The 57,671-nt window shown below is 71.3% G+C and carries 33 protein-coding genes (2 of these 33 running past the window's edge); 13 read left to right on the forward strand and 20 right to left on the reverse strand.

All coding sequences use genetic code 11. The features are described 5' to 3' along the window. The 3 genes in view from IF46_RS0105140 to IF46_RS32230 are tightly spaced (each overlapping or abutting the next) and all read right to left on the reverse strand, a layout consistent with a single transcriptional unit that may run on beyond the window. A protein-coding gene (locus IF46_RS0105140) for a type I polyketide synthase (protein ID WP_030487112.1) crosses the window boundary here: on the reverse strand, positions 1–2,968 show its 5' portion. It extends 2,300 nt beyond the left edge of the window; only the first 2,968 of its 5,268 coding nucleotides appear in the window; the start codon lies at positions 2,966–2,968; the stop codon falls past the left edge of the window. Further along, positions 2,965–4,107: a thioesterase domain-containing protein gene (locus tag IF46_RS33100; RefSeq protein ID WP_051723662.1), complete on the reverse strand. Its 1,143-nt coding sequence runs from the start codon at positions 4,105–4,107 to the stop codon at positions 2,965–2,967. The genes IF46_RS0105140 and IF46_RS33100 overlap by 4 nt, the downstream gene beginning before the upstream one ends. Continuing rightward, positions 4,104–7,238: a non-ribosomal peptide synthetase gene (locus IF46_RS32230; RefSeq protein WP_198041356.1), complete on the reverse strand. Its 3,135-nt coding sequence runs from the start codon at positions 7,236–7,238 to the stop codon at positions 4,104–4,106. Before IF46_RS32230 ends, IF46_RS33100 begins: the two co-directional genes overlap by 4 nt. 214 nt (positions 7,239–7,452) lie before the next feature. Between IF46_RS32230 and IF46_RS0105155 the strand changes: the two genes are divergently transcribed. The 4 genes from IF46_RS0105155 to IF46_RS0105170 are packed head-to-tail and all read left to right on the forward strand — an operon-like array spanning position 7,453 to position 16,054. Beyond that, entirely contained in the window at positions 7,453–12,123 is a 4,671-nt protein-coding gene (locus tag IF46_RS0105155; RefSeq protein WP_030487114.1) for a condensation domain-containing protein, read from the forward strand. Further along, entirely contained in the window at positions 12,098–12,550 is a 453-nt protein-coding gene (locus IF46_RS32235; protein ID WP_036391033.1) for an SRPBCC family protein, read from the forward strand. The genes IF46_RS0105155 and IF46_RS32235 overlap by 26 nt, the downstream gene beginning before the upstream one ends. Beyond that, positions 12,540–14,873, forward strand: coding sequence for a M20/M25/M40 family metallo-hydrolase (locus tag IF46_RS0105165; RefSeq protein WP_051723663.1), 2,334 nt, complete (start codon positions 12,540–12,542; stop codon positions 14,871–14,873). The genes IF46_RS32235 and IF46_RS0105165 overlap by 11 nt, the downstream gene beginning before the upstream one ends. After that, entirely contained in the window at positions 14,870–16,054 is a 1,185-nt protein-coding gene (locus IF46_RS0105170) for a cytochrome P450 (RefSeq protein ID WP_030487116.1), read from the forward strand. Before IF46_RS0105165 ends, IF46_RS0105170 begins: the two co-directional genes overlap by 4 nt. On the opposite strand, the gene vioD is transcribed toward IF46_RS0105170, so the two are convergent. Then, complete coding sequence (gene vioD, locus IF46_RS0105175) at positions 16,041–17,156, reverse strand: capreomycidine synthase (RefSeq protein ID WP_030487117.1); 1,116 nt, start codon at positions 17,154–17,156, stop codon at positions 16,041–16,043. The genes IF46_RS0105170 and vioD overlap by 14 nt on opposite strands. 117 nt (positions 17,157–17,273) lie before the next feature. Between vioD and IF46_RS0105180 the strand changes: the two genes are divergently transcribed. Further along, a complete protein-coding gene (locus IF46_RS0105180) occupies positions 17,274–17,480 on the forward strand; it encodes an MbtH family protein (RefSeq protein WP_420063548.1) in 207 nt (68 codons plus the stop codon). On the opposite strand, the gene IF46_RS0105185 is transcribed toward IF46_RS0105180, so the two are convergent. Further along, the gene (locus IF46_RS0105185) at positions 17,475–18,104 is read right to left on the reverse strand and encodes an SDR family NAD(P)-dependent oxidoreductase (protein WP_198041357.1); all 630 of its coding nucleotides are present in this window, start codon (positions 18,102–18,104) and stop codon (positions 17,475–17,477) included. The two genes, IF46_RS0105180 and IF46_RS0105185, sit on opposite strands and share 6 nt — an antisense overlap. Positions 18,105–18,582: 478 nt before the next feature. Between IF46_RS0105185 and IF46_RS0105190 the strand changes: the two genes are divergently transcribed. From IF46_RS0105190 to IF46_RS0105200, 3 genes are all read left to right on the forward strand, one after another. Next, positions 18,583–19,116, forward strand: a complete 534-nt coding sequence (locus tag IF46_RS0105190; protein ID WP_232233938.1) for a response regulator transcription factor — start codon at positions 18,583–18,585, stop codon at positions 19,114–19,116. A gap of 37 nt (positions 19,117–19,153) precedes the next feature. Beyond that, entirely contained in the window at positions 19,154–20,320 is a 1,167-nt protein-coding gene (locus IF46_RS0105195) for an aminotransferase (protein ID WP_030487121.1), read from the forward strand. 70 nt (positions 20,321–20,390) lie between these two features. Next, positions 20,391–21,530 carry an aminotransferase class I/II-fold pyridoxal phosphate-dependent enzyme gene (locus tag IF46_RS0105200; RefSeq protein WP_036391036.1) on the forward strand — a complete coding sequence of 380 codons (1,140 nt, stop codon included), beginning with the start codon at positions 20,391–20,393 and terminating at the stop codon, positions 21,528–21,530. 46 nt (positions 21,531–21,576) lie between these two features. On the opposite strand, the gene vioC is transcribed toward IF46_RS0105200, so the two are convergent. Then, positions 21,577–22,620, reverse strand: a complete 1,044-nt coding sequence (vioC, locus tag IF46_RS0105205) for an arginine beta-hydroxylase, Fe(II)/alpha-ketoglutarate-dependent (RefSeq protein WP_198041358.1) — start codon at positions 22,618–22,620, stop codon at positions 21,577–21,579. A gap of 117 nt (positions 22,621–22,737) precedes the next feature. Here vioC and IF46_RS0105210 point away from each other — a divergent pair, with 117 nt between their 5' ends. Further along, positions 22,738–23,964, forward strand: coding sequence for an MFS transporter (locus tag IF46_RS0105210; protein WP_084597766.1), 1,227 nt, complete (start codon positions 22,738–22,740; stop codon positions 23,962–23,964). Further along, on the forward strand, positions 23,961–34,478 hold the full coding sequence (locus IF46_RS0105215) for a non-ribosomal peptide synthetase/type I polyketide synthase (RefSeq protein WP_157562599.1): 10,518 nt from the start codon (positions 23,961–23,963) through the stop codon (positions 34,476–34,478). The genes IF46_RS0105210 and IF46_RS0105215 overlap by 4 nt, the downstream gene beginning before the upstream one ends. Positions 34,479–34,531: 53 nt before the next feature. Here the strand turns inward: IF46_RS0105215 and IF46_RS0105220 are convergent, their stop codons facing one another. The 6 genes from IF46_RS0105220 to IF46_RS0105245 all read right to left on the reverse strand — a co-directional run bounded on the left by IF46_RS0105220 (position 34,532) and on the right by IF46_RS0105245 (position 39,000). Beyond that, the gene (locus tag IF46_RS0105220) at positions 34,532–35,704 is read right to left on the reverse strand and encodes a branched-chain amino acid aminotransferase (RefSeq protein WP_051723666.1); all 1,173 of its coding nucleotides are present in this window, start codon (positions 35,702–35,704) and stop codon (positions 34,532–34,534) included. A 148-nt stretch (positions 35,705–35,852) separates the two neighbouring features. Next, positions 35,853–36,560, reverse strand: a complete 708-nt coding sequence (locus tag IF46_RS0105225) for a 2OG-Fe(II) oxygenase (RefSeq protein ID WP_030487127.1) — start codon at positions 36,558–36,560, stop codon at positions 35,853–35,855. Between the two features lie 36 nt (positions 36,561–36,596). Next, positions 36,597–37,199 carry a hypothetical protein gene (locus tag IF46_RS0105230; RefSeq protein ID WP_198041359.1) on the reverse strand — a complete coding sequence of 201 codons (603 nt, stop codon included), beginning with the start codon at positions 37,197–37,199 and terminating at the stop codon, positions 36,597–36,599. Then, a complete protein-coding gene (locus IF46_RS0105235; RefSeq protein WP_030487129.1) occupies positions 37,196–37,960 on the reverse strand; it encodes an EndoU domain-containing protein in 765 nt (254 codons plus the stop codon). The genes IF46_RS0105230 and IF46_RS0105235 overlap by 4 nt, the downstream gene beginning before the upstream one ends. A 7-nt stretch (positions 37,961–37,967) precedes the next feature. Then, a complete protein-coding gene (locus tag IF46_RS0105240; protein ID WP_030487130.1) occupies positions 37,968–38,669 on the reverse strand; it encodes a WXG100 family type VII secretion target in 702 nt (233 codons plus the stop codon). A 10-nt stretch (positions 38,670–38,679) separates the two neighbouring features. Further along, entirely contained in the window at positions 38,680–39,000 is a 321-nt protein-coding gene (locus tag IF46_RS0105245) for a type VII secretion target (protein ID WP_030487131.1), read from the reverse strand. A gap of 480 nt (positions 39,001–39,480) precedes the next feature. On the opposite strand from IF46_RS0105245, the gene IF46_RS0105250 reads away from it, so the two are divergent. Together IF46_RS0105250 and IF46_RS0105255 are read left to right on the forward strand one after the other, a co-directional pair. Further along, entirely contained in the window at positions 39,481–41,916 is a 2,436-nt protein-coding gene (locus IF46_RS0105250) for a non-reducing end alpha-L-arabinofuranosidase family hydrolase (protein ID WP_084597767.1), read from the forward strand. A 140-nt stretch (positions 41,917–42,056) separates the two neighbouring features. After that, positions 42,057–43,385: a ricin-type beta-trefoil lectin domain protein gene (locus IF46_RS0105255; protein ID WP_232233939.1), complete on the forward strand. Its 1,329-nt coding sequence runs from the start codon at positions 42,057–42,059 to the stop codon at positions 43,383–43,385. A gap of 31 nt (positions 43,386–43,416) precedes the next feature. Here the strand turns inward: IF46_RS0105255 and IF46_RS0105260 are convergent, their stop codons facing one another. From IF46_RS0105260 to IF46_RS0105275, 4 genes are all read right to left on the reverse strand, one after another. Next, positions 43,417–45,066 carry an immunoglobulin-like domain-containing protein gene (locus IF46_RS0105260; protein WP_051723667.1) on the reverse strand — a complete coding sequence of 550 codons (1,650 nt, stop codon included), beginning with the start codon at positions 45,064–45,066 and terminating at the stop codon, positions 43,417–43,419. 27 nt (positions 45,067–45,093) lie between these two features. Further along, a complete protein-coding gene (locus IF46_RS0105265) occupies positions 45,094–45,561 on the reverse strand; it encodes a MarR family winged helix-turn-helix transcriptional regulator (RefSeq protein WP_030487135.1) in 468 nt (155 codons plus the stop codon). 8 nt (positions 45,562–45,569) lie between these two features. Continuing rightward, complete coding sequence (locus tag IF46_RS0105270) at positions 45,570–46,817, reverse strand: FAD-dependent oxidoreductase (RefSeq protein ID WP_030487136.1); 1,248 nt, start codon at positions 46,815–46,817, stop codon at positions 45,570–45,572. 127 nt (positions 46,818–46,944) lie between these two features. After that, positions 46,945–50,130, reverse strand: coding sequence for a penicillin acylase family protein (locus IF46_RS0105275; RefSeq protein WP_030487137.1), 3,186 nt, complete (start codon positions 50,128–50,130; stop codon positions 46,945–46,947). Between the two features lie 631 nt (positions 50,131–50,761). On the opposite strand from IF46_RS0105275, the gene IF46_RS0105280 reads away from it, so the two are divergent. Beyond that, positions 50,762–52,951, forward strand: coding sequence for a HelD family protein (locus IF46_RS0105280; protein ID WP_030487138.1), 2,190 nt, complete (start codon positions 50,762–50,764; stop codon positions 52,949–52,951). Between the two features lie 364 nt (positions 52,952–53,315). On the opposite strand, the gene IF46_RS0105285 is transcribed toward IF46_RS0105280, so the two are convergent. The 4 genes from IF46_RS0105285 to IF46_RS0105300 all read right to left on the reverse strand — a co-directional run. Next, complete coding sequence (locus IF46_RS0105285) at positions 53,316–55,211, reverse strand: CocE/NonD family hydrolase (protein WP_051723668.1); 1,896 nt, start codon at positions 55,209–55,211, stop codon at positions 53,316–53,318. A 115-nt stretch (positions 55,212–55,326) separates the two neighbouring features. Next, on the reverse strand, positions 55,327–55,905 hold the full coding sequence (locus IF46_RS33105; protein ID WP_051723669.1) for a TlpA family protein disulfide reductase: 579 nt from the start codon (positions 55,903–55,905) through the stop codon (positions 55,327–55,329). After that, positions 55,902–56,336 (reverse strand): hypothetical protein, encoded by a 435-nt coding sequence (locus tag IF46_RS0105295; protein ID WP_157562601.1) that lies wholly within the window; start codon positions 56,334–56,336, stop codon positions 55,902–55,904. Before IF46_RS0105295 ends, IF46_RS33105 begins: the two co-directional genes overlap by 4 nt. An 84-nt stretch (positions 56,337–56,420) precedes the next feature. Beyond that, positions 56,421–57,671, reverse strand: the 3' portion of a protein-coding gene (locus tag IF46_RS0105300) for a M6 family metalloprotease domain-containing protein (protein WP_232233940.1). It continues 795 nt past the right edge of the window; only the last 1,251 of its 2,046 coding nucleotides appear in the window; its start codon lies beyond the right edge, outside the window; it ends in the stop codon at positions 56,421–56,423.

Below are 57,671 nucleotides of genomic sequence, written 5' to 3' on the forward strand. Positions count from 1 at the left end.
CCCAGGCGAGGTCGTCGGCGAGGTGCCGGGGGCGCACCACGAACGCTCCGGCTCGCTCATCGCGCGCAGCGCCTGGGCGCACCCGGACCACGCGATGGCCGGCCTGCTGCAGCGCGGCGACGTAGGGCGTGGCAGCGGCCGGGTCGGCCGGAACCAGCGCCAGGGTGGTGCCGGTCGGCCGGGTCCGGCCGGCCGGCGGCGGGGTCTCGACCCAGCCGGGCACCGCGAATGGCCCGATCTCCGCCGGTTCCGGCTGTTCCGGTGGCAGAGCGGGTGCCGGCTCAGCCACGGAGGGCACCGCGGCGGCCGGGGCCGGATCAACCCAGTAGCGGGCGCGCTGGAACCGGTAGCCAGGCAGCGGGACACGTTGCGGGGCCTCGTCGCGGTAGACCCGCGGCCAGTCCACTGGTGCTCCGCTCAGCCACAGCTCGGCCAGACCGTCCAGAATGGTCCGCTCCTCCTGCCGCGGGTCCGGCTGGCTGCCCGGCCGGGGCAGCGACGCGAGGACCCGCCACGCGCCGGCGACCGCCGGGTGACGCTGGACCAGGCCGCTGAGCGTCCGGCCGGGGCCGACCTCGAGCACGAACCGCCCCTCGGTGCCGGCCACGGCAGCCTCCACGGCGTCGGCGAAGAGCACCGGCTCGGCGATCTGCCGGGCCCAGAAGGCCGGGTCGACGGCCTCGTCGTCGGTGAGCCGCCGCCCGGTCGCGGCGGAGAAGACCGGGATCGTCGGCGGGTGCAGCCGAACCCCCTCGAACGCGGCCAGGAACTCGTCGACCGCGGGCGTCATCGCCGGGCTGTGGAAGGCGTGCGAGGTGCGCAGCGGCTGGGTGGCGACGCCGGCCTCGGCGAACAGCGCGGCGGCCGCCGTCACCGCCTCGTCCGGACCGGCGACGACGACCTGCTCGGCGGCGTTGACCGCAGCCACCGTCACGCCCGGGTCGTCGCCCAGCAGGCTCCGCACCCGGCCGGGTGCGGCCGCCACGACCAGCATCGAGCCACGGGGCCGCGCCTGCATGGCCCGGCCGCGCGCGGCCACCAGCCGCAGCGCGTCCTCAAGCTCGAACACGCCTGCGACGGTGGCGGCGACGAGTTCGCCGACGCTGTGCCCGAGCAGTCCGGCGGGCCGGATGCCCCAGTCGGTCCACTGCCGCGCCAGCGCGTACTCGATGGTGAACAGCAGCGGCTGTACGTTCGCCGTCTCGTAGAGCGTGTCTCCGGGCTGCTCGTCCTGCCACAGCGGATAGAGGTCGAGGCCGTGCCGGTCGAGCACCTCCAGACAGGTGTCCACCGTCTCGGTGAAGACCCGGTGGTTGCCGACCAGCCCGGCCGCCATCCGCACGTGTTGCGCGGCCTGCCCCGGGAAGGTGAACAGCACGCCGGGCGGCTCGTCGCCGGAGACCTCGCCGGTGAGCACCTTTCCGTCGGCGGAGAGCTGCCGGGCGGCGTCGCGCGGGTCGATGCAGATCGCGGCCCCGCGCAGCGCGAACTCACCGCGGCTGTGCTGCAGGGTGGCCACCGCACCGGTGAACTCGTCGTCGCGGTTGGCGGCGAAGTAGTCGGCCAGGGCCTCTCGGTTGGCGGCGCGGGCGGCGGCGTCCCGGCCCGACCAGACCACGATCCGGGGGCGGAACAGGTGCGGGGTGTACACCGGCGCCGGGCCCTCCTCGAGCACCAGGTGGAAGTTGGTGCCACCGATGCCGAGCGAGGTCAGGCCGGCGCGTCGGACCCGGTTGGGCGTACGCGGCCAGGGGTTGATCGTGTCGTTGACGCGCAGCGGGCTGCGCTCGATCTCCAGCCGCGGATTGGCCCGGGTGACGTTGATGGTCGGCGGCAGTTGCTCGTTCTTCAGAGCGAGGAGCAGCTTGAGCAGGCCGGCCATGCCCGCGGCCGCCGCGGCGTGCCCGATGTTCGACTTCACCGAGCCGACCGGGATCGCGCCGTCGTCGAGCCGGCCGTCGAGCCGGCGGTACGCCTCAGCCAGCGCCTTCACCTCGATCGGGTCGCCGAGCGGGGTGCCGGTGGCGTGCATCTCGACGCAGTCGATGTCGGCCGGGCCGAAGCCGGACAGCGCCATGCCGTCGACCACCGCGTTGGTCACCCCGCGCATGCTCGGCGCGCTGAAGCTGACCTTGTCCGAGCCGTCGTTGTTGGTGCCGATGCCCCGGATGATGCCCAGGATGTTGTCGCCGTCCGCGATCGAGTCGCCGAGCCGCTTGAGCATCACGGCGCCGGCCCCGCTGGTGAAGAGGGTGCCGGTGGCGGCCGCGTCGAAGGCTCGCACGATCCCGTCCGGCGAGCGCACGTCGCCGGGGCTCCAGCGATAGCCGACGTGATAGGGGATGACCGCGCACACCGCGCCGGCGATCGCCACGTCGCACTCGCCGATGTGCAGCGACCGGCAGCCCATCAGGATCGTGGCGAGCGAGCTGGAGCACGCGGTGAGCACGGCCATGCTCGGCCCACGGAAGTCGAACTTGTAGGAGGCCAGCGTGGCCAGGTAGTCGACGTTGTTCAGCACGGCGAGCCCGAAGATGTCGGCGCTCAGGTTGTAATCCGGGTTGCCCAGCACGTTGTAGTCGCCGTAGCGGGCCGGCGCGGACGAGCCGTAGACGGCCACCTCGTGTCCGAGGGTGGACGGGTGATAGCCGGCGTTCTCGATCGCCTCGTAGGTCAGCTCGAGGAAGAGCCGCTGCTGCGGGTCGCAGACCGCGGCCTCGCGCGGCGTCATCCGGAAGAAGTCCGGGTCGAACTCGTCCAGGCCGGGCACCAGGCCGGCCCGCTTCACATAGGACGGGTCAGTGATCTGCTGGTGGGTAGCCCCGGCGGACAACAGCTCGTCGTCGCTCAGCGGCGAGATGCAGTCGCGGCCGGTGATCAGGTTGTCCCAGTACTCGTGCACGTCGCGGGCGCCGGGCAGCCTCGCGGCCATCCCGACGATGGCGATCGGCTCGAACAGACCACTCATCGTTGCTCACTCTCGCCGTGGAGTCGTCGGCGCATCTCGCGCCAGGTCTCGCCGGTCCGGCGGTGCTGGTCGACGCCGGCCGACGTACGCCCGGCGGCCAGGTGACGGCGCAGGGCGCGCAGGTTCGGGTACGCGAACATCGCGGTGACCGGAAACGGTTCGGTCATCCCCGCAGTGCTGCCGGCGTGCACCCGCACCAGGTCGGAGGAGCCCAGGCCGGCGTCGAAGAAGTTCTCGTCCTCGCCGAGCGGCCGCCCCACGGCGTCGCTCATCGCCCGCCGGATCGCCGCGAGCACGTCCCCGGCGGCGGCCGGAAGGTCCGTCCCGCCGTCCGGTGCGGCGGGCACGGTCGGGTCGGCGAGCCGCGCCGCGGGCCGCACCGGTGGAGCCTGCTCACCGGCGAGCCGGGCCGTGATGCAGGCCGCCACCCCGGCCGGGTCCTCGTCGATCAGCCAGTGGCCGGCGTTCAGCTCGCACAACGCGGGCCGCGTCCCGGTCTGCCGGCGCCAGCCGACGAGCGCGCCGGTGGTCAGCTCGGTGTCCTCGCGGCCGTAGAGCACGCTGACCGGCACGCCCAGCGGCGCGGCCCGGTCCGGCCTGTACCCGGCGTAGAGCGCGAAGTCGGCCCGGATCGCGTCCTCCAGCATCGGGCGCAGGTCGCGGCGCTCGGCCAGCTCCGGCGCGACGCCGCCCTGGGCGAGCACCACGTCCCAGAACCGATCGCTCGGCAGGGTGTGCAGGCGGCGGGGAATGCCCGCGACGTCCGGTGCGGCGTAGGAGCCGACGAACAGGTGCGTCGGCTTGCTGCGGCGGGCGGCCAGGAAGGCCAGCAGCGCGCCGCCGCAGAAGCCGAACAGCGCGTACTCCCCCGCTGTCGCGGTCAGGTCGGCGGCGATCTCGTCGAGCAACGGCTCGAGGTCGGTGCGCGGCGGCTCGGCAATACGGGCCTGACGGCCGGGCAGGTGCAACGCCCATGGCTCGACCGACGCGGGCAGCGCGGCGGCGAGCGCACCGAGCGCACCGGGTCCGCCGCCGGCATGGGGGAAGACGTACAGCCGGGTGGCGCCCTCCCGGGCCGGGCCCGGGCCGACGCGGATGAACCACCCGCCGGGGGTGGTCGCCGGCATGCTCTGGGTCACGGGCGGGACTCCTCGGCCAGACGGGCGGACAGCTGCCGCGGGGTCGGATGATCGAAGACCAGCCGGACCGCGACGTCGGCCCCGGCGATCTCGGCGGCCCGGGCGGCCAGCCGCACGGCCAGCAGCGAGTGCCCCCCGTGCAGGAAGAAGTGGTCGTGCTCGCCCAGCGCGGGCCGGCCCAGGATGTCGCGCCACAGGGTGACCAGGTTCGCGGTGAGCTCCGGGCTGCGGTCGGGGCCGCGGTCGGCTACGGCGGCGGTGGCCGGCCCGGTCACCTCCATCGCGGCCAGGGCGACCAGGTCGCGCTTGCCGTTCGGGCTCACCGGCAGAGCGGGCAGAACGGTGATGCGCGACGGCAGCGAATAGGAGGGCAGGGTGGCGCGCAGGTGAGGCCAGACCCGCTCGGGCAGGCCGTCCGCCCGGGTCGGGCCGGCGGCGGTGACGAAGGCGCGCAGCTCCGCTCCGGCCTGCGGGTCACCGACAACCACCACGGCTGCCTCCGCCACCTCGTCGTGGGCCTGCAGCACGGCCTCGATCTCGGGCAGCTCGATGCGGTGGCCGCGTAGCTTGACCTGCCGGTCGTTGCGGCCGAACAACTCCAGGAACCCATCGGCACGCCAGCGGGCCAGGTCGCCGGTGCGGTAGTACCGGTCCGCGCCGGCGCCGGGGAACCGCTCCGCGGTCAGCTCGGGTCGACCGACATATCCGGCGCTCACCCCGGTCCCGCCGATGCAGAGCTCGCCGAGCAGCCCGGGGGCCAGGTGGGCGCCGTGCTGGTCGGCGACGAACACGTGCGTGTTGGCGACCGGCCGGCCGATCGGCACCGGGCCGGTGACGTCGGCGTCGATCTCCACGGCGGTCGACCAGATGGTGGTCTCGGTGGGGCCGTAGACGTTGAGCAGGCGGCACCCGGTGGCCACCAGGTCCCGGGCGAGCTCGGCGGACATCGGCTCGCCGCCGCACAGCACTGTGCGGTCGCGCAGCTCGTCGCCGGTGACCTCGGCGACGGCGAGCCGCCAGAAGGTCGGGGTCGCCTGCACGACCGCGACGTCGTGCCGGACCACCAGGTCGAGCAGTTCACGCGGCCGGGTCTGGGTGGTGCGACCGGCGGCTACGACCGGGCCGCCGAGGCTCAGCGGCAGGAAGACTTCGAGGGCGGAGATGTCGAAGGCCGTGGTCGTCGACCACAGCACCGGGTCGGCGCCGGTGACGCCGAGCCGGTCGGCGAAGTCGGCCACGAGATTGGCCAGGTTGCGATGGGTGACGACCACGCCGCGCGGCTGTCCGGTCGAGCCGGAGGTGTAGATGACGTAGGCCGGATCGTCCACATCGCACGTCATCAGCTCGATCGGGTCGCCGGCGCTCAGGTCCGCCTCGGTGAGCACGGTGATCCCGCCGGGGAGGTCGGCGCCGGACTCGATGATCAGCACCCGCGCGCCCGCGTCGGTCAGTTGGGCCATCATGCGCGCCTCCGGCTGACCGACGGCGATCGGCTGATAGCAGGCGCCCGCCCCCCACACGCCAAGCATCGCTGCGGCCATCGTGAAGCCGCGCGGAAGGACGACGCCGACGATGTCGCCGGGGCCAACGCCCGCCTCGCGCAGCCGGCCCGAGATTCGTCCCGCGGCCTCCCGAAGCTCACCGTACGAATGCTCCCGGCCGTCCTCGATCAGCGCCGTCGCCGCCGGGTTCCGCTCGGCGTGCCCGATGAACCGCCGCGCCACGGACGTGTCGCCGAACCCGGGCCGCAGCGTGTCGTTGGCGGCGGCCAGCAGGCGCTCCTCCGCGTCGGTGGTCATCGCCAGCTCGCGGACCGGCCGGTGCGGGTCGGCCGACGCCCGGCGGATCAGCGCCGCCATCCGCTCCACCAGTGCTGCTATCTCCGCGCGGTCGTGCACGTCGGTGCCGTACGTCGTGATCGTCTCCGGAATCTCCCCGCCGCCGATCACCACGAGCTGGATGTCGAGCTGGGTCGCCGCCCGCAGCAGCGGGACGGCCCGCAGCCGCTCCCCTGCGAGGCTCACGTTCGTGTCGTCCCAGGGCCGGTAGTTGTACATGTAGCGAAACAGCGGTACCCGCCAGTCCCCGGATCGGTGCCCGACCTCGGCGAGCAGGTCCTCGGTGGAGGCGGAGGCGTGCTGTGCGCCAGCCAGGAAGGCGTCGCGCACCCGCCGGGCCAGCGCCGCAAAGCCCTCGTCCGGATCGATGACGACCCGCAGCGGCATGGTGCTGACCCGGAAACCAACCCCCTCGGCCTCGCGGTCGCGGCCACCCGTGATGGGCACCCCCACCACCAGGTCGGTCCCGGCCCCATGCCGGAACAGGGTCAGATAGAACGCGGTGAGCAGCACCAGGTTTTCGGTGGTGCCGAGCGCGCTGCGCAGGGCTGCGACGGCGGCCATGGTCGACGGCGCGGGCGTGTCGATCAGCGTCTCGCCGGCGAAGGTGGGCAGCGCCGGGCTGGGCCGTGCGCTGGGCAGCACAGCCGCGCCGGCGTCGTAGCCGCGCAGGTGTTCCCGCCAGAACGCGACATCCTCCGCGCGCGGCGCGGCGTCGGCGACCGCGGGAACCTCGCCGGTTAGGTCTGCCGGCAGGCTGTCGCGCGCCGCGAACACGTCGTACGCCCGGGCCAGCTCGTCGACCAGCCGGGCCATCGACGCGCCATCCACGGCGATGTGGTGCACCACCAGCAGCAGCACACTGCCGCCCTCGGCCAGCTGCACGAGGACCAGCCGCACGGGCAGGTCCGTGCCGAGGTCGAAGGGCCGGGCGGCGGCCGCGTCGAGCCGGTCGGTCAGGTCGTCCTCGGTGGCCGCCTCGACGTCGACGGTGAGCCGCAGGTCGGTCGGGGCGGTGACGTGCCGCACCGGCACGCCCGCCGCGACCGGGAACCGGGTGCGCAGCGCCGGATGACGGGCGGCGAGGTGGTTGATCGCGGCGTCCAGCGGCCACCAGCGCAGCGTCTGGCTGCTGCGCAGGGCGATGCTGAGGTTGGCGACGGCCGATTCCGGCGCGAGCTGCTGCAGCATCCAGACCGCGTGCTGGCGCGGGCCAAGCGGGGTCGGCGGCTCGGCGGCTGGCGGCCGGCCGGGATGGGGCACCGACAGGATGTGACCTCCGGGAACGGGCATGCCGATGATTACCCCCTCGCCTTCGAGTCCTGCCGCACCGACGCTACGGGCGTGGTCCGAAGGGTGTCGTGTCGCCGGAACCGGCGACCCGTCGACTCGCCCGGCACGTGGGCCACGGTTTCCGGTGACACGACGGGCGATCGCGCGGTTCGTAGTGTCGGCCCCAGGCGAAGGGTCGCGTGTGGGCGGAGGCCGGCGAGGACAAGGGGTGCATGTGGGCGCCAGCAACGTCGAGGACATCTATGAGCTGTCCCCGCTGCAACGCGGGATGCTGCTGCACAGCGCACACGACGGCGCGCCGGACATGTACCTGAGCCAGCAGACCTATCTGGTCACCGGCAAGCTCGACCTCGAGGCGCTGGTGGCGGCCTGGCAGTCGGTCTCCGACCGGCACCCGGCCCTGCGCACCTCCTTTCATTGGGAGGACCTCGACAAGCCGCTGCAGGTGGTGCACCGCGAGGTCGACCTGCCGGTGATCCACCACGACTGGCCGGACGCCGGGGACGACCTCGCCGACCGGCTGGAGCGGCTGCGCGCCTCCGACGCCGCGACCGGCTTCGACCTGACCGTGCCGCCGTTGCAGCGCCTGCACGTGGTGCGCGTTGGCGACGAACGCTTCGGCCTGGTGTGGAGCTTCCATCACCTACTGATGGACGGCTGGTCGATCCCGATCCTGCTGGGCGAACTGCTCGGCGAGTACCGCGCGCGAACCGCTGGCTGGCCGACCTCCCCGCCAGCCCCGCCCTACCGCGACTACATCGCCTGGCTGCAGCGGCAGGACCCCGAGGCGAGCCGCCGCTGGTGGACCGGCCTGCTCGACAGCTCCACCGGGAACCGGTTGCGGCCGCTCGCACCGGCCGACCCCCGGCAGGGCACCGGCCCGATCGACCGCCGCGAGGTGCAACTGCCCGCCGCCCTGCTGGACGGGCTCCGTGAGGCGGCGGTCCGGCACCGCGTCACCCTGGGCACCCTGGCGTACGCGGTGTGGGCCGCGGTGATCCGCCGGCACAGCGACCGCGCCGACGTCGTCCTCGGCTGTGTCACCTCGGGCCGCCCAGCGGACCTGCCCGGCGTCGAGGGGATGATCGGCGTGCTGGCGAACACCCTGCCACTGCCGGTCGAGGTGCCCGACGACGGCGACCTCGGCGACTGGCTGCGCCGGGTGCAGGACACCGCCGCCCAACTGCGGCGGCACGAATACACGTCGCTCGCTGACATCAAGCGGTGGGTCGGCCGGTCCGGGCAGGAGCTCTTCGACAGCACCCTGTCGGTCGACAACTACAGCATCACGATCGACCCGGCGATGCTCGGCGGTGACCTCACGTTCCGCCCGGACGTGCTCTTCGACAAGACCAGCACCCCGATCGCCGCCACCTTCACCCCTGACTCCGGCGCGGTGCAGATGCTGGTGCACCGCGACCGGTTCCCGGCGGGCTTCGTCGACGACCTGGTGACCGACCTGACCGCAGCGCTGGAGGCGGTGACCAGCGCCGACCGGGTGCAGCAGGTCGCACCGGCTCGGCCGGCGGCCGGCCCGCCGCCCGTTCCCGCGACGGTCGAGGACAGCGCGGCCGGCCAGCCGCCGGCCACCGCCGTCGAGGAACGCATCGCCGAGGTCTACCGGCAGGTGCTGGAGCGGCCCAGCGTCGACGTCACCATGAGCTTCTTCGCGCTGGGCGGCGACTCGTTCGACGCGGTGCGCGCGGCCGGCCGCATCGAGGGTGCGTCGGTCGCGCTGATCGCGGCCCATCCCAGCGTGCGCGAGCTGGCCCGGGCCATCGCGCCGGAGGAGACGGCCGCACCCGAGCCGGACGCCGACCTCGACGACGAGATCGGCCGGCTGGAGGAGTTGCTGGCCCGCAAGCGTGCCGAGAAGGCACGCCGCGACGAGACACCGCAACTGGTGCCGGTGCCACGCGAGCCGTCGATGGTCTGCACCCACCAGCAGGAGGCCATGTGGTTCATGCACCAGGTGGCCCCGCACTGGACGTCCTATCACGTGCCGATCCCGCTGCGGTTGCACGGCAACCTGGACGTGGCCGCGCTGGAGCGGGCGATGCACACGCTGGTCGTGCGACACGAGTCGCTGCGCACCCGGTTCGTCGCCGAGCACGGCGTGCCCCGCCAGGTGATCGACCCGCCTCCGGCGCGGACTCGGCTGCCGGTGACCGAGCTGACCGAGGACCAGGTCGAGCCGTGGGCCCGCGGCCTCTACACCGAGCCGTTCGACCTGGCGGCCGCGCCGGCGTTCCGGGTGGGAGTGGGGCGTGTCGCCCCGGACGACTTCGTGGTGGTGATGGTCTTCCACCACATCGTCACCGACGGCTGGTCGGGCCGGATCCTCGGCGACGAGCTCTCCGCGGCATACGCGGCTGTCCGCGCCGGCGTCCCGGCGAAGCTGCCGCCGGTCCGGGTGCAACCAGCCGACCTGGCGGTCTGGCAGCGCCGCTGGCTGGCCGGCCCGGAACGCGACCGGCAGATCGGCCACTGGCGCGAGGCGCTGGCTGGACTGTCGACAGTGGACTTTTCGGCCGACCGGCCGCGGCCAGCCCGACCGAACGGCGCCGGCGCGAACGTCCTCCGCGTACTGCCCGCCGAGACCTCGGCCGCCGTCCGCGCCTATACCCGCGAGCATCGGGTCTCGCTGCTGTCGGTACTGCACGCCGGCCTGCTGTCGGTGCTGCACCGCTGGACCGGGCAGCTCGACCTGCCGGTCGGCTCGCTGCTCACCGGCCGTACCAGCGCCGAGATCGAGTCGATGGTGGGTTATCTCGGCAGCATCGTGGTGCTGCGGCCAGACCTAAGCGGCGAGCCGAGCTTCGCTGAGCTGATCGACCGCTGCAACCGCGTCGTGCTCGACGCGACAAGTCGCCAGGACGTGCCGTTCCTGCTTGTCGTGGACGCGCTGCGTCCCGAGCGGGTGACCGGCCGTAACCCGCTCTTCCAGATCGGCCTCACGCTGCACCCGCCGGGCATCAACGCGGCCCTGCGTCTGGGCGACGATGTCACCGGCGAGCAGTTCGGGCTGCACGACGAATACACGCTGTGGGACATGGCGGTCGACGTCACCGACGCGCCGGACGGTGACCTCTACCTCTCCATCGACTACTCTGCCGAGCTCTACGACCCGGAGCGGATCACGCGCTTCGCCGACCACTTCGCCACCGCCCTCACGGCCGGCCTGTCCGATCCCGACACCCGCGCCACGGACTTGGAGATCATGCCGGCTGCCGAACGTCGGCAGGCGCTGCCCGAGGCCGCCCCGGTCACCGCCGCTCCGCCGGTGCACGAGCAGATCTCGGCGATCGCCGCGCGGACCCCGCACGCCCCGGCGGTGTTGGCCGCCGACGGCGCCGGGCTGACCTATCGGGAGCTCGACCGGGCCGCCGACCGGCTGGCGCACCGCCTGCGCGAGCGTGGCGCCCGGCCCGGCCTGCTGGTGGAGGCGCGCGTCGACGGGCCGCTGCGGGTAGCCGCTCTGCTCGCGGTCTGGCGGACCGGGGCCTGCCTGGTGCCGCCCGGCAGCTCCGCCGGCCCAGCGTCCGCACTTGTCGTCACGGCGGCCGACAACGCGGCCGGCACGGACACCGAGGCCCGCTTCGTCGAGCCTGACGAGGCCGCTCCCGCGGTGATCCTCGGTGACGGTCCAGAGCCGATCGTCGTCTCCTACCGCGCCGTCCGAGCCCGGATCGTCGCGCTGCGCGACGGCGTCCCGCTGGAGCCGGGCGACCGGGTGCTGAACGCCTCGCCGGAGGGCGGGCACGCCTGGCTCACCGAGCTGTTCTGGGCGCTCACGTGCGGCGCCACCGTCGTGCTGCCGACCCCGGGCGACCGCCCCGACGCGGCGGAACTGGGCATCACCGCGCTGCGAACAGGCCCGGCCGGGCTGCGGGAGCTGATCGGCGCGGCCGCGCCGGCGAGCCTGCGCCGGGTGATCTGCGGCGGCGACGCGGTACCGGCCGACACCGTACGCCGGTTCCACGCCACCTGGCCCGGCGCGCGACTGCACCTGGCGCTGGGCTCGACCGAGACCGGCGACGTGACCCTGTCCCCGCACCCCGGACTTCCGGTGCCAGGGGCCCGGGCGCTGGTGCTCGACGACCGGCTGCGGCCGGCCCCGATCGGCGTGCCGGGCCGGCTCTTCGTCGCCGGCGACGCGGTCGCCGACGGCTACCTCGGTGCGCCTGCCCGCACGGCGCGCACCTTCGTGGCCGGCCCGCACGGCACCGGGCCGATGTGCGCCACCGGCGACCTGGTACGCCGGCACGCCGACGGCCACCTCGAGCTGCTCGGCGACGCTGAGCGCCGGGTCACCGTGCGCGGCGATCGGATCGATCCGCAGCGAATCGAGGAGGCGCTCGCCGATCACCCGCTGGTTCGGCACGGCGTGGTCGTGCCCGCCGGCGACGGTCTCACCGCGTACGTATGCGGCTGGCACGGTCGTCGGGAGCCGGACCCGCACGGCTTGCGTGAGTTCCTCGCCGGACGGCTGCCCGCCCACCTGCTCCCCCGCGTCCTGGTCACCGTCGCCGACCTGCCGCTCACCGCCGCCGGCACGATCGACCGCGACCGGCTTCCACAGGCCGCGCCGCCGCCCGACTCGGTCCCGGCCTCCGAGACCACCCGGCAGTGGCTGGCGGGCACCTGGCTGGAGATCGTCGGCACGCCGTGTGGCGGCGGCACCTTCTGGGAGCTCGGCGCGAGCTCGTTGCAGGCCACCCGCCTGGTCGCCCGGGTTCGCGCCGGTCTCGGCGTCAACCTGACCATCGACGAACTGTTCGCCCATCCCACGCTGGACCAGCTCGCCGCCTGGATCGACCGGGCCGCGGCCGGGCCCGCCGCACCCGCCGAGGAAGCCGATGAGCACACCGCCCTGCGCCACTGAGCGCTCCGACAGCTACAGCGTCTCGATCAGCGCGCCGGTCGACTTCGTCTGGGCCACGCTGGCGACCGTCGCCGACTGGCCCCGCTTCTCCCCGTTCGCGCTGCGCGTACGCCCGGAGTCGCCAGGCACCTTCACGGTCACCAGCCCCACCGGCGACGTGCGGCTGACCAGCCACTTCGACGAGGCGCTGCGGTTGCTCGACCACACCGTGACGCTCGCCGACGGCACCGACGTCTTCATCCCCTACCGGGTGACACCCAACCACCGCGGCAGCGAGCTGATCATGACGAACGTGAAGTCGCCGACGGACAGCGCGGCGGAGTACGAGGAGCAGCTCGGCTGGATGCGCACCGAGCTGGCGAACGCGAAGACATACGTCGAGGAGTGCTACGCCGCGCGAGGCGAAGGGGCGAGCCGTGCTGACTGAGACCGTGACCGCTCCACCGCCACGCGCTGCGGCGCCACCCCCGGGGCGGACGAGTCCGCTGCCCGCGCTTATCGCGATCGGCGCGCTGATCCTCCTGACCGCCCTGACCCTGCTGAGCCTGCGGCCGGCCGGGCCGGAGCCGGCGTCCGCGCCGGCGACGGAGTTCTCCGCCGACCGTGCGATGGCCAAGCTCGACCGGATCGCCGCCCGCGCGCACCCCACCGGTTCGCCGACGCACCAGCAGGTCCGCGACTATCTGGTGGCGGAGCTGCGAGCGGCCGGGCTGGAGCCCTCGGTGCAGGACCGGGTCGCGGTGCGGGCTACCGAGAACACGCTGGACGCCGGGTCGGTGTCGAATGTCTACGCCACCATCGCCGGACGGCAGTCGACCGGGCAGGTGCTGCTGGTCGCCCACTACGATTCGGTGCCGATCGGGCCCGGCGCGGCCGACAACGGCGGCAACGTCGCCGCGCTGCTCGAGATCGTCCGGGTGCTCAAGGCCGGCGCGCAGTCCCGCAACGACATCGGCGTGCTCTTCACCGACGCGGAGGAGCAGGGGCTACTCGGCGCGAAGGCGTTCCTGGACTCGGGCGCCGCCGGCGACCCGGCCCGGGTGGTGGCGGTGAATTTCGAGGCACGCGGTTCGTCCGGGCCTGCGGTCATGTTCGAGACCGTGGGGGGAGACCTGACCCCGGCCGTACGGGCGTCGGGCGCCCTGACCACGTCGGCGGCCGTCCAGGTCTATCGGGCGATGCCCAACGACACTGACCTGAGTGTGCTCGGCGACGCCGGCATGCGGGGCCTGAACCTCGCCCACCTGGCTGGTGCGGGCCACTATCACACGGCCCACGACAGCGCCGACCGGTTGAGCCGGGCCAGTGTGCAGGACATGGGCGAGGCCGGGCTGGGCGCCGCCCGCGAGCTGGCCGGCGCCGACCTCGCCGACACCGGCAGCGAGGGCACCTTCTTCTCGTTCTTCGGCACGGTGATCTGGTATCCCGCCCTACTCGTGCTCCCGCTCGCGGTGCTGACCGCAGCGGGTTTCCTGGCGCTGCTGTGGTGGGGCCGGCGACGTGGGCTCTCCCCACGCGGGGTGGCGCGCACGGTCGTCACGCTGCCGCTGTGCCTGCTCGCCGCGGCCGTTCTCGGGCAGATCGGCTGGCTGATCCTGGCCGGTCGGTCGCCGGGCTCGTTCCTGCTGATGGGTGGGGTCTACCACCCGGCCCGCTACCTGATCGGCGTGGCGGCGCTGCTGCTGGTGGCCCTGCTCGTCTGGTATCGCTGGGCACGGCGACGGGCGTCCGCGCTGGACGCGATGGTCGGCGTGGCCGGCTGGTTCAGCCTGCTGGCCGTCGCCTGCGCGGTGCTGGCCCCCGGCGCGGCCTATCTGTTCACCTGGCCGGCGCTGGCCGGCCTGGCCGGCGCGTGGCTGGCGCTGCGGCGCGGCCCGGCCGATCCGCTGTGGACGGCGGTGGCCGGCGGCGTGTTCGCGGCGGTGGCCGTAGTGCTGGTGCTGCCGGTCGTGATGCTGATGGTCCCGCCGCTCGGCCTGCCGCTCACCGTGCTGCGGCTGCTGCTCGCGATCACCCTCGGCGCGGCTCTCCTGGCCGTGCTCGGCCCGCTGCCCCCGCGCCGCGCGCTCACCGCAGGGATGCTCACGCTGACCGTCGCCGGGGTCGCCGCGATCGTGATCGTGGCCGCCGGCGACCGCTACAGCAGCCGCGACCCGCAGCCGGTCAGCCTCGGCTATCTGCTGGAGGCGGACGCCGGGCGGGCGTCGTGGATCAGCAACGGCGGACCGGCCCAGCCGGTGGTCGGGCCGCTGCTCAACGGCGGCGGCATCGTTCCCGACCAGCGGGTGCCACACCTGGCCGGCGCCCAACTGCAGGCCGGACCGGCGGCGGTGGCGCCCGAGGTGCGCGGCGCGCAGGTGGAGCAGCCCACCACGCGGGTGCAGGACGGGGTGACCACGACCCAGGCGCGGATCCGGGTGCCCGCCGACGTCTACAGCATCATCGTCTTCGCCGACACGTCGGCGCATGAGATTCTCGGCGCCACGGTCAACGGCGGTGAGCTGCCGGGTGGGCGCAACGTCGGGGCGGCTTCGGCACCCTGGGGCTGGGGCTTCGGCTATGCCGGCCCGCCGGCCGACGGGGTCGAGCTGACCATCCGGTCGCGCGGCACCGGAGCGCTGCGGATCCTGGTCACCACGACCACGGCCGGCCTACCCGCCTCCGCGCCGCTGCTGCCGGCGGACCTGAGCTGGGCGAACTGGCCGTCGGTCGCCGGGCAGACCTTCGTCGTGAGCACCCACCGGCTATGACCACAACCGAGCCCGTCTACGACCCGTTCTCGTACCTCCTGCACGAGGACCCCTATCCGACCTATGCCTGGATGCGCGAGCACGCGCCGCTCTATCGGAACGAGTCCCGAAACTTCTGGGCCCTGTCCCGCTATGCCGACGTGCAGGCGGCGCTGCGTAACCCGGGCCTGTTCTCCAGCCGCAACGGCATCTCACTGGAACCGGACCTGTGGGGTCCCGAGGCCGAGAAGACCAGCTTCTATCTCGCCATGGACCCGCCCCGGCACGGGCGGATGCGCCGGCTGACCGGGTCGGTCTTCAAGCCCCGGTGGGTTCAGACGATGGAGCCGCGGATCCGGGAGCTGGCCCGGGCCCGGCTGGCGCCGCTGCGCGACGGGGGCACGTTCGACCTGGCCGACTTCGGCGCCGCGCTGCCGCACGACGTGATGTGCGAGCTGATCGGCATCCCGGCGGCGGACCGCGACGCGCTACGCGTCGACAACGACCTGCTCAACCACTGCGAGGACGGCTTGGAGACGCGGTCAGCGGCGACCCTGGCCGCGGGATTCCGGCTGGCCGTCTACTACGTCAGCCTGATCAACGACCGGCGGCGTCAGCGGCGCGACGACCTGCTGTCGACCATGCTGGACACCGAGACGGAGGAGGGCCCGCTGACCGACGGGCAGCTCGTCGCGTTCCTCTTTCTCATGGTCAGCGCCACCAACGAGTCGACGGGCAAGCAGATCGGCATCGCGCTGCACCATGGGTGGCGGCTGCCCGAGGTGCGGCGGGCCGGGCTGAACGGCCGCGCCGCGGACTGGTGCGACGAGTCGCTGCGCTTCGACTCGCCCAGCCAGATGATGGCCCGCACGCTGACCGAGGAGACGGTGCTGCACGGCGAGCGGCTGCCGGCCGGCGCCCGGGTGGCTCTGCTGCCCGCCTCCGGCAACCGGGACGAGCGGGTGTTCGCCGACCCGGACGTGTTCGCCCTCGACCGGGACACCAGCGCCATGATCAGTTTCGGTCTCGGGCCACATTTCTGCCCGGGTGCCGGCCTGGCCCGGCTGGAGATCACGATCGCGCTGCAAGAGTTCGGCGCGCTGGTGTCCGACTACGAGATCGACATGGACCGGGCCCGCCTGGTGCACTCGCCGCACCAGCGCGGGTTCCTCTCCCTACCGGCAACCGTCACCCGTCGCTGAGCACCGTTTCCAGGGCCGCCAGCCCGGCGGCCAGCTCGGCGCGGGTGCCGCCGAAGCCCAGCCGGGCATAGCCCGTGAAGTCGTCGCCGAAGCACTCGCCCGGGACCAGCAGCACCCGATGCTCCTGGGCGAGTCGCCGGCACAGGTCGGTGACGTCGGCGCAGCGCGGGAACCGGACGAACGCGGCGACCCCACCGTCGGGCGGGTCGAGCCGCACCTGGTCACCCATCCGGTCCGCCCACTCGGTCAGGTAGAGCAGGTTGCCGGCGGCGTGCTCGCGCTGCATCGCGACGATCCGGTCGGCGTTGCGCACCGCCTTCTCGGCGAAGAACTCCAGCACCGGCGAGACGTAGAGGGCGATGTAGTCGCGTAGCACCGCCATCCGGGCGAGCAACTCGTTCGGCGCCACGCACCAGCCGACCCGGATGCCAGCCAGCCCGTAGCTCTTGGAGAAGGTGCCGAACGCGATGAGCCGGTCGTACCAGATCGGCAGCGGCAGCGGGTCGGCGGCGTAGGTCAGCTCGCCGAAGGCGTGGTCCCAGACCAGCCAGGCGCCCGCCTCGTCGGCGATCTCCACCAGCTCGCGTTGCTGCTCCGGGGTGATCGAGCGGCCGGTCGGGTTGTGCGGAAAGTTGACCACGATCATGCGCGGCCGGCGCTCGGCCAGCTTGCGCAGCGCGGCCAGATCGGCGGCGAACCCGCCCTCGTCCTGCCGCAGCGGCCAGCGGGTGATCGTGCAGCCCAGCGCGCCGGCGATGTCGTAGAGCTGCTGATAGGCCGGGTCGACCACGATGATCTCGTCGCCCGGGTCGAGCACGGTGTGCATGACGATGTAGATCGCCTCGCTCGAGCCGTGCGTCACCATCATCCGGTCCGGGTCCCCGGCGAGCCAGCGGTCGGCCAGGGCCGCGCGCAGCGCCGTGCCGCCGAAGCTCTCGCTGTCGTGGAAGATCATCGGATCGAGCTCGTCGAGGTCGAAGCCACAGATCTCGCGCAGCTCCTTGATGGTCAGGTCGCGGACACCACTGCTGCCGATGTCGTGGTCGACGTTGTGGTAGTAGAGCCGCATCCACTCCTCGAGCTTGGCCAGCGCGATCTTCATGCGCCTCACTATCGGCGGCCGGGCCGCGTCCGGGGGCGTCGCGTGAAGCGGTGACAGGTGCCGTGCCGCTCCGGATGAGTACGGTCGCGTCGAGCCGATCTGCGAGGAGCCGTGCCCATGAATGTCTTCGACGACCCCGACGGAACCTTCCTGGTGCTCGTGAACGACGAGGAGCAGCATTCCCTCTGGCCGAGTTCGCTGGACGTGCCGGCGGGCTGGCGCGTCGCCCACGGCCCGGAATCCCGGCAGGCGTGCCTGGACCACGTCGAGCAGCACTGGACTGACATCACGCCGCTGAGCGTGCGGCAGGCGTTGGCGTCATAACCCGCCGCTCGGGGGATCACGCAGGAGGTCGGCCAGCCATCGCGACAGGTCGACCTCGCCGGCTGCCGGCGACGGATAGGTGTCGATGACGATGCCGGTGCCGGCCAGTTCGTCGGCCACGGACCGGGTGAACTCGTTTACCCGGTCCGTGGCGGCCGCCCCCGCCGCCCTCACGCCCGGCCCGTCCAGCACATAGGCGATGCGCCCGTAGTGTTGCCGGCGCATCAGCGGCTCCACGGCGTGGATCAGCTGCCGGGTGCCGGCCAGGTTCTCCTCCAGGATCATCAACTCCGCGCCGGTGGTCACCGTCGCGTCGACCAACACGTCGCAGCGGCCCAGCCGCATCCGCAGCCACGTCGTGAGGCGTTCGACGCTGTCCGGGTCGGTGAGGGTCAGCTGGCGTACGGCGACGCGGTCCGCGAGATCGCCGAGCAGCGCGACCGCCGCCCTTCCGCTGATCCCGGAAGGGCTCGTGAGCACAACCCGGACCGGCGACTCAGCGAGCGCGCGGGTGATCGTGAGGGTCAACGCGGGGTCGCCCTCGATCACGACGGCGACGGGCTCCTCCACCGGTTCGAACCGCGTGGCGCCCGCCTGCCCGGCCGGTGATCCGATCGCTCGCAAGGGGATCACCTTGGCCCCGTCGTCGCGTGCGATGCGTCGCGCATCGCGATTCGGCATCGTCGGTCACCTCTTTCAGGCCGTGCGGGGGCGCAGGGAGATCATGGTCGAACGATGCACGGTGTCGCGTCACGTCGCTTGTTGCAGCTACCGACCGCCACGGGCTCCCGACCCGATAGATGACCATCGGTGCCATGGATTACCCCAGCTCGACGACCATTACCAGGAGTTAACACTTGTCACTGTCCCGTGAAGCAGGGATGCTTGGCCCCGGAGGGCCGCTGCTACTGTCGACCGAGTTGGTGATCGATCGGCAATCTCATCGAAAACAATCGATGCAGAGCGCACCCTGACCATGGCGTTTGCGGCACACAATCCGTCGCCAACGCCACAGACACGATTTGTAGCGGGGTACGGGGCCTTGATTCGGATCGATGTTCTCAGCAGCTCACCCATCTACCTGGTGGGCATGCTCCACACAATGGATCAGGCCGGCATCAAAGTCGTGTCCGCCCGAACGTCCTCCGACGACGAGGCTTCCTGGCTGGCCGACGCCACCCTGATCGATACCGACGCTCTACCGCCCTTCGGCGAGCTCGAGCACATCGCCGAGACGGCAAAGTGCACGCAGGTCATCGTGGTCAACGACGAGCCGCCGTGCGAGAGCGCACGCTTCCTGCGCGTCGGCGCGGCGGGTGTGATCAACAAACGGGACCCGGCAGAGCGGGTCGTTGACGCCATCCGGTCGGTCACCTCCGGGCGCAACGTCGTGCCGGCCGACCAGGAACCACCGACGGTCACCTGGACCGATGCCGTCGGGCGCAGCCTGAGCCAGCGGGAGATGCAGGTGCTACGGCAGATCGCCCGAGGGCTGACGCACGGCCAGATCGCCACCCGGCTCGGCATCAGCCCGCACACGGTAGACACCTATGTCAAGCGCATCCGCGCCAAGCTCGGCGTCGGCAACAAGGCCGAGCTGACGCGAGCCGCGCTGCTCGGCAGGCTGGCCGGCTGATCGGCCGATCGGCCCCCGACCGCGACGGAGATCAAGCATGCGGCTCAGCCGCCGGACACTCAGCCAGATCGACTCGCCGATCTCCGACACCTACGCGCTGCTCGACGAGCGCACGGCGGGCGGCGAGGTGCTCGACCTGGCCCAGGCGGCGCCGCGCTATCCACCCGCGCCCGAGGTCGTCGAGCACATCGCCGCGGTGGCCCGCGACCCGCACGGTGCCGACTACGTCGAGCTTGGCGGCCTGCCGCACCTGCGGGAGGCGTTCGCGCTGGAGCTGTCGCGCGACTACCGCGGCGCCGTCCAGCCCGAGCAGGTGCTGGTCACGGCCGGCTGCAACCAGGCGTTCTGCCTCGTCACCTCGGCCCTGGCTGGCCCCGGCGACGAGGTCGTGCTGACCGTGCCCTACTACTTCAACCACGACATGTGGCTGCGCCTGGACGGCGTGACCCCGGTCTATCTCGACCCGGGCCCCGACCTGGTGCCAAGCGCCGCCGCGGCAGAGGCGCTGATCACCGGACGCACCCGGGCGATCGTGCTGGTGTCGCCGGGCAACCCCAGCGGTGTGGTGGTACCCCCGGAGCGGATCGCCGAGCTGGCCGCGGTGGCCCATCGGCACGGCATCGCCCTCGTGCTGGACGAGACCTACCGGTCGTTCCGCGGCACCGACGAGCCGGCACATCCGCTGTTCGCCGATCCGGGCTGGCCGGAGACCGTGGTCAGCCTGCACAGCTTCGCGAAAGACCTGGCCATCCCCGGCTATCGGGTGGGCGCCGTGGTGGCGTCGGCCCGGCTCAACCGGGAAATCATGAAGCTGCTCGACTGCGTCGCGATCTGCGCGCCGCGGATCGGCCAGGAGGCCGCCTGGGCCGGTCTTGTCCGGGCCGGCGCGTGGCGAGCCCAGCGGGCCCGCGACCTGCTGGCGAAGCGTGACCACTTCCGGTCGGTGCTGGCCGATCGCCCAGGCGGGTTCGAGCTGCTGGCCGCCGGTGGCTTCTTCGGTTGGCTACGGCACCCGTTCCGGGACCGGCCCACGACCGAGGTCGTCCGCGATCTGGTTCTACGCCACGACACCCTGGTCATTCCCGGAACGGCATTCGAACCCGGCGACCGGCACACGCTGCGCGTGAGCTTCGGCAACGCGGGCCAGGACGAGATGAGCCGGTTCGCCGACCGGCTGACCGCCATGGCCTTAGCCCCTTCTTGATGGGACAAGAACGCATCCGGCGCGCCGCCTAGGGTTCTTGCAGGCAGCGCTCGCAGCGGGAGGACCGACGATGACCCCAGTCGCCAATCTGACCACCATGGAAGTCGACGCGTTGACCGACGTCGACGGCGGGCTCAATCTCACGGACGGCCACGCCCGATTCGTCCTCAGCGGACAGCAGGCCGAGATCATCGGGCGGCTGCCGGAGATGTTCGCCGACGCGTCCCGGCGGTCGTTCCCCGAGATCGAGCGGGAGGCGCACACCACCTTCCTGCACGCGGTGGGGCAGCACACGGCGCCGATCGGCACTGGCCGGATCCTCAGCTGCTACTCCTCCACACTGGCGACCGACATCGTGGCGCGGGCCCTGCCGGCCGGCGCGACGATCGCCGTGCTGCACCCCACGTTCGACAACATCGCGGACCTGTTCGTCACCCGCGGGCTCGAATTGGTGCCGCTGCCCGAGGAGGCGCTGCTGGCACGCCAGTGGCCGCAATCGCCGGTGCGCGCGGTCGTGCTCACCCACCCGAACAACCCAACCGGCCTGGTGACCCCGCAGGAGCACCTGCGCTCGCTCGGCGAGCACGCCGCCCGGAACGGGCAGATCGTCATCCTCGACGCCAGCTTCCGCGGGCAGGTGCACGACGCCCAGTACGACACCTACGCGGTGCTCGACTCCACCGGGGCCGACTGGATCACGATCGAGGACACCGGCAAGCTCTGGCCGACGCACGAGCTCAAGATCGGCCTGCTCGCGTACAGCAGCCGCCTCACCCTGCCGATCGAGCGGGCCTTCTCCGAGTCGCTGCTCTCCGCCTCGCCGGTCGTGCTCCGACTGATCACCGAGCTGGCCCGGGACTGGACCACCGGCGGTTACGAGCGGTCGCACCGGTTCATCGAGGACAACCGCGAGATCATACGCAGCACCATCGCCGAGGTGGGGCTCTCGCTGGCCGACCCGGAGTCGCGGATCAGCGTGGCCCGCATCGAACTGCCGGCCGACGGCCCCGACTCCAACCTGCTCTACAAGGACATGCTGAACCGGGGTGTGCACGTGCTGCCCTGCGCGCCGTTCCACTGGGCGGACCCGGAGGGCGGGCTACGGTTCATCCGGCTCTCGTTGGCCCGGCCGCGAGCAACGATCATCACCGCCGCCCAGGCTCTCGCCGCCTCATATCTCGACCTCTCGGCCGCCTCGACCAGGAAGTAGGCGGACAGTCGCGCCGGCACCCCGCGGGGCGCCGGCGCGTTCACCGTCACTGAATGATCCGGCTGTCCGCAGAGGTGCGCCAGGCCCGCGAACCGCGGATGTTGCGGGTGATGTTCAGCCGCTTGAGCCACCGGTCGGAGCCGTCGTAGCGCGGCTGGAACGACTTACGGCCGTGCACCGCGCGGAAGTTGTCGATGAAGACGCAGTCGCCGGGCCGCAGCGCGACCGTGGACATCCGCTCCTCGATCTGGGCGCACAATCCGTCGAACGCCTGCCGGTGGCGCTCCGGCCACCCGCTCGAATCCATGTGATAGGGGTCGAGCGCCAGGTAGGGGCTGCCCGGGTCGCCGAAGAACAGCGGCCGCTGCTCGGGCTTCTCGTTCCACTGCTCGATCAGCCGGAAACTGCGCGCCCGCAACGCGTCCAGCGCCGGATCACCAGTCGACCCGCGGGACAGCTGCGGCTGGTGCGAGTTGTCGGGCATCACGGTGAACTCGGGCTCGAACAGCGCGGCCACGTCCAGCCGCTCGACGTCCAGCAGGTCGATGCTGCAGACCATCGTCTCCACGTCGTCCGGGTTCTTCAGGCACATCAGCGCGACATAGTCGCCCCGGCACGGGTGGAACGCGTCCTCGGTGTGCCAGGACAGATGCTGCAGGCTGTTCGAGCCGATCTCGTAGTGCTCGTGTCCCTTGATCGGCAGCACGTCGTGCATGATCCGGCCGTCCTGCTGGGTGCCCCAGCCGAAGACGTCGCCGAGCGCCGACCCGCACAGCAGGAAGAAGATCTCCTGGCGGAAGGCCGGCGAGGCGTGCTGGCTGTCCCGCCAGTGCGTCGGGGTCGGCCCAAGTTCCTGTTCGTCGACCGCCAGGCCGGAGACCACGCAGAGCGCCGACGGCTCGCCGAGCCGGAACTCTTCGAGGAACTCCAGGAGGTGCGCGGGCAACTCCCGGGTGAGCACCGGCGACCGCCGGATCAGGTCCTCGTTCTCGATGGTGTCGTACTGGCGCGCCAAGTCGGCGAGCATCGGCGCCAGCGCCGCGTTGTCCGCGGGAGTGAGTGCCAGGTGGTGCGTCGCGATATCGGTCACTCCCCGAGGTTATGAACGTTTGCGCGGCCGCATCGGTCCCCGTAAGCAGGGACACCACCGCATCGCACCATCAATCGGGGACTCCGCCCGGGCCCGGTGGTGCGGCAGGCTGGCGCAATGCCAACGGAGGTTAGCTCCTCCCCACGGCGCTCCGCACGCGCCTATTTCACGCTCCTGTCTGCCACCTATGGACTGTCCACTTTCGGGAACTTTCTCAACCTGCTGGCGGTGAACCTCTACGTCCTGCACCTGACCGGCGACGCCTTCCTCACCGGGCTGCTCATGGCCGTACGGCTGACGGCGGCCTTCGCCGCCGGGCCGGTCGCCGGGCTGCTGGCGGCGAGGTTCCCGCGCCGCACGATCATGATCCGCTGCGACGTGGCGCAGGCCCTCGCGATGGTGTCGCTGCTCGTCACGCCGGCTTCGTCGCACCGGCACCTGCTGTGGCTGACGGCCGTCGTGCTCGGTGCCGGCAACACCGTCTTCATGGTGGCACTGCGCACCAGCGTGCCCGAGCTGACCGGCGCGGCGGACCGGTCCCGGGGCAACGGTTCCCTGGTGACCGCGCGGGCGTTCGGCACCGTGCTCGGCTTCGCCGCCGCCGCACCGCTGATCGGCGCGTTCGGCTACGGCGCCGCGTTCGCCGTCAACGGTGCCACCTTCGTGGTCTCGGCGATCGTGCTGAGGTGGATGCCGCTGTCCTTCGGCGAGCGGCCCGCCCCGGTGGTCGAGCCAACTGCCCGTCCGAGCCGGGGCCCGCGCGTGCTGCTGCTGGCGTCGCCCGCAGTGGCGATGCTGCTGGCGCTGCGCGGGGTGGAAGGGCTGGCCGGTGCCTCGCACAACGTCGCCCTGCCGGTCTTCGCCGCCCAGCGGGACCCGGCCGCCCCGGCCGTGCTGCTCAGCCAGTTCTGGACCGCGTGGGCGGTGGGCAGTCTCTCGATGAACCGCCTGGTGCAGTGGTGGCTCAAGCGCGGCGACCGGCGGCTGGGCGAGCACGTGTACGCCGGTGCTACGGCGTGCGCGTCGGCCGGTTTCATCGCGGCCTTCCTCGACCTACCGGTCCTCGCGTTGGTGCTGGTCGCGGCGTTCACCGGCTTCGCCGACGGGCTGGGCGACCTCTCCTACGCCACGCTGCTGCAGGCCCGCCCGGCCGTCGAGCGGGCCCAGCTCTTCGGCACGTCGGCGGCGGTCGAGACGCTCGGACTCGCCAGCGGCTCGCTGGGCAGTGCCGTGCTGCTCGGCCAGGCCGCCCCGCTGAGCGTCGTGGCGCTCTTCCACGCTTTCGCGATCGCGGCGGCGGTCGTCTACATCATGCTCGGATCGATCACGGGAGCGAAGCAATGAACGAAGCTTTGTACAGCGGTGCGCCGATCGCCTGGACCGACGATCTTCCGGTCGATGTGGCGGCGATGCTGCGCAAAGCCGCCGAGGATCAGCCCCGCGCCGGGGTCGTCACGGCCTCGGCCACCGGCGCGGCGGAGATGCTCACCTATGCCGAGCTGCTACACCGGGCCCGGCGGGTGCTGGGCGGGCTCGGCCGCCTCGGGGTGCGCGCCGGCGACCACGCCGTCGTGGCGGTCACCGAGGACGCGCTCGACTACCTCACGGCGATCTGGGCCTGCGTGTTGGGCGGCATCCGGCCGGTGCTGGCCCCGCCGACCGCCGAGGCCGCCACCGACCCCGCCGTCCGCACCCTGCTCAGCCGCACGAGCGACCTTCTGGGCGGGCCGCTCCTGCTGTGCGGGGCGGCGGCGGCCGCCGCGCTCGGCGACGAGCTGCGCTGCGCCGACGTCCGTTCGCTGACGGCCGAGCCACCGGCCGACGGACTGCACCGGGCGGCACCGGGCGACGTGGCCCTACTGATGATGTCCTCCGGCAGCACCGGCGTCCCGAAGCTGATCCAGCTGACCCAGCAGGGCATCCGGGAGTTCGTGGCCGGCACGCCGGCGGTCATGCCGCTGCGGACCGGCGACGTCCTGCTGAACTGGCTGCCGCTCGACCACAGCGGGGCGTTCCTGCTCTATCACCTGATGGCGGTCGCCACTGGCTGCACAAATGTGCACGTCCCGACCGACCGGGTGCTGGCCGACCCGCTGCGGTGGCTCGACCTGGTCGCGGAGCACCGGGCCACGCACACCTGGGCGCCCAACTTCGCCTATCGGCTGGTCAGCCGGGAGCTGGCCGGGGCACCGGAGCGGCGGTGGGACCTGTCCTGCGTGCGCACGCTGGTCAGCGGCGGCGAGCAGATCACCGTGCCGGTGATGCGCGAGTTCCTCGGCGCGACCGCCGCCCACGGCCTGCGCCCGGAGGCCTTCCTGCCGGTCTGGGGCATGACCGAGACGGTCACCGCGATCACCTTCGCCCGGCCGGGCCTCGACCCCAACATCAATTCCTCCGACGGTACGGATTTCGTCGCGGTCGGCGCACCGGCACCCGGCACCGTGGTCCGGGTCGTCGATGACGCCGGCGCGGTGCTGCCCGAGGGGCAGATCGGCCACCTGCAGGTCTCGTCGGGCCGGGTCACCGCGGGTTACCTGCGCGCGCCCGAGGCAGACGCACGGGCGTTCACCGACGATGCCGGCCGGCGCTGGCTCAACACACACGACCTGGCCTTCGGCAGCGACGGCCAGATCGTCATGGTCGGCCGGCGCGACGACCGGCTCGTGCTGCACGGCCGCAACCACTTCGCGCACGAGATCGAGGGCGCCGTCGACGGCGTCGAGGGGGTCCGGCCCGGGCTGGTCGCCGCGTGCGGCGTCCCGGACGAGGCGAGCGGCACCGACCGACTCGCCGTCTTCGTCGGCGTCACCACGCTTGACGGTTCCGTCGAGGTGGCCCGGGGCGTCCGGGATCGGTTGTTCCACCGGCTCGGGCTGACTGCGGGCGTGGTCGTCGTGGGGCACTCGTCGTTCCCCCGCACCGCGAGCGGCAAGGTCAAGCGGTCCGCTCTCCGGGACGCGCTGCTCTCCGGTGAGCTGGCCTATTGCGACACCGCCGCAACGCCCGGCACCGGCACCGTGCCGGAGAAGGTGCGGCGGGTCTTCCACGTGGTGGCTGGCGCCCGTGCCGACGAGCGGCTGCCGTTCTACGAGGCGGGCGTCGACTCCGTCGTGCTGGTCCGGCTGCACGCGGCGCTGGAGGACGAGTTCGGCTTCCGGTTCCCTCGCTCGGCGATATTCGAGCACTCCACGCTGCCCGCCCTGGCCGCCTATCTGGCCCGTGGCGAGGAGCGCTCGCCGACCACCGGGCGGGCCGCTGGCGAGGTCCCGGCCGACCGTCGGGTGGCGATCATCGGGATGGCGGCCCGCTTCCCCGGCGCCGCCGACCTGACGGAGTTCTGGCAGAACGTCGCCGCGGGCCGGGTCAGCATCCGGCGCTCCACTGCGGACGGGATCGGCGACTTCGTACCGGCCACCGGCGCGCTTGACGGTGTCGACGAGTTCGACGCGGCATTCTTCGGCATCAGCCCGGCCGAGGCCGGCCGCACCGATCCGGCCCACCGCTTGTTCCTGCAGTCCTGCTATCACGCGCTGGAGAGCGCCGGATACGCCGGGACGAGCGGCCCGGAGCGGATCGGTGTGTTCGCCGGCTCCGGGGCGAACCTCTACAGCGACCCCGGCTATCTCGTGCGGAACGTCCTGCCGGGCATGGGCGACGACCCGCTGGCCGGCATGCAGGCGACGATCGGCAACCAGCCCGACTTCCTGGCCACCCGGGTCGCCTATCATCTCGGCCTGACCGGCCCGGCCGTCGGCGTCCAGACCGCCTGCTCGACCTCGCTGGTCGCGCTGCACCTGGCCGTGCAGGCGTTGCTCGCCGGCGACGCCGACCTCGCCCTGGCCGGCGCGGCGGCGGTGCACGACCCGCGGGTCACCGGCTACCGCACGTTCGCCGGGTCGATCCTGTCGCCGACCGGGCGGTGCCGGGCCTTCGACAGCGGCGCCGACGGCACCGTCGGCGGCAGCGGGACGGCGGCTGTGCTGCTCAAACGCCTCGACCGGGCGATCGCCGACGGCGACACCATCCACGCCGTCATCCTGGGCTCGGCGATCAACAACGACGGTGCCGGCAAGGTGGGTTTCACCGCCCCCGGGGTCGCCGGGCAGGCCGAGGTGGTCGGACAGGCACTCGACCGGGCCGGAGTGCCGGCCGAGACGATCACCTATCTGGAGGCGCACGGCACCGGCACGCCGCTCGGCGACCCGGTGGAGTTGCGCGCGGCGGCCCGGGCCTTCCGGGAGCGCACCGACGAGGTTGGCTTCTGCACGGTCGGCTCGGTCAAGCCGAACGTCGGTCACTTGGACAGCTGCGCCGGCATGGCTGGCCTGCTCAAGGTCGTGCTCATGCTCCAGCACCGGACGCTGCCGCCGCTGGCCGACTTCGAGCGCCCGAATCCCGAGCTGGACCTGGCCGGCGGGCCGCTGGTCCTCGGTGTCGCCGCCCGGCCGTGGACGACCGACGGCGTCCCGCTGCGGGCGGGCGTCACCGCGCTCGGCGTCGGCGGCACCAACGCCCACGTCATCCTCGAGGAGGCACCCGCCCTGCCCGCGCGCACAACGGCCGGCGATGAGCGGCCCCGGCTCGTTCCACTCTCCGCGGCCCATCCCGCAGCGCTGACCGAGCTGGCGAGCCGGCTGCGCGATCGGCTACGGGCCGAGCCCGGCCTGCCGGTCGCCGACCTCGCCACCACCTTGGCCGTGGGCCGCCCCCACCTGCGCCACCGGGCCACTGTCATCGGTACGAGCACGGCGGAGCTGAGCGAGGCCCTGGCCGCCGTCGCCGGTTCGGAAGCCCCCGGATCCGCGCCATCCCTGGCGTTCGTCTTCGGTGGGCAGGGCGGTGACATCGCCGACCATGCGGAGCGGCTGTACGACGCCTTCCCGCGCTTCCGGGCAGTGCTGGACGAGTGCGCGGGGATCTATCGCGACGCGACCGGCGACAGCCTGCTCGACCAGCTGAAGAGCGGCGGCGGGCGGGACACGGCGATCGATCAGCCGGTGCTCTTCGCCGTGCAGGTGGCGCAGGCCGCGCTGTGGCGGTCGTTCGGCACCGAGCCGTCCTTCGTGATGGGACACAGCGTCGGCGAGTACGCGGCTCTGTGTGTCGCTGGCGCGTTCACCGTCGCCGACGGACTGCGCCTGGTCATCGATCGGGGCCGGCTGATGCGCGACACCTCCCCTGGGGCGATGATCTCGGTCTTCGCCGACCGGGACACCGTCGAGGAGCTGTGCCGCGACACCGGGCTCGGGACGGCCGCAGTCAACGGACCACACGAATTCGTCATCGCCGGACCGGCGCACGTCGCGGACGAGGCCGGCCGGCTGCTCGACGAGCGGGCCGTGCCCTGGCAACGGTTGAGCGTCGAGCGGGCGTTCCACACCGCGCTGATGGACCCGATCCTGGACCGGCTCGCCCAACGCGCCGCCGCGACGCCAAGGGCCGCGCTGCGCCTCCCCGTCGTCAGCACCCTCACCGGCCGGGTGATCGACGCGGGCACCGTGCCCGACGCCGAACACTTCCGCCGGCACGCGCGTGAGCCGGTGGCCTTCGCCGGGGCCGTCGAAACCCTGGGCGGCGACACTGTCTTGCTGGACCTCAGTCAGGACGCCGTGCTGACCGGGATCATCGGGCGGGCCCGGCCCGGCGCGCGGTGCGTGCCGGTCGCCCGCAAGGGTATGCGGCCGGTGGTCGCGGCTCTCACCGCAGCCGGGGACCTCTATCGCGCGGGCGTCGAGCTGCGCTGGCCGGAACTGGCCGGTGACGGCCGCCAGGTGCCGCTACCGGGCTATCCGTTCCGGCGCGATCGGCACTGGATGGCCGCCGAAACCCCGGCGGCCGACCCCACACCGGCCGCTCCGGGGCAGGTGCTGAGCCAGATCCTCGGCCTCGCCGCCGAGCAACTCGGCCTCGATCCGGCGGGGGTCGACCCGGCGCGCACCTTCCTGGAGCTCGGCGCCGATTCACTGAGCATGCTGCGGGTGGTGCAGCAGGTACGCCACACGTTCGGGACGAACATCGCCGTGCGCCGCCTGTTCTCAGACCTTGCCACCCCCGCCGCCCTGGCCGCCGCGATCGCCGCCGATGCCGCAACCCGCCCCCGCGACGAGCCCGTCCTGACCGCCACCACCGCGTCCGCTCCGCTCGCCTACGCCGCAAAGCCGGCTCCGGTCCCGGTGGCCACTGCCCCGCCGGCCCAGGAAACACCGCCGGCCCAAGACATTCCGCCAGCTCAGGACTTTCCGCCAGCCCAAGCCGTTGCCCCGGCTCACCAGACGCCCCCGACCGCGGAGATCGCCACCGTCCTGAGCGACCAGCTCGCCGTCGCCGGCAAGCTCGTCGACAGCGTCACCTCGTTGCTGCAGGACCAGCTGCGCATGCTCAGGCAGACACAGGTCACGCCGGAGCGCCCCGCCCCGGCAGCCATGCCGGTCCAGCCGCTCGCCCCGGTGCAGCAGCGGCCTACCACCCCGGCGCAGCGGCCCACGCCGGTCGAGCAGCCCACCACACCGGTCCCAGCCGGTGCCGTCGACTTCAGCCTCTACTTCTTCGGCGACTATCCTGACCAGGACAACGCCGACAAGTACGGTGCCATCATCGCCGCCGCCCGGTTCGCCGACGAACGCGGCTTCCACGGACTGTGGATGCCCGAGCGGCACTTCCACTCCTTTGGCGGCCTCTTCCCCAACCCGGTGGTGCTCGCCGCCGCGCTGGCCCGCGAGACGTCGAGAATCCGGCTCAACGCCGGCTCGGTCGTGCTGCCCCTGCACAATCCTTTCCGCGTCGCCGAGGAATGGTCGGTGGTCGACAACCTGTCCGGCGGCCGGGTCGGTCTGTGCCTGGCGAGCGGCTGGCACGCCAACGACTTCGCGCTGATGCCCGATGCCTACGGCCGCCACCGCGAGTTGATGTACGAGCACCTGGACACCGTGCGAGCGCTCTGGTCCGGCAAGGCCATGCCGGCCGTCTCCGGCACCGGTGAGCAGGTCGAGCTCCGCGTCCATCCGCGTCCGCTGCAGACCATGCCCCCGCTGTCCGTGGCCGTCGTCTCCAACCCCGACAGTTACCGCGCCGCAGCCAAGGCGGATCTGGGCGTGGTCACCAACCTGATGACCCAGACCGTCGACCAGCTCGCGGCGAACATCGCCCTCTATCGCCAGACCCGCGCCGAGCACGGGCTCGACCCCGCCGCCGGCCGGGTGGTCGTGCTCGTGCACACCTATCTGGGCACCGACCACGACCAGGCGCGGGCAGAGGCGTACGGCCCGTTCATCGCCTACTTACGCTCCTCGGTGTCGCTGTTCGGCCAGGTGACCAACAGCCTCGGCCTCTCGATCGACGACGACGTCCCGCAGGAGGACCTCGACTTCCTGCTGCAGCGGGCCTACGAGCGCTATTGCGCCGAGCGTGCGCTGATCGGCACCGTGGAGAGCACCGGCGCCACCGTCGACCGTCTGGTCGCGGCCGGCGCGGACGAGATTGCCTGCTTCGTCGACTTCGGCCTGCCCGCTGACCGGATGCTGGCTTCACTGCGCCACATCGACGAGAGCCGCCGCCGCACGGCGACGGCGACGGCGACGGCGACGGCGACGGCGACGGCGACGGCGACGGTCGAGTCCTATCCGCTGTCGGCCGCCCAACGCGGCATGTGGTTCCTCGACCGGACGCACGCCGGCACCGACAATTACTACGAGCCCAAGGCCATCCGCCTGGAGGGCCCCCTGGATGCCGACCGGCTGCGCTGGGCGCTGAACCGAGTAGTCGACCGGCATGCCCCGCTGCGCACCGTCTTCCGAAAGATCGACGGTGAGCTCCGCCAGGTCGTCCACCCGGCCGTCCCGATCGCCTGCCCGACGCGTGAGTTGCCGGACCTGCCCGAGGGCCAAGCGCTACGCGAGGTGCTGCGCGAGCTGACCGCCGAGCCGTTCGACCTCGCCGCCGGCCCCCCGCTGCGCTGCGTGCTCGTCCGGTTCGGCCCCCAGCGGCACCTGCTCGTGCTCAGCGTGCACCACATCGTCTTCGACTCGTTCTCGACCGCGGTGCTGGTGCGCGACCTCGCCGCCTACTACCGCGGCGGGCCCGGGCAGCCCGACCCGCTCGCGCCGCTGCCGATGACCTATCCGGAGCACGTCGTGGCCCGGGCGGTGACCGACGAGCAGGCCGCGCGGTCCCGGGCCTTCTGGCAGCAGACCCTCGCCGAGGCACCGTCGCTGATGCTGCCCGCCGACGGTGAGCGGTCGGCGGGCGCCCGGGGCGCCTCGCTCATCCGGGAGTGGGACGCGCGGTTGTCGGCTGACGTCCGCGACCTCAGCCGCCGGCACGGCGTGACGCCGTTCATGACGCTCTTCGCCGCGGTCGCCGGGGTGCTCGGCCGATTCGCCGGCCAGGACGACCTGGTGCTCGGCACCGCGCTGACCAACCGGCCGCCGGGCACCGAGGACCTGATCGGCCTCTTCATCGACTCGGTGCCGCTGCGCCTCGATCTCGGCGGCGACCCGACGCTCGGCGACCTGGCCGGCCGGGTGCGCGAGGTCAGCACCGCGGCGTACGAGCACGCCGGCATCGGCTTCGCCGAGATGGTGACCGCAGTCAACCCGCACCGCGAGCCTGGCCGCAATCCGCTGTTCCAGGTCATGGTGGAGTTCGAGAACGGCATAAACCCCGACTTCGATCCGGCCGGCGTGCGGGCGACCGTCCTCGACGTGCCGCTCGACCGCGCGCCGCTCGACCTGATCTTCTATCTGTCGCAGCACGCCGACGGCTTGCGCTGCGTGGTCGAGTACGACGCCGGCCTACTCGGCCCGGAAACGGTCGATGCCCTACTGCGCTACGTGGAGCTGACGATCAGGCGGGCGGTCACCGATCCCGCGCGTACGCTCGCCGCGCTGACCGCCCCCGACGAGGCCGACCGGGCCCGGCTCGCCGCGTGGTCGGGGCACCCGGACCCGGCGCCGCCGACCCGCCTCGACCTGCTCGTCGAGGGCCAGGTCCGGCGGACGCCGGACGCTGTCGCCCTGCTCACCGACGACGGCACCGTCACCTATCGCGAGCTGGACCGCCGGGCGAACGCCCTGGCCTGGCACCTGCGCGACGCGGGCGTGCGACCGGAGGACGTGGTCGCGGTACAACTGCCCCGGGGCGTCGATCTGATCGTCGCCCTGCTGGGTGTCCTCAAGGCCGGCGCAGCCTATCTGCCGCTCGACCCGGCCGTGCCGAAACCCCGCCGCGCCTTCATGACCACGGACAGCGGCGCACGCCTGGTGCTCACCGAGGTGCCCGGCGACGATGCCCGCGCGGACCAGCCACCACCGGTCCGGCGAGACCCGGACGGATTGGCGTACGTCATCTACACCTCCGGCTCCACGGGCACGCCCAAGGGGGTGGCGGTGCAGCACACCGGACCGGCCAACCTGGTCGCCTACTATCTGCGCACCCGGCCCGCGCTGCGGACCCTGCAGTGGGTCTCGCCCAGCTTCGACGTCAGCGTGCAGGAGATCTTCACGACGCTGTCGTCCGGGGCCGCCCTCGTGCTGTTCCCCGACGAGGCCCGCTACGAGCCAGCCGAGGTCGCGGCCACGATCCGTCGGTACGGAGTCGAGCGGCTGTTCATGACCTTCACCGCGCTCAAATACCTGATGGAGACCCGCCCCGAGCTGCCCTCCCTGCGGGAGATCGCCGCCGCCGGCGACCAGATGATCCTCACCCCGGCGCTGCGGGCGTTTCTGTCCGGGCACCCCGGCTGCGAACTGCGCAACGAGTACGGGCCAACGGAGTCCTCGATCATCGCCACCATCCACGAGGTGGACCCGGCGGACGGCGACCGCCCGCCGATCGGGCGTCCAGTCGACAACGTGACCGTCCACGTGCTCGACGCGCGTGGCCACCTGCTGCCGCCCGGCGCGATCGGCGACATCCGGCTCGGCGGCCGGGGCCTCGCTCGCGGCTACGTCGGGCGTCCGGACGAGACGGCGAGGGCGTTCGGAATCGTGCCGGCGCTGCCCGGCGAGCGTCTCTACCGCACGGGTGATCGGGGACGCTGGACCGCCAACGGCGCGCTGGAGTTCCTCGGCCGGGCCGACGACCAGATCAAGATCCGGGGTTTCCGGGTGGAGCCGGGCGAGGCCACCACCGCGTTGCTGAGCATGCCCGACGTGCGGGACGCGGCCGTGCTGGCCGGCACCGACGCCCGCGGGGAGAGCTGCCTGGTCGGCTACGTCGTACCGGAGGAGACCGGGCCGACGCCGACCGCCTCGGAGCTCGCCGGACGGTTGTCCCGATCCCTGCCCGGCTACCTGATTCCCGCCGGCTGGGTGTTCCTCGACCGCATCCCGCTGACCGCGAGCGGCAAGCTGGATCGGGCCGCGCTGCCGGCGCCGCAGACGCCGGACGACGGCGCGGACCGGGCCACGCCCGGCACCGCGCTGGAGAAAGCCCTGCACGACTTGTGGTGCGCCGAGCTGGGAACCGGCCCGGTCTCGATCGACACGTCGTTCTTCCAGCTGGGCGGTCACTCGCTCACCGCGGTGGGGCTGGTCGGCCGCATCCGCGACGAGTTGGGCGTCGAGCTCGGCATCCGGGATTTCCTGCGTACGCCGACCATCCGCGGCGTGGCCGGGCAGCTGTCCGCCAACACCGCACCAGCCTCCGGCACCCAGGAACGCCTCTGGGACCTACACCGCGTCACCCCTCGCCCGGCGGTCTTCAACGTCGGTCACCGCATCGACGTCGACGGACCTCTCGACGTCGACGCCCTGCGCTCGGCGCTGATCCGGCTGGCCGAGCGGCATCCGGCCCTGCGCACCCGCTTCGAGGGCGGCACGGAGCTCCGGCAGGTCGTGCTGCCCACCCCCGATGTCCAGCTGACCGTGGTGGAGGCGGACGACGACGCCTGGTGCCAGGACGAGGTCGACCGGCCGTTCGACGTGGCGGGCCGGCCGCCGTGGCGGGTCCGGGTGGCCCGGCGGAGCGACACCCGGTGGACGATCACCGTGGTGCTGCATCACCTGATCTGCGACGGATGGTCGATGGGCGTGATCTGGCGCGACCTCTCCGCCCTCTACGCGGGTTCCGCCGAGTTGGACCCGGCGACGTCCTATCAGGACTACGTGACCTGGCGGCTGGCCGAGTGCGAGGCGAACCGCAGCCGCCTGGTCGACTTCTGGCGCACCAGGCTGTCCGGTGTGCCGCTTCGCCTGCCGCTGCCCGGCGACCGCCCCCACCCCGAGAGGCCGTCTGGGCAAGGCGCGCTGCACCACGTGACGCTCTCCGCCAGCACCGTCGAGCTGGTTCAGGAGGCGACGAAGGCGCTGGACGCGACGCCCGCCGCCCTGCTGACTGCGGCCTTCGGCCGCTGGCTGGGCGGGCTGTGCGACCGCGATGCTCTGGTGCTCGCCGTCTCCAGCGCCAGCCGCGTGCGGCCGCAGCACGCCTCGGTTGTCGGTGCGGTGGGCGAGGCCCTGCTCGTACGCCTGGACCTGCCCGCCGCGACCACCTTCGGCGACCTGGTCGATCAGGCCGGCGAGCGCATCTTCGAGGCGCTGGATCACCACCTACTCCCCCTGCGCGACGTCGGCCGTGCCGTCGGCGAGGAGATCGTCACCCCGCAGATCCTGTTCACGGTCGTCACCACCCCACCGCCCACTGTGGATTTCCCGGACGCCGCGACGACGGTGCGGGGCATGGCGGTGAGCGGCGTCGCACGCACCGAGCTCTACGTGGTGCTCGTCCCCGCCGAGGACACCATCACCATGACGATCGAGTATTCGACCGACCTCTTCGACAAGCGGACCGTCGCCGCGTGGGCGGACGCCTTCCAGGCCACGCTGGCCGAGGCGTGCCGACGCACGATCGGCCCGCTTTGATCAGCCTCGGCGAAGATCTGCAGAAACTCCGGACGACGAACCTACCCTCGGGCTCAGCAGACGCGTTCGAGGGAGGTGGGGCCTTCCGTCGGCCCGCACACCGTGCGCAGCCAGCCCAGGTCGTCGGGACGACGGCCGTACTGGATGCCGAGCAGTTCCTCACGCAGCCGCATGGTGACCGGGCCCGGGCGGCCGTCACCGACCGTCCACCCGCCGTCGGCGGCGCGCACCTGCCCGACCGGCGCGATGACCGCCGCGGTGCCGCAGGCGAAGACCTCGGTGATCACCCCCGCCTCGCAGCGCTTGCGCCACTGCGCCACCGAGATGCGCCCCTCCTCGCAGCCGAGGCCGAGCCGCGCGGCCAGCCGCAGCAGGGAGTCCCGGGTGACGCCCGGCAGCAGCGTGCCGGTCAGCGCCGGGGTCATCAGCGTGGCCGGGCCGTCGTCGGTGGGCTGCTGGACGAAGCACAGGTTCATGCCGCCCATTTCCTCGACCCAGGTGTGCTCGGCGGCGTCCAGCCACACCACCTGGTCGCAGCCCTGCTCGACGGCGTGGCGCTGGGCCAGGAACGCGGCGGCGTAGTTGCCGCCCGCCTTCGCGGCCCCGGTTCCGCCCGGGGCGGCCCGGGCATACTCCTCGGAGATCCACACCGTCAGGGCCGGCGGCCCCGTCCGGACGCTGAAATAGGGCGATGCCGGGCTCGCGACGACGCAGAACAGATAGCTGTTCGACGGCAGAGTGAAGCCCAGCGTCGGCTGGGTCGCGATCATGAACGGGCGAAGGTAGAGGCTCGTGCCCGCGCCGTCCGGCACCCACTGCCGGTCCTGCCGCACCAGCAGCTCGACGGCCCGTAGAAACGTCTCGACCGGCAGCTCCGGCATCGCCAGCCGCCGCGCGGACGCGTTGAACCGGGCGGCGTTTCGCTCCGGCCGGAACAGCGCGATCGACCCGTCGGGCTGGCGGTACGCCTTCATGCCCTCGAAGACTTCCTGCCCGTAATGAAAGACGGACGCCGACGGCGGCAGGGAAAGATTGTGGAATTCCTCAAGCCGCCCGTCGTGCCAGCCACGCTCGCTGTCCCAGCGCAGCGTGACCATGTGATCCGTGAAGACCTGCCCGAAAACCGGCGCGTCCAGGAATGAGTGTCGGTCCTCGTCGCGCAGGCAATGTCGACTCGGCCGGATCTCGAACTCTAGGATGGCTCCTGCCCTCCCCGGGGGATGCACGGCGGACCGCGCAGACAAGCGTCAACTCACGGTAGGGCGCTGTCGTCGTCGCGCGGTGTCACCGAATTACCCGACGGGGACCGGCCGACCCGGCGGGATCAGAGCGCTGAGCCGCATCGCACCGCTGGACCGGACAGCTCCGCCGGGATCACCTCCGGAAGAGCTGTTCGTCCAGGCCAGCCGGCCGGGCCGTCTCCGGGCAGGACGGCGAGTAGTAGTTCATCGTCACGACAGCGCGCAGGGCGTCGTCGTGCCGCATCGGCTCCACGTAGTGGGCGTGCGCTCGGGCGTCGAAGAAGTAGAGCTGCCCGCGTCTCGGGTAGATGACGCCGCAGTCCGCGTTCACCTCGTCGACGTTGCGCGCGCCTCGGTCTCGGGCCACCACCAGGGCCCCGCCGGTCTCCTCGGACATGTCGGTCAGGTAGAGCAGGCCCTGCATCGGGTTGCTGTCCACGTGGCACGGATAGCGCTCACCGTCGCCGCGCAAGATGTTCAGGCTCAGCGCCCGATTGAGCGTGCTGGTGGTGTGCAGCTCCTCGTCGGCCAACCGGCGGGCCAGATCACGGAACCACCCGCCATACAGCTCGTGGAGCCAGGGCGCCTCCCGGCGCAACTCCTCCCCGCTCACCGTCTCCAGCGAGATCTCGACGTCCGGCACCTCCCGGGCGGTGCTCATGGTGGGACGGAAGCTGTGCCTTCTCGCCGTGCGATGCGCCACGTCCAGCAGCGCGGTGTCCCACCCCGCGGGCAGCACCGAGCCGACGTCGTAGACGTGCCAGTGGAAGGGCAACAGGGCGGGAGGCTGCCACTCGGCGAACGCCTCGGTGGTCGACTTCGGTAGCAAGATCTCGTGCACGGATCCTCCTGCTCGACCTGCTATCGGAGATTCGCCTCAGGCGTGCCAGACCGGGTACGCGGCGGCCAGCGCCGCGGCCTGGTAGGGCCCCCGCGCTGAGTCTTCGGCGATGACCTCCACCGGCCACTTCTGCTTCAGCGACACCCAGAGCCTCGACGTCACGCCCGAGAACGCGGCCAACTCGTCTGTTCCCTCGGCGACCCGCAGCACGTACGTCCACGCCCCCGCGTCGGGTGCGCCGTCGAGCGGGGCACGCCAGGAACGGTGCAGGCTGCGCCCACGCCACGCGGGGGCTTCGGCGGACAGCAGGGCGTCGGCCAGGGCTGGGTCGGGGGCGTTCCCGGGGCCGCCAGGGCTGAACCGGTAGGACGGCGGCGGCACCTCGGCGATGACCGGCACGTCGGCCAGGTCGGGGCCGTCGGGGTCGCCGAGGAAGGTACGCATCAGCGTCTGTTCCTCGATGGTGATGCCGACACCCTGGTAGGCGAGGTTGAGCAGGAGCGCGTCGTCGCCCAGGTCGAACTCACCCGCGGCGTAGTTCTCCCGTACCGTGCCGAGGACGTCGTCGGAGAGCCGGCCGGCAAGCCGGCGACACACCTCGGCGACCGCCGCGTACGTCTTCGCATCCATGGTGTTCATCTCTTCTTGTACTCACCGAGGTCGGTCTTCGTGACGTTGCCCTGGGCGTCCTGGACCACTCGGATGATCCTGTTGCCCTTCGGGCCCTCCCACGTCCAACTGCCGTCACCACCGGCAGCGGGATTACTGTAACGGGGTGGGACAGCGTTCGGGATTCCCTGCGGCGCCGGGTTCGGTGCCGCCGGGTTGCTGATGACCCCGGGATTGTTCGCGTTCGGCGGGTACGCGGTGCGGATCTCGCCGTCGGCGAGCACGGTGGTCTTGACCTCGACGCCGTCGACCACGCCCACGTAGTCGTAGGCCCAAACCGGGTTGCCGTCCGCGTCCTTGGTGGCATAGGGCCCCTTCGCCGGAGGGCCCTGCTGCGTCACCTGGTGCGCGGCGTCCAAGATCTTCGCCTCGTCCCAGCTCGTGGGGAACTCCGTCTTGTTGGAGAAGCCGGTGCCCGCCAGGTGGCCACCCTGCCGGCCACCGTCGCCCTCGATGATGTGTCTTCTCGACGCGTCGCTGTGGTGGATGCCGTCCGCCGTCGGCGGTTGGGCCGGTGCGGGAGGTCGGGTGGGCCTCGTCGGCCTGGTGTTTGTCGGTCCCTGGCCGGCGACCCCGGCCGGGTGCCCCTGCTGCGCCGCCTGGCCGGTGGCCTGTTGGGCGCTGGAGATGCCGTTGCCCGCGTTGATCCCGCCGTAGCTCCTCGGCGGCCTCCCGTTGCCACCACCACCCGTGCCGCCGTTGCCGCCACCGGGTCTTGTGGGCTTCGCCATGGACGCCTTATCCGTTCAGGATGCGGGTGAGGTTGGTCAGGCTCGTGATCAGCGCGCCGACGTACATGAGGATGCGCCCGGCCCACTTGGCGACGGCCGCCACGATCTGGGCGGCGACGACCGGGATCGTGACCACGAAGATGGCCTCCACCGCCCAGACGATCACGCGCGCCACCAGATCGGCGATGAGGTCGCGCACGATGTCGCGGGTGAAGGCCACCAGGTTGCCGGCGCCTTCGGTGGCCGCCGCCATCGCCGCCGAGACCGCGCCGAGGCCACCGAGGGCCTCGACGTTGTGGTCCATCAGGCCGTGGTACGACTGCGCGGCCTGGCCATACCACTCGGGCAGGTCCCCATCGAGGTGCGCGCGCAGGTCGTTGGCCATGCTGTGCAGCTCGGTGGCCATGTTGTTCCAGGTGGCGGCGTGCGAGGCGACCACGTCGGGCATGCCGGTGAGCTGGTCGAGCACCTCCCGCAGGGGCTCGAAGTATTCCATCGCCCACCCCAGCCCGTTGGCCAACAGCGCGCTGAACGGATCCAGCACGGTCACCACGGCATCGAGCCCGAACGCGGCACCGGCCAACAGGTCGTCGACCCAGCCCTCACTGCGGATCGCGTCGACCAGGCCCTCGACGCTGTCGGCCAGGGAGGCGCCCGTCCAGACCTCCCGGGTCGACGTGACGTCGGCAACGAGCGACAAGTCGGTCATCGTGTCGTCCTCACGGGGTCAACTGGCTTCCCACGCTGTTCATCAGGGATGCGTTGTCGCCGTCGACCGCGTCGTAGCCGTCCGCGGTCTGGCGCAGGCCAGCGGCGGCCAGCGTCAGATTCTCCTCGACCTTCGCGAACAGTTCGTCCTGCCGCGCGTGTTTGCCCTCCAGGACCGCGGCGATCCAGCCACACAGCAGCCCGTACGCCGAGTCGTCCCCGGCGATGTGCGCACTGGCCGCCTTCACCGCCGTGAAACGCTGCGCCAGGGCCTCGACATTGCGCGCGTGCGCGCGGATCTCCTCGGCGTCGACCGCGAATCCATCGTCCACCAACGCCGGCCCTCCATGATCAACTCCCGTGGAGTCTAACAAGCAGCGTCCACAGCCCACTCTCGGTCCGCATCACCTGCAGGGACTCACCACCCCGATCCGTAACAGGCCCGAAACTACCGGTTGAAAAACCTGGAATGTTCTGCCAGCCTGAGAGCCATCGACAAGTGTGAACGTTAACAAGATCCTTCCGCACTGGAGGCGCCCTACGCGACGTCAGGCCCACCCGCCCGCCAGGTGACCACGTCCACCACCCAGCGAGCCCAGCGCCCGCAACGACTTCCCGGCGGGCGACCGAACCCACTCATCACACCCATTAACCCGCTGGTCAGCTACCCCGAGCCGACTCTCGTCCGGGCGGACGCGTGAGTGAGTACCGGCCCGCTCGGCCGGACTCGACATCGTGGCCGCCACCAGGCGAGCGAGGGCCTCCCCTGAACAGCGACAGGGATTTCCTAACCCCACCACTGGAGGATCAACATGGTTTCCCGGACCCGTCCCACCGGGCACACCCGACTACGAACACTCGCTTTTTCCGGAACAGCCGCGATAATTCTGGCCCTGGTCGTGTCGCTGCTACCCAATCTCGCCCAGGCCGCCGAGACAACCCTCGGCGCCGCCGCAGCCCAGTCTGGCCGATACTTCGGTGCCGCCGTCGCCGCCAACAAGCTCAACGACAGCGCCTACACGACGATCCTGAACCGCGAGTTCAACAGCATCACGCCCGAGAACGAAATGAAGATCGACGCGACCGAGCCGCAGCAGAACAACTTCACGTTCAGCAACGCGGACCGGATCGTGAACCACGCCACCTCCCGGGGTTGGAAGGTCCGGGGTCACACCTTGGCCTGGTACTCGCAGCAGCCGGGCTGGATGCAGAGCATGGAGGGCACCGCGCTGCGTAACGCGATGCTGAACCACGTCACCCGAGTGGCCAGCTACTACCGCGGCAAGATCTACTCGTGGGACGTGGTGAACGAGGCGTTCGACGACGGCAACAGCGGCGCCCGTCGTAACTCGAACCTGCAGCGCACCGGCAACGACTGGATCGAGGCGGCGTTCCGCGCCGCCGACGCGGCGGACCCGGACGCGAAGCTCTGCTACAACGACTACAACACCGACAACTGGACCTGGGCCAAGACCCAGGCCGTGTACAACATGGTGCGCGACTTCAAGTCTCGTGGGGTGCCGATCGACTGCGTCGGCTTCCAGTCGCACTTCAACGCCAACTCGCCCTACAACAGCAACTACCGCACCACGCTGTCCAGCTTCGCCGCACTCGGGGTGGACGTGCAGATCACCGAGTTGGACATCGAGGGATCCGGCACGACGCAGGCCAACACCTACCGCAGCGTGGTCAACGACTGCCTGGCCGTGGCTCGCTGCAACGGGCTCACCGTGTGGGGGGTGCGCGACTGCGACTCGTGGCGCTCCAGCGGCACTCCGCTGCTCTTCGACTGCAACGGCAACAAGAAGGCCGCCTACACGGCCACCCTGGAAGCGCTGAACAGCGCCGGCCCCGGGCCGACTCCCACGCCCACCACGCCGGGGCCCACCCCCACCGTGCCACCCGGCTCCGCCAGCGAGATCGTCGGCACGCAGTCCGGGCGCTGCATCGACGTACCCAACGCCGCGACCACCAACGGCACCCGGGTCCAGCTCTACGACTGCAACAAACAGACCAACCAGGCATGGACCTACACCTCAGGAAAACAACTCCAGGTGTACGGCAACATGTGCCTCGACGCGGCAGGCACCGGCAACGGCGCGGCAGTACAGATCTACAGCTGCCACAGCCAGACCAACCAACAGTGGAACGTCAACTCCAACGGCACCATCAGCGGCGTGCAATCCGGGCGCTGCCTGGACGCCTGGAGCACCGCCAACGGTGCCCAGATCCAGCTCTACGACTGCCACGGACAGACCAACCAGCAATTCCGAATCGCCTCCGTAGGCAGCCCCACCCAAACCCCGACACCGACGCCGACGACGCCGCCGACAGGCGGGACGTGTGATCTTCCGTCGTCGTACCGCTGGTCGTCGACGGGCGCGCTGGCGCAGCCGAGGTCGGGGTGGGTGTCGCTGAAGGACTTCACCCACGCGCCGTACAACGGCCAGCAGTTGGTCTACGGCACCACCCACGACACCGGAACGACGTGGGGCTCGATGAACTTCGGCCTCTTCTCGAACTGGAACCAGATGGGGTCGGCGTCGCAGAATCAGATGCCGTTCGCCGCGGTGGCGCCGTCGTTGTTCTACTTCGCACCCCGCAACGTCTGGGTGCTCGCCTACCAGTGGGGTGGGCCGGCGTTCTCCTACCGGACGTCGACCGACCCGACAAATGTGAACAGTTGGTCCGCGGCGCAGACGCTGTTCACCGGGAGCATCTCCAACTCCAGCACCGGCCCGATCGACCAGGCGATCATCGGTGACGACCAGAACATGTACCTGTTCTTCGCCGGGGACAACGGCAGGATCTACCGGGCCAGCATGCCGATCGGGAACTTCCCGGGCAGCTTCGGGTCGAACTACACGACGATCATGACCGACTCGACGAACAACCTGTTCGAAGGGGTTCAGGTCTACAAGCTCCAGGGCCAGAACCGATACCTCATGCTCGTCGAGGCGATCGGCGCGAACGGGCGCTACTTCCGCTCGTTCACGGCCACCGACCTGGGCGGTACGTGGACGCCGCAGGCCACCAGCGAGAGCAACCCGTTCGCCGGCAAGGCCAACAGCGGCGCCACCTGGACCAACGACATCAGTCACGGCGAACTGATCCGCAGCAACGCCGATCAGAGCATGACCGTCGACGCCTGCAACCTGCAACTGCTCTACCAGGGGCGTTCTCCCAGCTCTGGCGGTGACTACGGCCTCCTGCCGTACCGGCCGGGTCTGCTGACGCTGCAGCGCTGACGACCGGACAGCGCCGGGGCGGGCGGGCTCGGCACCACGGCGAGCCCGCCCGTCCCGCACCCACCCACCACCAGGAGGTACCGACAGTGCGAGGACCCGCAAACCACCCCCCGGCCTCGGGGAACACCCATACTGGCCGAGTGTCGCCCCGTCTCCGGGCACGGCTGTTCAAGCTCGCCGCGGCCGGGATCGCAGTCGCAGTCGGGTTGTTCACCATCACCGTGGCGACCGGGTCGGCATCGGCCGCCGACAACCCCTACCAGCGGGGCCCGGACCCCACCCGCAGCAGCGTCACCGCCGTGAATGGCCCCTTCGCCAACACGTCGGTAAGCGTCCCGACCGGGTACGGCTTCAACGGCGGCCGGATCTACTACCCGACCGACACCAGCCAGGGGACCTTCGGAGCCATCGCGATCTCGCCGGGTTACACCGCGTTGTTCTCCGCCGAGCTGGCCTGGATGGGACCATGGCTGGCCTCCCACGGCTTCGTCGTGATCGGTATCGAAACGAACAGCCGCAACGACTTCGACACGGCCCGCGGCACCCAGTTGCTCGCCGCACTGGACTACCTCACCCAGCAGAGCCCGGTACGCGACCGCGTCGACCCCAACCGGTTGGCGGTCGCCGGTCACTCCATGGGCGGCGGCGGCGCGCTGAGCGCGGCAACCCGGCGCTCGTCGTTGAAGGCAGTGGTCGGCATCGCGCCGTACTCGCCGTCGTCGAACCTGGCCAACGACCGGGTGCCCACGATGATCTTCTCTGGACAGGCGGACACGGTGGTCACCCCGTCCTACGCCACCGGCCTGTACAACAGCCTCCCGGCCACGACGGAGAGCGTCTACCTGGAGGTCGCCGGCGCGGATCATGGGTTCATGGTCGGGCGGTCGAACCCGGTGATGGTCCGGACCATGCTGCCGTTCGTCAAGATGTTCATCGACAACGACGCCCGGTACAGCCAGTTCCTCTGCCCGCTGCTGGACTCCAGCGGTGTGGTCACCTCCCGCAGCACCTGCCCGTTGCTGCCCTCGACGCCGACCACCCCGACGCCGACCCCCACCGATCCGCCGACCGTCCCACCCGGCTCCGCCAGCGAGATCGTCGGCACGCAGTCCGGGCGCTGCATCGACGTACCCAACGCCTCACGTAACAACGGCACCCGGGTGCAGCTCTACGACTGCAACAAACAGACCAACCAGGCATGGACCTACACCTCGAACAAACAACTCCAGGTGTACGGCACCATGTGCCTCGACGCGGCAGGCGCCGGCAACGGCGCGGCAGTGCAGATCTACAGCTGCCACAGCCAAACGAACCAACAGTGGAACGTCAACTCCAACGGCACCATCAGCAACGTCCAGTCCGGGCGCTGCCTGGACGCCTGGAGCACCACCAACGGAGCACAGATCCAGCTCTACGACTGCCACGGACAAACCAACCAGCAGTTCCGACTCGCCTCCCTCACACGGTGATCACGGCCGACTGAAACGGGCGGGCTCGGCGTCACGCCGGGCCCGCCCGCAGCAGTCCGACCTCGACCTGGAACGAGCTGGTCCGGGTCTGACCCGCCACCGTGTAGGAGACGGTCACGCTCTGCCTCCCCGGCCTGTTCGGGTCGTACCCCGAAACGGTGTATCCGCCGTGTCCGGCGAGCAGGACCTCATCCTGGACACCGTCGGTGTAGTCGGCCGTGACGACGAGGCCGGTGAGGTCGAGGGCCTGACCGAGGGCGTAGCTGGTCCGCGCCGGAAGGGTCCGCACCGAGATCGACGACGGGTCAGCGCCGCGCAGCGCAGCATGCTCTGCCTGGGTCAGCGCGAAGATGTTCCCGTGGCGCATGACGCCTTGAGCCAGGCCGTAATCCGGTTTCTGCGCCCAGTCGATGGGGGTCCACTGCCCGGAGGCGAGGTCGTCACCCCAATACGGATGCAGCTGCTCCTCCAGGCGGGTTCCCGACGGTGACCCGAGCCATATCTGGTCGGCATAGAGGTAGTAGCCCTGACCGCGTACGTCGCCGGGGTTGGCCTTCACCACCATCGGCGCCTCGGCGTAGGTGGTAGCCATTGTGTCGTGGGTGATGCAGCCCTTGACCAGCTGCCATTGCTCGTTCGGCGCGAGCACCGAGGTCGCCCGCTCCTGGTAGATGTCCTCCGAGCCGCACGACGGGACGTACTTGGTGGTCCCGACGCCGGTGGAGGTGCGGTCGGCGACGAAGCGGTGGTAGGAGCCGTCCTCGTCGTCCTGGATGATGACGGCGTCCAGCGTCCCGTGCCCGGGCCTGTCGATCATCGCCTGCGGTGGCGTGAAGGTCACGAAGTCCCGCGTGGTGGTGTAGAGGGTCTGGTTCCGGGTCAGCGGGTAGCGACCGTTCGGGTCGGTGCGGTCGGGCGTGTAGTACGTCCCGGTCGGATACACCGACGACGTCCAGTACACGACGTAGGCCCCGATCGACGTGTCCCAGATGGCCTCCGGCGCGAACGCCATGCCCGCCTCCTCCGGGGCCACCAGGACGTGCCGCTGCTCGGACCAGGTTCGCAGGTCGGTGGATTCCCACACCTCGATGTAGCGGCTCGCGCCGCTCTGTGCCCAGTCCCAGTTCTGCCACCCGTACGCCCGGCCATCGACATTCAGGTCCGTAGCGACGAGGTAGAACCTGTCCCCCTCCGGCGAGCGGACGATGGACGGATCCCGCACGGCATGCATGCCCTTGGTGGACTGGAGGAACACCTGCCCGCCCTTGGCCGCCGTCCAGCGGGTCGCGTCATTGCCGACGCTGGTGGCCATGTAGATCTGCTGTCCCGCCTGGCTGTTGGACCTGGCGAAGTTCGTCATGCCGTAGCGGGAGAACGGCGCCAGTTTCACGGCGGGCCGCACCGTCAGGACGAAGTCACGACATGCGCGGTCTCCGCCGACGATGGCGCACGCGGTAAGTGTCACCGTCACCGGGGCAGACCCCGCCGGCGGCCGCCGCACCACCCCCGGTGCGATCGCACCGTCGGCTGCGTCGGAGACGACCTCCGGTTTGGACGACCTCCAACTCACCGCCACGCCCGGCACCGCCGCCACCGTGGCCGGGAGCGTCACGTTGCCCCGCACGTCCGAGAGGTCGGGGATGGTGATCTGGGCCAGGGCTTGCTCCGCGAGCCCGGTCATAGTGGTCCCCCTGCGATCGCGGCCCCGCTACCTGCTGGGGAGGCCGTCCAACTCCGCGAGGTACATGGCCTGCATGCGGTCATAGTGCCGGACCAGCAGCATGAGCTCCTCGACGCTGTAGCCCTCGACGAGCCGCTCCGCCCGCTCGGCGAACCGCTCGTACGGTCGCTTCAACTCGGCGACTCGCTCCGGCCGCAGGGTGACGATCACCCGCCGCCGGTCCGCCGGATCACGCTCGGCCGTCACGTAGCCCGCCTGCTGGAGCCGGCGGAGCATGCTGGTCACCGCCCCGGTGGTGAGGTTGGTCCGCTCGGCGACCTGCCCCGCGGTGGCGGATCCGACGTCCGCCAGGTAGTCCAGGCACTCCAGGTCGCTCACGGTGAGGCCGAGCCGCTCCGCGATGGCGTACCGGAACACCATGGACAGCCGCGACATCTCCCGCCCGGCGCGCATGAGGTCGGCGATCGCGGACGCACGGGCCGGCTCGTGGGACATGCCCGCAATCATGCCTCCGGCACGGTGACCCGGTGCAGCCGAGGTAACACGCGGGTCAGCACCCAGTGCGGTGCGGCCGCGCCTCCGGTGAGGCGGCGCATCAGCCCGGCGGCGGTGTCGACGGCGCGGAAGGCGTAGGGCACCATCTCGTCCTGGTAGCCAGCGATCGCCTCCTCCACCGGCGTGCCGCTCGCCCGAGCCTGGACCAGCCGGCGGCCGAGCAGGGCGGCGTCGCGCAGCGCCGTGTTGCCACCATGAGCGCCGAACGGCGGCATGACGTGCACGGCGTCGCCCATCATCGTCGCCCGGGGCACCGCCCAGCGGCGCGGGCGCCGGCCGCTGGCGAAGAGGTTGAGCACCGTGGCGTCCAGCTCGGCCGTGCCGACCAGCCGCCGGATGACCGGGTGGAAGTCCCCGCTCAGCTGGGAAGCCAGTCTCCACAGCGCCAGCAGGTCCCCACGGATGCCGACGGGCACCTCCTCCTGCCGCAGCAGTAGTCCCCACATGACGTAGTCGTAGCCAGTGGGCGCATAGCTGCCCGGGGCCAGGCGCGCGAACGCCTCCTGCGGGCTCTCGCCGAACCGCATCGAGGTGAAGAAGAAGGCGCGGCCCGGCCGGTCGGCGATGGCCAGGACCCCGCTGGTACGCAGCGCGTCCGGAATGACGCTCTCGCCGTTGCGGTGCAGGGGCGACCGACCGTAGATGCCCGCCATCAGGGTGTTCGCCGGGTGAGCGTCCGGCATGAGCTGCGCGCGTAGCGCCGAGCCGACGCCGTCCGCGGCGACGACGACGGTCGCCGCGGCGGCTGCGCCGTCGGAGAACCGCAGCCGCAGCCCAGCCGAGCCGCCGCTGTCCACCGCGACGGCTTCCTTGCCGTAGTGGATGCGCCCGTCCAGCCCAGATTGCAGGATCGACCGCAGGGTCAGCCGGTCGACCTGGCGGGTCGCGTGTGGCTCGTTCTTGAAGGTGATGGTGAACGCGTCCCGCAGCCGGCTGTCGGTGAAGCGCAGCTGCCCGCCGGGCTCGTCGCCGGTGGTCAGCGCCAGGTGGTACAGCGAGCGCGGCAGACTCTCGCGCAGCGCGTCCAGCCCGTACCGGTCGAGAATGATCCGGTAGCCCTGCCGCCGGACGAAGGGGCCCGGATCTCGCTCGTAGACGTGCACGTCGATGCCGGCGCGCATCAGGTACTGGGCGAGGCAGAGGCCGGAGAGGCCGGCGCCGGCGATCGCCACTGAGATGTCTGTCGATATGCCCATGCGAATATCTTAATGACTAAGATGATTTGGGCAAGGGTCACCAGTTGCCTGGCCGCCTGGCCGGCCACGGCGCTGCGCACGTCCCGGAGGGGCCGGCGAGCGGTTCCCGCCGCCCCTCCGGGCAAGCTCACCGTCCGTATAGTTCGAATTCGTAGAGCGAGAACCCGTACGAGGTAGCCCGCTTGACCCCGTACACCCGCACGTAGCGGGCGGTGACCGGGGCGAAGGTGGCGTTGTCGACGCCGCCGTTGCCGGTGGTGGTGGTGAACACCGGCGTCCAGGCGCTGCCGTCGCCGGAGACCTCGATCCGGTACGAGGTGCCGTGTGCGGCTTCCCAGCGCAGCACCGCCCGGCTGACACTGCGGGCCGCGCCGAGATCGACCCGGAGCCACTGGTTGTCGTTGTAGCTGCTGGCCCACCGGCTGCCGAGATCGCCGTCGACCGCCTTGTCCGGGGTGTGACTGGTCAGGAACTGGGTGCTCGACGCGCTGGTCGGGCGACCCTGGGCCAGGTTGGTGACGTCGTCGCCCCGGCGTGCCGGGAACGAAACGACCTGCTGGTAGGTGGGACGGTTCTGCCAGGCGATCAGCGGGTGGGTGATGCCGCCGAGCCCGGACTGGGCGATCGAGTCGGCGCACCACTGGTCGCCGGCCCCGCAGGACTTGTCGCCCGGGTAGACCGTGGTCACCGGCACCGTGACGGCCTGGCCGAGGGTGTCGAGCATGGACTGTCGGCACGCGGCGAGGTTGCCATTGCCGCAGTAGGCGCGACCGAGCCCGCCGGCGACTGGATCGCCGAGCACGGTACGCACGTCCTTGTCGACGTAGCCCCACCAGCCGTACTGGAACGACGAGCCCTTGTGGGCCTGACCCTGCAACGCCCAGTTCACGGCGCCGTCGCGTCCGCCGTTCTGGCCGCCCGACGGCGCCTCGTTCACCTCGATGGCGTCGACAAGCGCGGCGTAGAGGTCCGGCCCGAGGCCGGGGCGAAACTGGGCCGAGGCCAGCAGCGGCCACCAGGCGTCGAAGATCCGGATGGCGTCCGCGTGCTGGTAGACCTTGGAACCGGGGGACGTCTCCACCCGGCGGGCGCCGGCCTGCTGCCAGGCCCGCAGCTTGCCCACCGCGCCGGCCAGCGCGGGATCCGTGACCGGCGTGCTGTCCAGCACCCGCAGCAGGTCGCCGAGGACCTGCTGGCCACGCAGGTCGGTCACCGCCGCATCCGCCATGATCTTGACGACGTCGGCGCGGCCGAGCTTGCGCTGGGCGATCGCGGCGCGCACCGGCCCGTCGAGCAACTGCCCCCGGTGTACGGAGCCGAAGCTGAAGTTGCCGTCCGCCGCCCCGAAGTCCTGCGCCTGCTTGTTGTTCCAGCTGACGTAGTAGTCCTGGTTGACCGACTGCGGGTGGGCCGACGCCGGCGTGTAGGTGGCGTCGTTGGTGTCCGGGTTCCAGCCGGCCCACTCGTACGCTGGTTCGGCCTTGGTGGGCAGGTTCGGGTCGGCGGTGGCCGGACGGACCGGGTTCGAGCCGGAGTTGAAGTACGCCGCCTCGGTCGAGTTGACGTAGAACCAGTTGAACGCGTAGCCGACGCTGGCCGCGGACGCCTGGAAGGCCGCCGCGCTGCCCATCGCCGACGGATCGTTGTAGGCCTGGAAGCCGATCGCCGAGTCAGCCTCGTGCCGGTAGGTCGAGCGCAGTTTGGTGAACGCGGTCGGCTGCCCGTTCACCATGCCTCGGTGGGCCACCAGGCCGTACTTGGTGCGCAGCGCGCGCAGCGTGTACGAGCCGGCCGGGGTGGAGTCGGCCAGCGTCGGGGACCAGGAGTTGCGCTGCTCCAGCGCCTCCATGGCGAGGCACTGCCCGTGGTAGAGGTAGCGGTTGGTACGCAGCGTCGGTGCGCTGCCGTCGGTGGTGCACAGCGGCACCGCGTACGTGTCGGTGAGGTCCTGTGCGGAGGAGGTCGCGCTCCACGCGTAGTCCTGGCCGCGGCCGAGCAGCACGTAGAGGTTGAGCCCGGCGAACGCGGCGCCGCGCGCGCTGATGCCCGGCCCCTGCAGCTCCTGGAGCATCAGCAACTGCGGCGCGAAGTAGCCGGTCTGCGGCCCGAACACGGCAACCGGGTTGCCGGTGGTGGTGTGCCGTCCGGAGACCACGACCGCGTTGGACATGCCGTGCGCGCGCAGGTTGGACAGGCCGCCGAGCAGCCCCTGAGTGGCGGTGCTGGCGCCGGTGCGGGAGGCGGCCCCGCCGGTGGCGTCGTACGCGAGGGGCTCCGCGACCACCGAGCCGGCATCGGGGAGCACCGCGCTGGTCGCGCCAGGCGGCGTCGCCCCGTACGGGAAGCTCTGCCCGTCGTGCAGCGTGAGCACGGTCTCCGGGTCGTTCTGCGAGCGGAACGCCGTCCACACCCGGTCGCCCTCGCCTGCGCCGTACTTGGCCCGGGCGGCCACCCGGACCAGCGCGGACTGGATCTCGCTGCCGCCACCACCGCCGAAGAGCCCGCCGATCACCCCGGCGGTGGCGATCAGGTCGGTCATGGTGAAGTGCTTCGGCTTGCCGGCGCCCGCGAGCACGTACTCACCCGGGTAGTTGTCCTCGGCGATCGACTTGTCGATGTAGGCGTTGATACCGGCGATGTAGTCGACCACGTCGGTATAGAGCTGCTGGCCCCGAACGCCCTTGGTGCGCAGCGCCTCCACCTGGGCCTGGAGGTCCGCCTCCGTGTAGGGCGAGTTGGCCCAGACGCTCTGCTCCAGCTCCCGGTTGCCGGGCGCGCCGCCGGCGAACGAGCTGACGTTGCCACGGCCGACGTGCCGCAGCAGGTCCATCACCCAGAGCCGGTCCTGGGCCCCGGCGTAGCCCGCGCCGAACATGGTGCCGGCGCGGGTGGTGCCGGTGATGTGCGGGACGCCGGTGGCCTTGTCCCGCACGATGGTGACGTCCGCGCGCGGCGAGACGGTGCTCTCGACCTGCGCGGCCGGGACGCCGAACGACGCGTCGTTGTAGAAGTGGGCGATCTGCTCGTCGGTCAGCCCGGCGTAGTTGTAGACCAGGTTCGCGTACTCGTCGAGCTGGTCGCTGGAGTGCGCCGGGCGGGTGCCGAACGCTTGGTGCGCCAGGATGGCGACAAGTGTGGCGTTGCCGTTCTGCCCCGGGGGCAGGATGTCGGCGCACTGGCCGAGGCAGTAGTCGTTGGCGGCGAACGTGCTGGCGGCCAGCGCAGGTGACGGCGGGGTCACCGTCAGGACGCTCGCGGTCAGGGCGGCGGCGCTGAACGCCGCGAGCCAGTTACGGGGAGCGGAACGAGGCATGGCGATCCTCCGGGGACGCGGAGTCGGGCCGTTCGGTACGCCCAGCTTCTGGTGCCGACGTCTCGCCCTCCGCGCCGGGCGTTCCACCCGGAGGTGAGAGTGACTCATATCTATCCTCGGGCAATGATCGACGCAGCACCGCCGTTCGGGATACCCGTCGTTCACCACGCGCCAATGCCGACGTTTCGCCGTCTTTCGCCAGCAGGAAGGCGACCCCGATCGTGCTTGCTCGAGCGACGCCGCTGCATCCGCAACAACCCGGGGACGGCCGCGTCAGTGCGGCCGTCCCCGGCTCACTTCGATGCGGACCCCGGGCGCGTTGCTTCCTGTGTGAGCCGCCGGGTGATCAAAAGCGGGCCGGTGCTGGGCTGAACCGTCACGGGAAACGAGCATGAATGGCACCCTCGAATGGTTGGTTGGAGCGCATCCGCAGATCAGATGAGGATCGACCTGTCAATGAGCGAATCAAGATTGGGTGAGGCCACAAGCGACCCGGATCGGCAAGGCATTGAGATGCCCATCTCTGCCGTTGGACTTCCTGGCCGATAAGAGAAACCGGCCCTAGGCTTGCCGCCGGAACGCGCTGCGGCTCATCCCGGGCCGCGCAGAACACCGATACAAGGGTTTGCGAATGCGCCGGAAGTCTGCTCTGAGTAACGGCACTGTTGGCGTCAACGACGCAGCACCGGACGGCGAACTGCCGACCTCTACCGAAGAGGGGGTCGCACGCCGATCCGCGGTCGCCGAGGAACAGGCGTTTCTCGACCTGGCAACGGCTCGGCGGGACAGGCTGGCCAACCACCTGCAGGTCGAGCTGTCGTCAGAGGCCCGGGACGCTTTGGAACGGGCACGGCAGCGCATGCTCCGCCAGCAGCACGAAGAGCTGCGGCGAGCACGGGAAGGGCTCGTCTTCGGCCGCCTCGACGGTCTTGATGGCATCGTGCGACACATCGGCCGCGTCGGTCTCCGCAACGACAGCGAGGACAGTGAGCCACTGCTTGTGGATTGGCGCGCTCCCGCGGCTCGGCCGTTCTACACCGCTACGGCGGTCGACCCACAAGGTCAGGCACGGCGCCGTCACATACGCACGGCTGGGTCGACCGTCGTCGACGTGGACGACGAGCCATTGGACGGGACGATGACGGCGGAACTCGTGGGCGAAGGCGCTCTTCTTGTCGCCCTCGACCAGCGACGCACCGGTCGCATGTCAACGGCGATCTCCACGCTGCAACGCGAACAGGACGACATCATCCGGGCCGAGGCGACCGGTCCGCTGATCGTTCAGGGCGGTCCCGGTACCGGCAAGACCGTGGTCGCTTTGCACCGCGTCGCCTACCTGCTGTTCACCTACCGAAGGATGGCCGAGCAAGCGGTCCTGGTCCTCGGCCCCTCGCCGCGGTTCCTCCGGTACATCGCCCAGGTGCTGCCCGCGCTCGGTGAGACCGCCGTCGTCTCGGCGACCTGCGACACGCTGCTGACCGGCATCCGCGTGGGCCGCGACGAGAGCCGGCTTCTCGCCGAGATCAAGGGCCGCGCCCTCTGGCAGCACGCGCTCGCCAACTACGTCACGTCGCTGCTCCCCCGGCCCCGCGAGCTGAAGCTGCGCTGGGAGGGTGAGTTCTACGTCATCGCCGCCGCAACAGTGGCGCAGGCGCTCGCCTCGGCGGTGCAGGGACGCCCGTATCACCGCGCCCGCGCTGCGTTCGCCGAGCAGTTACACCATCTCCTTACCGACGTTGTCGCCGAGCAACGCGAGGCGCTGATGGAGGAGATGGAGGAGGGCTTCGAGGACATCCTCGCCCGCGTCGACAGGAGCATGGGGCAGGACCACCACTCCGCCCGGACGCCCACCGGCAGTGACATCGACGGATTGCTCTCCGAGGAGGAAATCGAACAAATTCGTTGTCGTATTGCCGAGGACGCCACCATCGCCCGTTTCATCGAGGCATGGTGGCCCACCCTCGAGGCCGAAACCCTGTTGGGTGAACTCCTGACCGACCGCACCCTGCTGGCCCGATTCGCCCCGCAACTGTCCCCGGAGGAGATCACCGCCGTCTCGACCGAACCCGCCCCATGGGCATCGAGCGACATCCCTCTGCTCGACGCCCTCGCCGACCTGCTCGGCGAGGGCGACGCCCCGCAGCCACAGGGCGAGTTCGTCGCCGACCGTGCTCGCCGGCAGCGCAGCTGGGTGTACGGCCACGTCGTCATCGACGAGGCGCAAGAGCTGTCCGAGATGCAGTGGCAAATGGTTCTACGGCGCTGCCCCAGCCGCTCCATCACCGCAGTCGGCGACATCGACCAGGCGGAGGCAGCGCACCGGCACACCAGCTGGGCACAGGCGGTGCAGGCTGCCTTTGGAGACCGCTGGACCGCCGCGGAACTCACCATTTGCTACCGGACACCACGCGAGGTCATGGACCTCACCGAGCCGGTCTTGACCAAAGCTGGCAGCCATAACACACCGCCACGAGCGGTACGCTCCTCCGGCATCGTCCCCTGGACGCTCACGATCACACCCGCCGAGCTTGCCGGCGCCGCCGCCCAAGCGGTGCGACAACTACAACAACGGTGGCATGGCGGCATGGTCGGCGTCATCGCCCCCGCCGACCGCGTCGCCGAACTCCTGGGCGTGCTGAGTGATGTGCCAGTGCTCACCGCAACCCAGTCCAAGGGTTTGGAATGGGACGCGACGCTACTCATCGACCCGCAGGGCATCGCCACTGAACCGCGCGGCTGGAACGGCCTCTACGTCGCACTCACTCGATGCACCCAGGAACTCGGACAGCTGATACTCACGCAGCAATCGCCACACCCATGACAAGGCCCCCGGACGTCGGGCGCGCCCTCGGGACGTTGGCCGCCCAAGCTCCCGCCACCGCAGTTGGCAGGTCCGGCTCCGGGAGCCCGAGTTCCTCGGTTACCGCCGCCAGGCGCCGAGGCTAAGAGACGCCTCGTAGCCCGCGTGCCCGTCCGATGAGGATCGTTGGGCGGAATGCCGGGGTGTAGGTGATCACCGCGGGCTGAGCGAGGAGCGCCGACGGTCCTCGCCCTTGGTGGCTTCCCCGGCTGGTTGGCCAGGTGCCGGCAGCGGGACGACCCGGCGATCGGCTTCCCTCTACGGAGAGTTGATCGCCGGGCCGCCCTGGTGACGAGCCGCGCCGGGCGGCCCGGCGGTCAGCCGGTCAGAGGCCGGCGGCGTGCGCGGCGGCGGTGCCGCCGACCACGGGTAGGACGATGTTGCTGCTCTTCAGCGCGACCTGAAGGTTCGCGGCGGTGGTGTCCGCCTGGCTGGAGTACTGCGGGTAGCTGGCGACAATGATTACGCCGATCCGGTGGCCGGGCTTGAAGACGTAGTCCTCCGGTAGCAGCGGGAAGCTGAAGTTGTACGACTCCCCCGGCACCAGCGGCACGGCGACGCGGATCGACTGCCGGTTCTGGGCGTCCATGATGCCCTTGGTGACCAGCTCGTTGTCCGCAGTGGCCACCCGCTTCGTCGTCTGCTTGTAGCAGCCGTCGTCCGTCGGGCTGCTCTCGCCCCAGCAGTCCTCCGTGGTCAGGGTGATGATCCCCTCGCCGGAGGCCCGGTGCGCGACCCGCTCGTCGGTGCCGTAGTCGACCAGGATCGCCCCGAGGTTGGTGTCGGTCTGGTCGGCAGAGGCCCGCAGGTGCACGGTGGGGGTGCCGGAGATGTGCAGCGGCGCGGAGAGTGGCGCGGAGAGGAAGGCCAGCCGGTTGGGCTGCACCACGTCCGGGTTGAGGATCATGGTGTTCTGGCTCTGCGTACGACTGTCCTGGAACGCCCCAGCGGCCGGCTTCGCGGCGGGCACCAGCCCGAGACCGCCCGCGCCGGTGGTGCCGGGCTGGAGGAAGACCTCGGTGTCGGCCTTGCCGGGGATCGGCCAGTCGGCGTGGGTCTCCCACACGTCGGCGGAGCGCTCCAGGTCCACCCGCGGCTCGTCCATGATGCCGTTGGCGACGTTCTGCAGCCAGAAGTCGAACCACCGGTGCAGCGTCGACACCCACACCGCGCGGCGCGAGTCGAACGGGTCGACGTGGCCCTCCTGCGACAGCCACAGCTTGCGCGGCACGTTGTTCTCCGCCAGGGCGTACCAGAACTTGCTGAAGTGGTCCGGCCGGACGTTGTCGTCGTTGAGGCCGTGGTAGAGCAGCACGCTGGCGGTGACGTTGGGGACCTTCTTGACGTAGCTGCGCTCGTTCCAGAAGGCCGTGTAGTCGCCGTGCTCGTCGCCGTCGGCGGCGGCCAGCGCGTCGCGCACCGGCTTGCAGTACTCCCGGCGCTCGGGGTTGGTGACCGTGTTGGCCAGCGACGCCACGTAGCTGTTGCCACGGGTGATCACGCCGTTGCTGCGCACGTAGTCGTAGTACTCGGTCGGTCCGCTGATGGGCACGACGGTGGTCAGGCCCGGCACGCCGGTCACGGCCGTGGCCATGGCCAGCGAGCCGTCGTACGACTTGCCGATCATCCCCGTCTTGCCGTTGTGCCAGCCGGCCTTGACGATCTCACCGGCGGCGTTGCGGGCGGTGGCCCGACCGTTGAGCCAGTTGATGGCCTGCTTGGCACTCAGGTTGTCCTGGTTGGCGTTGGTCGTCGGGCAGCCGGTGGAGTTGTTGGTGCCGACCATGTCCAGCAGGATGACCGCGTAGCCGCGCGGAACGAAGTAGTTGTCGTAGAACAACGGCCACTTGTCCAGCAGCCCGTCGCCGTCGAGGTCCGCCTTGCACTCGGACTCGTTGCCTCGGCAGACCGTCGAGTAGTAGGGACTGGCGTCCATCACCACGGGGGCCTTGAGCCCCTGCGCGGTGGCCGCGGGCCGCATCAGGTCGAACGCGATGATGTCGCGCAGACCGTCGTTGTCGCTGTCGAAGGTGGAGTCGATGAAGAGGCGTTCCCGGATGGCGTCGGCGTAGCCGAACACCGGCTGGGTGACGCCGTCCTGGACGACGATCGACGGCGGGTCGTCCGCCGCCAGCGCCTGCGGCGCCGCGCCGAGGGCGGCGAGCACTGTCGCGGACAGTACGGCCGCGCCTGCGCGCCAGCGCGTTCCCACTGTAGCCATGCAAGCTCCTTGATGTGTTCGAGGCTGCGTACGCTACGAGCCGGTGACCGGTGCCACCACCTGCACATGTAGGAACTTCGCCGGGTGTGGTTCGACGGGGCCCTGGGCGACGGAACTACGGCTGGTCGGCCAACACCAGCTCCCGCAGCCGCCGGTCGAGTGTCGGGGCGTCCAGGCCACCCGGCCAGCCCCGGAGCAGGGCGCCACCCTTGGCCACCAGCACGACGGCCGGCGGCTCCCGCACCGCGTACGAACGCCAGATCGTCTGCTGGTCGTCCAGGACGACCGGATACTCCACCCGGTGAGCGCGGAGGTAGTCCTGGACCTCGTCGGCGTGGTCCGCGCCGGCCACACCGACGAAGAGCACCCGGTCCTGATAGCTGCGGGCAAGCTCGCTGAGGGCGGCCTGGTGGCTGGCGCAGGTGGTACACCAGGAGCTGAAGAAGGTGAGCACGACGGGACGCTGCGCCCACAGCTCGGCGACGGCGAACGGGGTGCCGTCGGTCAGCGCGCCGGTGAACGCCGGGGCGGCGGGGGCGGTGCCGGGCACCGGGCGCAACGCCAGATCGGCGGGGACCGGCCCCGGCAGCGCCGCCGCCCCTCCGACGGGCGCCGGCGCGGGTTCGGGCTCGGGCGTGCTGCATCCGCCCAGCAGCGCCGCCGCTAGCAACAGCGGCAGGAGGGCCTGCCTCATGACGGGACCACCGCCACCAGCGCCGGGCCCTCGCTGCTGTCCGGCGTCAGGTCGAGCGCCGGCTCGCCGTCCACCTCTAGCCGATAGGAGGTCCGCTGTGGCACGCGCACCCCGACGGCGAACTCGCAGTAGGTGGGCAGGCGCTCGACCCCAAGATCCTCGGCGACCGCGGCCACCGCGGTCCCCGCCGGCAGCTGCCCGCTGGCCAGCGCCGACCCGTCCGGGTCGAGGACGCGGAACGGCGCCCGGTTGTGGAAGTGCTGGTACGGACCGGTGCCGGCGCAGTCCACGCCCGCGGCCCGAATGTTGATGTCGCGCACCAGAACCCGGACGGTCGTCGGGGAGACCGCCTCCTGGGCGGCGCCGACGGAGCCGCAGCCGGTCGCGCCGGTCAGCAGCAGGGGCAGCAGAGTCATGATGCTTCGCCGCACGTCATCCTCCTTCCGCCTGCCTGCTCGGGTCGGCGGCGGCAGGCCGCCGACCCGAGCAGGAACGGGTTCAACCTCGGACGCCGGTCAGGACTTCTCGACCCGGCATTGCTTGGTCACCGTCTTCGTCGGGTCGCTCTCCGAGGTCGCGGTGAGCTTCACGAAACCGGTGTCCGCGGCGGCGGCGGAGGCACCCACCGACACCTTGACCGTGGTGGCCTTGCCGAACTGCGCGGTGGCGAGCTGGTTGGGCAGCCAGGTCCGCCAGCCCTTGCCGGCCACCTCCGCTGACAGCCGGTAGACGTCCGACTTCAGGTACGCGCTGACGTCCTCCGGGTGCTGCTGCCCGCCGGCCGAGTACGAACCGGTGTTGGTCAGCTCGAACGAGCAGGTCACCCCGCGGTTGGTCGGCTTGCCGCCGCCGGTCACCTCACCCTTGCCCAGTAGTACGCCGTGACTGCTCGGCCCGCCGGTGCCATCCAGCGAACGCACCGCCACGGTGTAGGACAGCGAGCCGGCCGAGTCCCGCTTGAGGTCGATGACGTAAAGGTGCAGCCGGTTGGCCGCGTCGACATACTCGTACTGGCTTCCGGTGTCCGCCCCGGCGTGGAACAGCGCGTCGGAGAGCTGCCGGTAGTCACCCATGGTGATCTTCTGCGGGGTGCCGTCGGGCCGGTAGAAGTCGATCATGTCGATGTCCTGCGGGTTGGCGTCCACCACCCACTGGAACGGCGCGCTGTCGGCGTTCTTCGTCTTGCTCAGCAGCACGCCACTGTCCGGCGTGAAGGAGTCCGCGCCCATCCGGTCGACGACCTCGACGGTGTAGTTGTTGAAGCTGCCACCGTCGCACAACGGGTCGGTGCTGACTCCGCACGTCGGCGACAGGTCCTTGTTCAGCGCGATGTTCACGCCGGTCAGACCCTTCGGGCCGGCGTCGACCGCCCGAGCCGTGACCTGCGCGACCACCAGGCCCGAGGAGGCCAGCGACTCCCGCGACAGCCGCAGCACGTGCTCCTCACCGAGCAGGCCGATCTTGAGCTTGTCCCGCACGGTGTGCAGCGAACCCATCGAGCCGCCGTTGGTCGGCGGAATCTGCCAGCGGGTGTGCGGGCCGCCCGGGCCGTTGAACGACCCGCGCGACATCATGCTCCAGATACCTGTGTACGCCCTGCGCAGCGGCTCGCCGTACGGGTTGTTGTAGTTGTCGCCGATGCCCAGCAGATGGGTCAACTCGTGCGCGTAGACGCCCATGCCGGAACTCTCCCCCTGCGTCGAGGAGCCGCCGCCGGCGTTCGGCCACAACGTCGCCGCCGCCTTCCACGAGGTCCAGTCCACGTA

The sequence above is a fragment of the Micromonospora chokoriensis genome (assembly GCF_000718555.1).
GTDB lineage: Bacteria > Actinomycetota > Actinomycetes > Mycobacteriales > Micromonosporaceae > Micromonospora > Micromonospora chokoriensis_B.

What these genes read in the sequence shown, in the direction of transcription:
- IF46_RS32230 (WP_198041356.1), bottom strand. Translation starts at nt 7,238, where the DNA reads ATGCCCGTTCCCGGAGGTCACATCCTGTCGGTGCCCCATCCCGGCCGG.
- IF46_RS32235 (WP_036391033.1), top strand. Translation starts at nt 12,098, where the DNA reads ATGAGCACACCGCCCTGCGCCACTGAGCGCTCCGACAGCTACAGCGTC.
- IF46_RS0105170 (WP_030487116.1), top strand. Translation starts at nt 14,870, where the DNA reads ATGACCACAACCGAGCCCGTCTACGACCCGTTCTCGTACCTCCTGCAC.
- vioD (WP_030487117.1), bottom strand. Translation starts at nt 17,156, where the DNA reads ATGAAGATCGCGCTGGCCAAGCTCGAGGAGTGGATGCGGCTCTACTAC.
- IF46_RS0105180 (WP_420063548.1), top strand. Translation starts at nt 17,274, where the DNA reads ATGAATGTCTTCGACGACCCCGACGGAACCTTCCTGGTGCTCGTGAAC.
- IF46_RS0105190 (WP_232233938.1), top strand. Translation starts at nt 18,583, where the DNA reads ATGGATCAGGCCGGCATCAAAGTCGTGTCCGCCCGAACGTCCTCCGAC.
- IF46_RS0105195 (WP_030487121.1), top strand. Translation starts at nt 19,154, where the DNA reads ATGCGGCTCAGCCGCCGGACACTCAGCCAGATCGACTCGCCGATCTCC.
- IF46_RS0105200 (WP_036391036.1), top strand. Translation starts at nt 20,391, where the DNA reads ATGACCCCAGTCGCCAATCTGACCACCATGGAAGTCGACGCGTTGACC.
- IF46_RS0105210 (WP_084597766.1), top strand. Translation starts at nt 22,738, where the DNA reads ATGCCAACGGAGGTTAGCTCCTCCCCACGGCGCTCCGCACGCGCCTAT.
- IF46_RS0105215 (WP_157562599.1), top strand. Translation starts at nt 23,961, where the DNA reads ATGAACGAAGCTTTGTACAGCGGTGCGCCGATCGCCTGGACCGACGAT.
- IF46_RS0105230 (WP_198041359.1), bottom strand. Translation starts at nt 37,199, where the DNA reads ATGAACACCATGGATGCGAAGACGTACGCGGCGGTCGCCGAGGTGTGT.
- IF46_RS0105235 (WP_030487129.1), bottom strand. Translation starts at nt 37,960, where the DNA reads ATGGCGAAGCCCACAAGACCCGGTGGCGGCAACGGCGGCACGGGTGGT.
- IF46_RS0105240 (WP_030487130.1), bottom strand. Translation starts at nt 38,669, where the DNA reads ATGACCGACTTGTCGCTCGTTGCCGACGTCACGTCGACCCGGGAGGTC.
- IF46_RS0105250 (WP_084597767.1), top strand. Translation starts at nt 39,481, where the DNA reads ATGGTTTCCCGGACCCGTCCCACCGGGCACACCCGACTACGAACACTC.
- IF46_RS0105260 (WP_051723667.1), bottom strand. Translation starts at nt 45,066, where the DNA reads ATGACCGGGCTCGCGGAGCAAGCCCTGGCCCAGATCACCATCCCCGAC.
- IF46_RS0105265 (WP_030487135.1), bottom strand. Translation starts at nt 45,561, where the DNA reads ATGTCCCACGAGCCGGCCCGTGCGTCCGCGATCGCCGACCTCATGCGC.
- IF46_RS0105270 (WP_030487136.1), bottom strand. Translation starts at nt 46,817, where the DNA reads ATGGGCATATCGACAGACATCTCAGTGGCGATCGCCGGCGCCGGCCTC.
- IF46_RS0105275 (WP_030487137.1), bottom strand. Translation starts at nt 50,130, where the DNA reads ATGCCTCGTTCCGCTCCCCGTAACTGGCTCGCGGCGTTCAGCGCCGCC.
- IF46_RS0105280 (WP_030487138.1), top strand. Translation starts at nt 50,762, where the DNA reads ATGCGCCGGAAGTCTGCTCTGAGTAACGGCACTGTTGGCGTCAACGAC.
- IF46_RS0105285 (WP_051723668.1), bottom strand. Translation starts at nt 55,211, where the DNA reads ATGGCTACAGTGGGAACGCGCTGGCGCGCAGGCGCGGCCGTACTGTCC.
- IF46_RS33105 (WP_051723669.1), bottom strand. Translation starts at nt 55,905, where the DNA reads ATGAGGCAGGCCCTCCTGCCGCTGTTGCTAGCGGCGGCGCTGCTGGGC.